General features: G+C 46.5%; 50 protein-coding genes, 3 rRNA genes and 1 riboswitch (1 of these 54 running past the window's edge). Of the genes, 49 read left to right on the forward strand and 4 right to left on the reverse strand.

Features of this window, described 5'->3' with window-relative positions; translation table 11 throughout:
* The 6 genes from dnaA (at window position 1) to gyrB (ending at window position 6,391) form a co-directional block, all read left to right on the forward strand.
* Window positions 1–1,347, forward strand: a complete 1,347-nt coding sequence (dnaA, locus tag ACT89M_RS00005) for a chromosomal replication initiator protein DnaA (RefSeq protein ID WP_090923606.1) — start codon at window positions 1–3, stop codon at window positions 1,345–1,347.
* 232 nt (window positions 1,348–1,579) lie between these two features.
* The gene (dnaN, locus tag ACT89M_RS00010) at window positions 1,580–2,722 is read left to right on the forward strand and encodes a DNA polymerase III subunit beta (protein ID WP_090923607.1); all 1,143 of its coding nucleotides are present in this window, start codon (window positions 1,580–1,582) and stop codon (window positions 2,720–2,722) included.
* 18 nt (window positions 2,723–2,740) lie between these two features.
* The gene (gene yaaA / locus ACT89M_RS00015) at window positions 2,741–2,956 is read left to right on the forward strand and encodes a S4 domain-containing protein YaaA (protein ID WP_090923608.1); all 216 of its coding nucleotides are present in this window, start codon (window positions 2,741–2,743) and stop codon (window positions 2,954–2,956) included.
* Between the two features lie 58 nt (window positions 2,957–3,014).
* Entirely contained in the window at window positions 3,015–4,127 is a 1,113-nt protein-coding gene (recF, locus tag ACT89M_RS00020) for a DNA replication/repair protein RecF (protein ID WP_154889616.1), read from the forward strand.
* Window positions 4,128–4,140: 13 nt separating this feature from the next.
* Entirely contained in the window at window positions 4,141–4,389 is a 249-nt protein-coding gene (gene remB / locus ACT89M_RS00025) for an extracellular matrix regulator RemB (protein ID WP_090923610.1), read from the forward strand.
* A gap of 91 nt (window positions 4,390–4,480) precedes the next feature.
* On the forward strand, window positions 4,481–6,391 hold the full coding sequence (gyrB, locus tag ACT89M_RS00030; RefSeq protein ID WP_154889614.1) for a DNA topoisomerase (ATP-hydrolyzing) subunit B: 1,911 nt from the start codon (window positions 4,481–4,483) through the stop codon (window positions 6,389–6,391).
* 63 nt (window positions 6,392–6,454) lie between these two features.
* On the opposite strand, the gene ACT89M_RS00035 is transcribed toward gyrB, so the two are convergent.
* Complete coding sequence (locus ACT89M_RS00035) at window positions 6,455–7,408, reverse strand: YheC/YheD family protein (protein ID WP_186809680.1); 954 nt, start codon at window positions 7,406–7,408, stop codon at window positions 6,455–6,457.
* A 425-nt stretch (window positions 7,409–7,833) separates the two neighbouring features.
* Between ACT89M_RS00035 and gyrA the strand changes: the two genes are divergently transcribed.
* The 6 genes from gyrA (at window position 7,834) to ACT89M_RS00065 (ending at window position 17,988) form a co-directional block, all read left to right on the forward strand.
* A complete protein-coding gene (gene gyrA / locus ACT89M_RS00040) occupies window positions 7,834–10,392 on the forward strand; it encodes a DNA gyrase subunit A (protein WP_154889609.1) in 2,559 nt (852 codons plus the stop codon).
* Window positions 10,393–10,619: 227 nt separating this feature from the next.
* Window positions 10,620–11,735 (forward strand): HD-GYP domain-containing protein, encoded by a 1,116-nt coding sequence (locus ACT89M_RS00045; protein WP_308723231.1) that lies wholly within the window; start codon window positions 10,620–10,622, stop codon window positions 11,733–11,735.
* A 500-nt stretch (window positions 11,736–12,235) separates the two neighbouring features.
* Window positions 12,236–13,791 (forward strand): 16S ribosomal RNA (locus tag ACT89M_RS00050).
* Between the two features lie 333 nt (window positions 13,792–14,124).
* Window positions 14,125–17,052: ribosomal RNA gene (locus tag ACT89M_RS00055) — 23S ribosomal RNA — on the forward strand.
* 148 nt (window positions 17,053–17,200) lie between these two features.
* Window positions 17,201–17,317 (forward strand): 5S ribosomal RNA (gene rrf, locus ACT89M_RS00060).
* Together the 16S, 23S and 5S rRNA genes form the textbook arrangement of a ribosomal RNA operon.
* Before the next feature lie 230 nt (window positions 17,318–17,547).
* Entirely contained in the window at window positions 17,548–17,988 is a 441-nt protein-coding gene (locus ACT89M_RS00065; protein ID WP_090924588.1) for a hypothetical protein, read from the forward strand.
* Window positions 17,989–18,281: 293 nt separating this feature from the next.
* On the opposite strand, the gene ACT89M_RS00070 is transcribed toward ACT89M_RS00065, so the two are convergent.
* The gene (locus tag ACT89M_RS00070; protein ID WP_090924589.1) at window positions 18,282–18,806 is read right to left on the reverse strand and encodes a hypothetical protein; all 525 of its coding nucleotides are present in this window, start codon (window positions 18,804–18,806) and stop codon (window positions 18,282–18,284) included.
* A gap of 412 nt (window positions 18,807–19,218) precedes the next feature.
* Between ACT89M_RS00070 and ACT89M_RS00075 the strand changes: the two genes are divergently transcribed.
* The 10 genes from ACT89M_RS00075 (at window position 19,219) to rsmI (ending at window position 27,533) form a co-directional block, all read left to right on the forward strand.
* A complete protein-coding gene (locus tag ACT89M_RS00075) occupies window positions 19,219–19,404 on the forward strand; it encodes a sigma factor G inhibitor Gin (RefSeq protein ID WP_090924590.1) in 186 nt (61 codons plus the stop codon).
* Window positions 19,405–19,593: 189 nt separating this feature from the next.
* Window positions 19,594–21,372 carry an aminotransferase class I/II-fold pyridoxal phosphate-dependent enzyme gene (locus ACT89M_RS00080; protein WP_308723513.1) on the forward strand — a complete coding sequence of 593 codons (1,779 nt, stop codon included), beginning with the start codon at window positions 19,594–19,596 and terminating at the stop codon, window positions 21,370–21,372.
* A gap of 290 nt (window positions 21,373–21,662) precedes the next feature.
* A complete protein-coding gene (gene tmk, locus ACT89M_RS00085; RefSeq protein ID WP_154892099.1) occupies window positions 21,663–22,310 on the forward strand; it encodes a dTMP kinase in 648 nt (215 codons plus the stop codon).
* 62 nt (window positions 22,311–22,372) lie between these two features.
* Window positions 22,373–22,702 carry a cyclic-di-AMP receptor gene (locus tag ACT89M_RS00090; RefSeq protein ID WP_047914178.1) on the forward strand — a complete coding sequence of 110 codons (330 nt, stop codon included), beginning with the start codon at window positions 22,373–22,375 and terminating at the stop codon, window positions 22,700–22,702.
* A gap of 354 nt (window positions 22,703–23,056) precedes the next feature.
* Window positions 23,057–23,500 carry a YaaR family protein gene (locus ACT89M_RS00095; protein ID WP_090924593.1) on the forward strand — a complete coding sequence of 148 codons (444 nt, stop codon included), beginning with the start codon at window positions 23,057–23,059 and terminating at the stop codon, window positions 23,498–23,500.
* A 9-nt stretch (window positions 23,501–23,509) separates the two neighbouring features.
* Window positions 23,510–24,481: a DNA polymerase III subunit delta' gene (gene holB / locus ACT89M_RS00100; RefSeq protein ID WP_090924594.1), complete on the forward strand. Its 972-nt coding sequence runs from the start codon at window positions 23,510–23,512 to the stop codon at window positions 24,479–24,481.
* A gap of 114 nt (window positions 24,482–24,595) precedes the next feature.
* Entirely contained in the window at window positions 24,596–25,396 is an 801-nt protein-coding gene (locus tag ACT89M_RS00105; RefSeq protein ID WP_090924595.1) for a PSP1 domain-containing protein, read from the forward strand.
* A gap of 28 nt (window positions 25,397–25,424) precedes the next feature.
* A complete protein-coding gene (locus ACT89M_RS00110) occupies window positions 25,425–25,793 on the forward strand; it encodes an initiation-control protein YabA (protein WP_090924596.1) in 369 nt (122 codons plus the stop codon).
* A 75-nt stretch (window positions 25,794–25,868) separates the two neighbouring features.
* Window positions 25,869–26,648 (forward strand): tRNA1(Val) (adenine(37)-N6)-methyltransferase, encoded by a 780-nt coding sequence (locus tag ACT89M_RS00115; protein WP_154892098.1) that lies wholly within the window; start codon window positions 25,869–25,871, stop codon window positions 26,646–26,648.
* On the forward strand, window positions 26,649–27,533 hold the full coding sequence (gene rsmI, locus ACT89M_RS00120; protein WP_154892097.1) for a 16S rRNA (cytidine(1402)-2'-O)-methyltransferase: 885 nt from the start codon (window positions 26,649–26,651) through the stop codon (window positions 27,531–27,533).
* 234 nt (window positions 27,534–27,767) lie between these two features.
* Here rsmI and ACT89M_RS00125 read toward each other — a convergent pair whose 3' ends face one another.
* A complete protein-coding gene (locus ACT89M_RS00125; protein WP_017691383.1) occupies window positions 27,768–28,022 on the reverse strand; it encodes an AbrB/MazE/SpoVT family DNA-binding domain-containing protein in 255 nt (84 codons plus the stop codon).
* A gap of 328 nt (window positions 28,023–28,350) precedes the next feature.
* On the opposite strand from ACT89M_RS00125, the gene ACT89M_RS00130 reads away from it, so the two are divergent.
* The 13 genes from ACT89M_RS00130 to ACT89M_RS00190 all read left to right on the forward strand — a co-directional run bounded on the left by ACT89M_RS00130 (window position 28,351) and on the right by ACT89M_RS00190 (window position 41,348).
* Window positions 28,351–29,628 carry an HD domain-containing protein gene (locus ACT89M_RS00130; RefSeq protein WP_154892096.1) on the forward strand — a complete coding sequence of 426 codons (1,278 nt, stop codon included), beginning with the start codon at window positions 28,351–28,353 and terminating at the stop codon, window positions 29,626–29,628.
* A gap of 377 nt (window positions 29,629–30,005) precedes the next feature.
* Window positions 30,006–30,773 carry a TatD family hydrolase gene (locus tag ACT89M_RS00135; protein ID WP_154892095.1) on the forward strand — a complete coding sequence of 256 codons (768 nt, stop codon included), beginning with the start codon at window positions 30,006–30,008 and terminating at the stop codon, window positions 30,771–30,773.
* A 241-nt stretch (window positions 30,774–31,014) separates the two neighbouring features.
* Window positions 31,015–31,268, forward strand: a riboswitch (cyclic di-AMP (ydaO/yuaA leader).
* 269 nt (window positions 31,269–31,537) lie between these two features.
* Window positions 31,538–32,722, forward strand: coding sequence for a resuscitation-promoting factor (locus ACT89M_RS00140; protein ID WP_090924601.1), 1,185 nt, complete (start codon window positions 31,538–31,540; stop codon window positions 32,720–32,722).
* 155 nt (window positions 32,723–32,877) lie between these two features.
* Window positions 32,878–33,423 (forward strand): ribonuclease M5, encoded by a 546-nt coding sequence (rnmV, locus tag ACT89M_RS00145; RefSeq protein WP_090924602.1) that lies wholly within the window; start codon window positions 32,878–32,880, stop codon window positions 33,421–33,423.
* Between the two features lie 4 nt (window positions 33,424–33,427).
* A complete protein-coding gene (gene rsmA, locus ACT89M_RS00150) occupies window positions 33,428–34,330 on the forward strand; it encodes a 16S rRNA (adenine(1518)-N(6)/adenine(1519)-N(6))-dimethyltransferase RsmA (RefSeq protein WP_373323338.1) in 903 nt (300 codons plus the stop codon).
* Between the two features lie 57 nt (window positions 34,331–34,387).
* Window positions 34,388–35,284, forward strand: a complete 897-nt coding sequence (gene yabG, locus ACT89M_RS00155) for a sporulation peptidase YabG (protein ID WP_090924604.1) — start codon at window positions 34,388–34,390, stop codon at window positions 35,282–35,284.
* Between the two features lie 198 nt (window positions 35,285–35,482).
* A complete protein-coding gene (gene veg, locus ACT89M_RS00160) occupies window positions 35,483–35,758 on the forward strand; it encodes a biofilm formation stimulator Veg (RefSeq protein ID WP_154892094.1) in 276 nt (91 codons plus the stop codon).
* Window positions 35,759–35,970: 212 nt separating this feature from the next.
* A complete protein-coding gene (locus tag ACT89M_RS00165) occupies window positions 35,971–36,147 on the forward strand; it encodes a small, acid-soluble spore protein, alpha/beta type (RefSeq protein WP_090924606.1) in 177 nt (58 codons plus the stop codon).
* A 148-nt stretch (window positions 36,148–36,295) separates the two neighbouring features.
* Window positions 36,296–37,150 (forward strand): 4-(cytidine 5'-diphospho)-2-C-methyl-D-erythritol kinase, encoded by an 855-nt coding sequence (ispE, locus tag ACT89M_RS00170; protein WP_154892105.1) that lies wholly within the window; start codon window positions 36,296–36,298, stop codon window positions 37,148–37,150.
* Between the two features lie 98 nt (window positions 37,151–37,248).
* The gene (gene purR, locus ACT89M_RS00175) at window positions 37,249–38,076 is read left to right on the forward strand and encodes a pur operon repressor (protein WP_090924607.1); all 828 of its coding nucleotides are present in this window, start codon (window positions 37,249–37,251) and stop codon (window positions 38,074–38,076) included.
* Between the two features lie 188 nt (window positions 38,077–38,264).
* On the forward strand, window positions 38,265–38,549 hold the full coding sequence (spoVG, locus tag ACT89M_RS00180) for a septation regulator SpoVG (RefSeq protein WP_017691372.1): 285 nt from the start codon (window positions 38,265–38,267) through the stop codon (window positions 38,547–38,549).
* A 354-nt stretch (window positions 38,550–38,903) separates the two neighbouring features.
* Window positions 38,904–40,295 carry a bifunctional UDP-N-acetylglucosamine diphosphorylase/glucosamine-1-phosphate N-acetyltransferase GlmU gene (gene glmU / locus ACT89M_RS00185; RefSeq protein ID WP_373323339.1) on the forward strand — a complete coding sequence of 464 codons (1,392 nt, stop codon included), beginning with the start codon at window positions 38,904–38,906 and terminating at the stop codon, window positions 40,293–40,295.
* A 99-nt stretch (window positions 40,296–40,394) separates the two neighbouring features.
* The gene (locus ACT89M_RS00190) at window positions 40,395–41,348 is read left to right on the forward strand and encodes a ribose-phosphate diphosphokinase (RefSeq protein WP_017691370.1); all 954 of its coding nucleotides are present in this window, start codon (window positions 40,395–40,397) and stop codon (window positions 41,346–41,348) included.
* A 104-nt stretch (window positions 41,349–41,452) separates the two neighbouring features.
* Here ACT89M_RS00190 and ACT89M_RS00195 read toward each other — a convergent pair whose 3' ends face one another.
* Window positions 41,453–41,653: a hypothetical protein gene (locus tag ACT89M_RS00195; RefSeq protein WP_090924609.1), complete on the reverse strand. Its 201-nt coding sequence runs from the start codon at window positions 41,651–41,653 to the stop codon at window positions 41,453–41,455.
* Window positions 41,654–41,769: 116 nt separating this feature from the next.
* Here ACT89M_RS00195 and pth point away from each other — a divergent pair, with 116 nt between their 5' ends.
* From pth to spoIIE, 14 genes are all read left to right on the forward strand, one after another.
* Complete coding sequence (gene pth, locus ACT89M_RS00200) at window positions 41,770–42,330, forward strand: aminoacyl-tRNA hydrolase (RefSeq protein WP_308723514.1); 561 nt, start codon at window positions 41,770–41,772, stop codon at window positions 42,328–42,330.
* A 108-nt stretch (window positions 42,331–42,438) separates the two neighbouring features.
* Complete coding sequence (fin, locus tag ACT89M_RS00205) at window positions 42,439–42,669, forward strand: anti-sigma-F factor Fin (protein ID WP_090924611.1); 231 nt, start codon at window positions 42,439–42,441, stop codon at window positions 42,667–42,669.
* A gap of 341 nt (window positions 42,670–43,010) precedes the next feature.
* Window positions 43,011–46,538: a transcription-repair coupling factor gene (gene mfd / locus ACT89M_RS00210; protein WP_154960448.1), complete on the forward strand. Its 3,528-nt coding sequence runs from the start codon at window positions 43,011–43,013 to the stop codon at window positions 46,536–46,538.
* Window positions 46,522–47,667, forward strand: a complete 1,146-nt coding sequence (locus tag ACT89M_RS00215) for a peptidylprolyl isomerase (RefSeq protein WP_154892091.1) — start codon at window positions 46,522–46,524, stop codon at window positions 47,665–47,667. The genes mfd and ACT89M_RS00215 overlap by 17 nt, the downstream gene beginning before the upstream one ends.
* A gap of 345 nt (window positions 47,668–48,012) precedes the next feature.
* Complete coding sequence (gene spoVT, locus ACT89M_RS00220) at window positions 48,013–48,555, forward strand: stage V sporulation protein T (RefSeq protein ID WP_090924614.1); 543 nt, start codon at window positions 48,013–48,015, stop codon at window positions 48,553–48,555.
* A gap of 335 nt (window positions 48,556–48,890) precedes the next feature.
* Window positions 48,891–50,678 carry a putative polysaccharide biosynthesis protein gene (locus ACT89M_RS00225; protein WP_154892104.1) on the forward strand — a complete coding sequence of 596 codons (1,788 nt, stop codon included), beginning with the start codon at window positions 48,891–48,893 and terminating at the stop codon, window positions 50,676–50,678.
* A 232-nt stretch (window positions 50,679–50,910) separates the two neighbouring features.
* Window positions 50,911–52,404 (forward strand): bifunctional methyltransferase/pyrophosphohydrolase YabN, encoded by a 1,494-nt coding sequence (gene yabN, locus ACT89M_RS00230; protein WP_090924616.1) that lies wholly within the window; start codon window positions 50,911–50,913, stop codon window positions 52,402–52,404.
* A gap of 304 nt (window positions 52,405–52,708) precedes the next feature.
* Entirely contained in the window at window positions 52,709–52,981 is a 273-nt protein-coding gene (locus ACT89M_RS00235) for an HU family DNA-binding protein (protein ID WP_090924617.1), read from the forward strand.
* The gene (locus ACT89M_RS00240) at window positions 52,981–53,259 is read left to right on the forward strand and encodes an RNA-binding S4 domain-containing protein (RefSeq protein ID WP_090924618.1); all 279 of its coding nucleotides are present in this window, start codon (window positions 52,981–52,983) and stop codon (window positions 53,257–53,259) included. Before ACT89M_RS00235 ends, ACT89M_RS00240 begins: the two co-directional genes overlap by 1 nt.
* A 169-nt stretch (window positions 53,260–53,428) precedes the next feature.
* A complete protein-coding gene (gene yabP, locus ACT89M_RS00245; protein WP_090924619.1) occupies window positions 53,429–53,713 on the forward strand; it encodes a sporulation protein YabP in 285 nt (94 codons plus the stop codon).
* On the forward strand, window positions 53,710–54,279 hold the full coding sequence (gene yabQ, locus ACT89M_RS00250) for a spore cortex biosynthesis protein YabQ (RefSeq protein ID WP_154892090.1): 570 nt from the start codon (window positions 53,710–53,712) through the stop codon (window positions 54,277–54,279). Before yabP ends, yabQ begins: the two co-directional genes overlap by 4 nt.
* Before the next feature lie 16 nt (window positions 54,280–54,295).
* A complete protein-coding gene (locus ACT89M_RS00255) occupies window positions 54,296–54,631 on the forward strand; it encodes a septum formation initiator family protein (protein ID WP_154892089.1) in 336 nt (111 codons plus the stop codon).
* A gap of 198 nt (window positions 54,632–54,829) precedes the next feature.
* Entirely contained in the window at window positions 54,830–55,357 is a 528-nt protein-coding gene (locus tag ACT89M_RS00260) for a S1 domain-containing RNA-binding protein (protein ID WP_090924622.1), read from the forward strand.
* Window positions 55,358–55,855: 498 nt separating this feature from the next.
* Window positions 55,856–57,671 carry the 5' portion of a stage II sporulation protein E gene (gene spoIIE, locus ACT89M_RS00265; protein WP_186809871.1) on the forward strand. The gene runs 692 nt beyond the window's last position, so 1,816 of the gene's 2,508 nt are visible here — the first part of the coding sequence; the start codon lies at window positions 55,856–55,858; the stop codon falls past the right edge of the window.

Below are 57,671 nucleotides of genomic sequence, written 5' to 3' on the forward strand. Positions count from 1 at the left end.
GTGGACAGCCATACTTCTGATTTATGGCAGCAAATTTTATCAATCATACAAAATAAACTCAGCAAACCCAGCTTCGACACCTGGTTCAAAGCAACCAAGGCCACCAAGCTGAACGATCAGACCATCGTCATCTCCGCCCCAACTACGTTTGCCGTCGAATGGCTGGAGAGCCGTTACACCAAACTGGTTGGTTCGACGGTCTATGAACTGCTTGGCAAACAGGTCGATGTGAAATTTGTCATCGAGGAGAACAAACCTGTAGAACCAGATCCGCAGTTGCCGGCACCGACGCCGACAGTCGTTCAGGAAGAAGCCGTGCTCAGCATGCTGAATCCTAAATATACGTTCGACACCTTTGTCATTGGGCCGGGTAACCGTTTTGCCCACGCCGCATCGCTGGCGGTCGCTGAAGCGCCCGCCAAAGCCTACAATCCTCTTTTCCTATATGGAGGCGTAGGACTTGGCAAAACCCACTTGATGCATGCCATCGGACATTATATTTTGGAGCATAATCCGAGTAGCAAGGTGGTTTATTTGTCATCTGAGAAATTCACGAATGAGTTCATCAACTCCATCCGTGATAATCGCGGGGAAAGCTTCCGGAACAAGTACCGGAGCGTAGATATACTGCTTATTGATGATATTCAGTTCCTGGCCGGGAAAGAATCAACACAAGAGGAATTTTTCCATACGTTTAATGCGCTGCATGAGGAACGGAAGCAGATCATCATCTCCAGCGATAGACCACCTAAGGAAATTCCAACCCTGGAGGAGCGGCTGCGCTCCCGGTTTGAGTGGGGGTTAATTACGGATATTCAGCCTCCGGATCTGGAGACGCGGATTGCGATTTTGCGTAAAAAAGCGCGTGCGGAGAATCTGGATATTCCAAATGAAGCGATGATGTACATCGCCAATCAGATTGATACGAACATTCGGGAGCTTGAAGGAGCCCTGATTCGTGTCGTTGCTTACTCTTCACTGACCAATCAGGACGTTAGTTCTCATCTGGCCGCTGAAGCACTGAAGGATATTATTCCTTCAAGCCGTCCCAAAATGATCACGATTCAAGACATCCAACAAAAGGTCGGCGAATACTACAGCCTCAAGCTTGAAGATTTCAAAGCACGGAAACGGACAAAAGCTGTTGCTTTTCCTAGACAGATCGCTATGTATCTCTCTCGTGAACTGACAGACTTTTCTCTGCCCAAAATCGGGGAGGCTTTTGGAGGACGAGATCATACCACGGTCATTCATGCCCATGAAAAAATCTCTCAAGCGATCAAGAACGATCAAGATCTCTATAAAGTTATCAACAACTTAACCGAAAAAATTAAGAATCCAACCTGAACAAGTCCCAAGCCTATGCACAACGTGTACACATGTGGATAGGCTTAATTTTATGGGTTTAACCCTACTTATCCACATATTCAGTGCCCCTATTACTATTATTACTATAAAGATCTAAAGATATCTTCTCCAAAAAGCCGTTGCAAAGCACGGCCTTCGGCCTTTCGATAAACACCTTTTTAAGACCAAAACAAAACCAAAAACATCTAACAAATCCGCTAGGAGTGAAACCATGAAAATCAGCATAATGAAAAGTTATCTTAACGAATCCATTCAACAAGTATCCAAAGCGATCTCAAGTCGTACGACGATCCCCATTCTGAGCGGTATCAAATTCGACGTGAATCACCAAGGTGTAACGTTGACAGCAAGTGACACAGATATCTCCATTCAGTCATTTATCCCACTTGAAGAGGGAGACAAAAGTGTGGTGCAAGTAGAACAACCGGGTAGCGTTGTTCTGCCAGCCAAATTTTTCGTAGAGATCATCAAAAAGTTGCCTTCGCAGGAAGTACACATGGAAGTCAAAGAAAACTTCAACACTTTTATTTCGGCAGGTGCAACGGAGATTCAACTGGTAGGTCTGGACCCGGAAGAGTTCCCGGTACTGCCAAGCATTGAAGAGAACCAAACGGTCTCCATTCCTGGAGATTTGCTGAAAAATATGATTAAACAGACCGTGTTCTCCATTTCCACCCATGAAACGACACCTATTCTGACAGGTGTACTCTGGAGTCTTGGTGATAACGAGTTGAAATTTGTGGCAACGGACCGTCACCGTCTTGCTACACGTGCGGCAATGCTGGATAATGCAGAAGGTATCCGTTTCAACAACGTCGTCATTTCCGGTAAAACACTAAACGAGCTGAGTAAAATCGTTCCCGACCAGAACACGCTTGTGGATATCGTTGTCGCAGATAATCAGGTGCTGTTTAAAATTGACCGTGTACTTTTCTACTCACGTATTTTGGACGGAACATATCCGGATACTTCTAGAATTATTCCAACGTCATACAAAACAGAACTTGTTTTGGACACAAAAAAATTAAGTGAATCGATTGACCGGGCTTATTTGCTGTCGCGTGAGGAAAAAACAAACATTGTGCGCATGCAGACGATGGACTCCGGCACGATTGAAATATCCTCCAGCTCCTCTGAGCTTGGTAAAGTAAGAGAAGAGATTGAGCCGGCTGAATTTTCGGGTGAACCGCTCAAGATCTCGTTTAACTCCAAATACATGCTGGATGTGCTGAAAGTGGTGGAGAGTGAGCAACTGATGATTGCCTTTACGGGTGTCATGAGTCCCATTATCTTGAAACCGCTCGACGACAGTCAGAGCCTATACGTCATCCTGCCTTACCGGACGACCAATTAACGAAAGGAAGATCACACGATGAAGCAAGTATCGATTCGTACGGAATATATTAAGCTTGACCAATTTTTAAAACTAGCAGACTGCATCCCTACTGGAGGTATGGCAAAAGCCCTCCTCCAAGAAGGGCTTGTTCGTGTGAATAAAGAGGCTGAGGAACGCCGTGGACGGAAGTTATACCCTGGGGATATCGTAGAGGTAGACGGAGAAGGCACGTTCGAAGTGGTTGCGGAGTAAAAGACCAAGGTGCAATCCTGCTGCCTCCTGACGGACGGGATAAAAGGGAGGTTAACGCGTGTTTGTAAACAGCATAGAGTTGCAGCAATTCCGCAATTATGAGCATCTGAAGCTGGAATCATTTGGACCCGTCAATCTGTTGATTGGACAAAATGCCCAAGGCAAGACCAATCTGGCCGAGGCTATTTTTGTGCTGGCACTCACCAAGAGCCACCGCACCTCCCGAGATAAGGAACTGATCCGTTTTGGGGAAGAACGGTCAAGGCTCACCGCCGAGGTTGACAAAAAATACGGAGCAGTTAAGCTGGAGCTGTCCTTATCACAGCAAGGGAAAAAGGCAAAGATTAATGGTCTGGAGCAACGTAAATTAAGCGATTTTGTCGGCTCTCTCAACGTGGTGATGTTTGCCCCCGAGGATCTGGAGATTGTCAAAGGCACACCGGGGGTTCGCCGCCGGTTCCTTGACATGGAGATCGGGCAGGTGGCTCCAGGTTATCTCTATCATCTGCAGCAGTATCAGAAAGTGCTGGTGCAACGGAATAATCTACTCAAGCAACTGTGGGGAAAAGGGGATTCAGCTCAAGCGATGCTGGAAATCTGGAACGAACAGCTTGCAGAGCACGGTGTTAAAATCGTCAAAAAAAGGAAACAATTCATAAAGAAACTTCAAAAGTGGGCAGAAACGATCCATCAGGGGATTACTGGAGGTGGAGAAGTTCTGCGTCTGGCCTACCTTCCCTCCTTCAGCGAAGCCGCTGAGGAAGATGAAGCTGTCTTAATGGAGCAATTTATGATAAAATTATCACAAATGAAAGAGCAGGAGATTCGCCGGGGCACAACGCTGAGTGGGCCACATCGGGATGACCTGTCCTTTTTCATTAACGAACGGGAAGTACAAACGTATGGCTCTCAGGGGCAGCAACGCACAACAGCGTTGTCTCTTAAGCTTGCGGAGATTGAACTGATTCATGAAGAGATCGGGGAATATCCGGTTCTGTTGCTGGATGACGTATTATCCGAACTTGATCCTTTTCGTCAGACCCAGCTGATCGAAACATTCCAAAGCAAGGTACAGACTTTTATTACCGCTACGGGAATCGAGAGCCTGAACGTTGACAAGCTTAAAGACGCTAGTATCTATCACGTTCATGCCGGACAGGTGGAACGCTAAGGGGTGAAGGCTTATGTACATTCATCTGGGCGGTGAAAAAATCATCCGTTCTTCTGAGTTGGTTGCTATTTTTGATATATCGATCGAGAAATCCTCAAAAATATCCAAGCAGTATGTTACACATGCCGAACAGGAAAAAACGGTCGAACATATCGGCGAAGAGGAAGCAAAGTCTATCGTGGTGACGAAAAACATTGTGTATTACTCACCGATTTCCTCCGCAACGCTAAAGAAGCGTGCGCACCATTTTCCTGATTTATAGCGGATATTCCAAAAGAGAATTTCTTTGTCTGCTAATATTCTTAAGTTAACGCATATTCAAGATATTGAATCTATAGAAGTAGGTGAAAGGCATGTCTATGAATCAACCGTCATATGATGCGAATGAAATTCAGGTCCTTGAAGGACTGGAAGCCGTACGTAAGCGTCCGGGGATGTACATCGGTTCCACCAGTGCCAAAGGTCTGCATCATCTGGTCTGGGAAGTAGTGGACAACAGTATCGATGAAGCGCTGGCGGGTTACTGTGATCATATCGAGATCAACATCCATGAAGACAACAGTGTAACCGTTGTGGATAATGGACGGGGTATTCCAGTTGGCGAACATGCCAAAATGAAACGTCCAGCTCTGGAAGTCGTTATGACTGTTCTTCATGCAGGGGGTAAATTCGGTGGAGGCGGGTACAAGGTATCCGGTGGTTTGCACGGTGTAGGTGTATCCGTTGTTAACGCACTTTCTGAAAAAGTAGTCGTTACTGTAAAACGGGATGGTCATATCCATCAACAGGAATACCGCCGCGGTGCTCCGCAATATGATCTCAAAGTGATCGGCACAACCGACGAGACGGGAACAACTGTGACGTTCCATCCCGATCCGGAGATTTTTACAGAAACTTTGGTATATGATTACGAAACATTGCTTACACGTGTCCGTGAGCTGGCGTTCCTGAACAAAGGAATCGGTCTGACTCTGACAGATGAGCGTACAGGTGTAACTAACTCCTTCATGTACGAAGGCGGGATCATTGAGTATGTATCCTTCTTAAATCAAAAGCGTGAAGTGTTGCATGAGAATCCGATCTACGTTGAAGGTTCACGGGATAACATTCAGGTGGAGGTTGCACTGCAATACAATGACAATTACACCGAGAATATTTATTCTTTTGCGAATAACATCAACACCCATGAGGGCGGAACGCACGAGTCAGGCTTTAAGAGTGCACTCACCCGGATTATTAATGACTATGCCCGTAAGGCTGGTGTAATCAAGGATAGTACCGGCAATCTGTCTGGTGACGATGTGCGTGAAGGTCTGACGGCCATTATTTCGGTCAAAATTCCGGAACCGCAATTCGAAGGACAAACAAAAACAAAGCTCGGAAACAGTGAAGTACGTGGTATTGTGGAGTCTTTGTTTGCAGAGAAGCTGCAGGAGTTCTTGGAAGAGAATCCTTCCGTATCCCGTCGTATTTTGGAAAAAGGATTGCAGGCTGCGCGTGCCCGTGAAGCGGCTCGTAAAGCTCGTGAACTGACACGCCGTAAAGGCGCGCTTGAAGTCAGCTCCCTGCCGGGTAAGCTGGCGGACTGTTCATCCAAAGATGCGTCCATCAGTGAATTGTACATCGTCGAGGGTGACTCTGCCGGCGGTTCAGCCAAACAGGGTCGTGACCGTCACTTCCAGGCTATTTTGCCGCTTCGTGGTAAGATCCTGAACGTGGAAAAGGCACGCCTTGACCGTATCCTGGGCAATGCCGAGATTCGTGCGATTATCACTGCGATGGGAACAGGGATCGGCGACGATTTTGACATCTCCAAAGCACGTTATCACAAAATCATCTTGATGACCGATGCCGATGTCGATGGTGCCCATATCCGTACACTGTTGCTGACATTCTTGTATCGGTATATGCGCAAAATCATTGAGGCCGGTTATGTATATATTGCACAGCCACCACTGTTCAAGATTGAGCGTAACAAAGTCATTCGTTATGCAGGCTCCGAGAAAGAGCGTGACGAGATTATTGCTTCCTTGGGTGAGAACGTCAAGTTCAATATCCAGCGGTACAAAGGTCTTGGCGAGATGAATGCCGGACAGCTGTGGGAAACCACGATGGACCCGGAAAGCCGGACAATGTTGCAAGTATCGATCAGTGATGCGATGCTCGCGGATGCCATGTTTGACACCTTGATGGGAGATAACGTCGAACCTCGTCGTGACTTCATCCAGGAGAATGCAAAATACGTGAAAAACCTCGATATTTAACGAGTTGCGAAGAGGCGCCTGTGAGGGCGCCTTTTTTTATATTATGAGTGATAATGCGCTTATTTACCTGGCAGTCCGTCGTTTGATTGTGGAAGCCTGCGCTTTGGAAGCCTTCGAGGTTGTTTTTTTCGCTTTGCCTTTTTTGGAGGGTAAGCGTCCGTAAGCAATGGCATAACGTTTGATTTTGCGGTAAGCCTCTTTATCGGGAAGCAGACCAAAGGCATAGATGCCAGGCAGTGTGTTGACCTCCAGAATCCAGGGACGCCCATGATCATCCAAAGCGATATCAATTCCAATCTCTTTGAGTCTGGGAAAAGAGCTTTGCAATTGGACAGCAGTATGGATACCGAGGCGGTGCAGTTCATGCTCAAGCTTTTGATATCCTTCCCTTTTGAGTTGCGGGAGTACAAGTTCTTCAAAGGTAGCCAGACGGCCGCCACCGTGGATATTGGTAATGATTTTCCCTGGCGCAGCAACCCGTCCGAGAATACCTGTTGTTTCCCAGCTATGCTGTGGGTTCTTCTGGGTTAACACACGCAGGTCAAAAGGTAATCCCTCATGTGTCATTAGTGGAATACCCTGTTGAATGATATAGTCACGTTTCTGAATACGTTCGTTCAATGCGTTCTCAAGTTCTGTGAGCGAATGAAAGACTCGCTCTTCAGTTCCATGTTGCAGATGATAGGTCGTAATATCGGACATAGTCGGAGGAATAGGCTCTGATTCTACTGATTCAGGTGAGGTGGATTCATCAGATGCTTCATCACTTATGGATTCGGCAGTTGAGTCTGCAGAACGAGGGACTGTGATTGTGGTGTGAACTGTCCTTACCCGCATCACCCCATTACCGTAAGTTCCCCTGTCGGGTTTAATAAAATTGGCTGGGAATAACTCGGTCATTCGTTCTAGTGTTTGCGAGCTATATTTTCGGGTCACCGGTATATATTCATTGACATGACGACTGCGTTGCAAAATTGCTGTTTTAGTCCATTTGCTGGAGACACGCTGGATACTCATGTGCATCAGTCCTTTCTTGTTTTGATCCGTTGTGCTGAGGGACATTATGCAGAAAATCAAAGGACAAGAGATGATTTCAGTGGTATAATAGAGGAATATGGCGTTTTGTGCTGTCAGCCGATAAAATTGCAGTTTGATTGCCACGTGGGAACGGCTCTAGCCTTGATTGGACAGTACATATGCCGCTTTTCTAGCATTGTATGTGCAATTGCAGAGGAAGGCAGGGCGAACCCCCAGACACGCTCAAGTTCCTGGAAGAAAGGCTATTGCCCAGCGGACGTTTAATTGTGTAACTTTTGTGAAAGTAATATAATAAAGAGTAGCGTTCTTGCGCGGTTTTAGCCTTGTTAGGCTTTTCACATATATTAATTTTCTGGAAATGATTGATTTGGAACGTTTGTTGAAGGACAAGAAGGAGGTCCAGCATGGCGGAAGAAATGAACTCGCAGATTAAAGATCGGGATATTGGCGTCGAGATGCGTGAATCGTTTATGGATTATGCGATGAGCATCATTGTGAGCCGTGCCCTGCCAGATGTGCGTGATGGATTGAAGCCGGTTCACCGGCGCATTCTGTATGCAATGTCGGAGCTTGGCATGACACCTGATAAACCACATAAAAAATCAGCCAGAATCGTCGGCGAAGTTATCGGTAAGTATCACCCGCACGGTGACTCTGCCGTTTACGAGACGATGGTACGGATGGCACAGGACTTCTCCCTGCGTTACATGCATGTAGATGGACACGGTAACTTCGGATCAGTCGATGGTGATATGGCTGCAGCGATGCGTTATACCGAGGCACGTTTGTCCAAGATTGCAATGGAAATGCTCAGAGATATCAACAAGGACACCATTGACTTCCAACCAAACTATGATGGCGAAGAAAATGAACCTATTGTTCTCCCTGCTCGTTTTCCTAACTTGCTTGTCAATGGAGTTGGCGGGATCGCCGTAGGTATGGCTACCAATATTCCTCCTCATAATCTGGGAGAGGTTATTGACGGCGTACAGGCCATGATTAAAAATCCAGACATTACATCCATGGAACTGATGGATTATATCCAAGGTCCCGACTTCCCTACATCTGGTTATATTCTGGGACGTTCAGGTATTCGTCAGGCTTACCAGACTGGACGCGGATCGGTAACGATGCGTGCCAGAACCAATATCGAAGAGAACAATAACAAAGCTCGTATCGTCGTTACTGAGCTTCCGTACCAGGTGAACAAAGCAAGACTCGTAGAGAAAATTGCTGAACTGGTACGTGACAAAAAGATCGATGGCATTACCGATCTGCGTGATGAATCTGACCGTAATGGTATGCGGGTTGTGATTGAGCTTCGCAGGGACGTCAATCCTGGTGTTGTGTTGAACAATTTGTACAAGCACACTTCGATGCAGTCCACATTCGGTATTAACATGCTTGCGATCGTCAATAAAGAACCAAAGATTCTGAATCTGCGTGAAGTGTTGTATCACTATTTGCAGCACCAGATTGAGGTTATTCGTCGCCGTACACAATTCGAATTGAGAAAAGCGGAAGCTCGTGCTCACATTCTGGAAGGTTTGCGTATTGCATTGGATCACATCGACGAGATCATTACGTTGATTCGTTCATCAAGCAATACAGATGCAGCTAGAGAAGGTTTGATTGAGCGTTTCTCACTCAGCCATGACCAGGCGCAAGCTATTCTGGATATGCGTTTGCAACGTCTGACAGGTTTGGAACGTGAACGGATCGAGAACGAGTACAACGAATTGATGGTCAAAATCCGCGAGTATCGCGAAATTTTGGCTAATGAACATCTTGTACTTGAGATTATCAGTACAGAGCTTCAGGAAATTCGTGAGCGTTTTGGTGACGATCGCCGTACCGAGATCACGGTTGGAGAAGAAAGTATTCTGGATGAGGATCTGATTCCACGTGAAGAAGTAATCATCACGATTACCCACACAGGTTACGTTAAACGTCTGCCTGTATCTACCTACCGTAGCCAAAAACGCGGAGGACGCGGTGTTGTAGGGATGGATACAAAGGATACCGATTTTGTCGAGCATCTTTTCGTTACCAACTCTCACAACTACCTGATGTTCTTCACGGATAAAGGGAAAGTATATCGCCTGAAAGCTTATGAGATTCCAGAGCTTGGACGTACAGCGCGTGGGACACCAATTATCAACCTGATTCAGATTGAGCAAGGGGAGTCTGTCAATGCGGTTATTCCAGTACAGGAATTCGAGAGCGATAAGTATCTATTCTTTGCAACACGTCAGGGTGTAGTGAAGAAAACGCCGCTTGAAGATTACACGAACATTCGCAAAGGCGGACTTATCGGGATCTCCTTGCGTGATGATGACAGCCTGATTGATGTGAAGCTGACGGATGGGCAACAAGAGATTATCATGGGTACAGCTCATGGAATGTCTATTCGTTTCTCAGAGGGTAATGTACGTTCTATGGGACGTAGTGCTACCGGGGTTAAGGGTATCACGCTTGACGATCAAGACGCGGTTATCGGTATGGACGTCGTAGATGCTGATCTGGATGTTTTGATTGTCACAGCCAAAGGGTACGGTAAACGGACCCCAGTTAGTGATTACCGGATGCAAACTCGTGGTGGTAAAGGAATCAAGACGATCAATGTTACCGAGAAGAACGGTGCTGTTGTCAGCCTCAAAATGGTTAAAACAGAAGAGGATCTGATGATTATCACATCCAGTGGTACATTAATTCGGATGAGCATGGATGGCATCTCAACCATGGGTCGCTATACTCAGGGTGTGAAGCTAATCCATATTCGTGAGGAAGACGCTGTAGCTACCGTAAGCCGAATTGATAAAAATGAAGAAGAACCAGATGAAGATAACGATGAAGCAACAGAATCTGGAGCGTCCTCTGATACAGAGTTAAATCTGGAAGAAGGCATGGCGTCTGAAGCAGAAACTGATGTTCAAGATGATGATTCAGGTTCGGAAGAATAACATAGGTATCTTGTTTTATTGAATCGTTAAGAAACTTGAAACAGGATACGAAGGGCTCCCTTTATGGGGGCCCTTTTTGATATGTACAGAAGAAATAATGAAAGCTTCAAAATCTAGGATGTACAGCCTGTTTTCTGAGTAATATAATGGGAAATAACATGAGAAACCGGGACTATGGTCTTGTATTGTCATCATCTTAAGAAGAACGATGAGTGAGGGGAATCGGTATGGGATTAATTACCCTGTCAGAAGTCAAACCAGGACTAAAATTGGGAAGTGATGTGCAGACGTCACGTGGCAATGTGTTGCTTCAAAAGGGTAAAATTATTTTACCTAAAGATATGGAAGTCCTCAGGGCGTTTTTGATTCATCAGGTGGACATCGAACAAGAGAGGACAGGAACTAGCAGTGGAGGTTCAAAAGGAGTAACTGGACCCAGCGGAGCATTAGGAACAGCCGTCGCAGAGAAGAATGGGGAACGGACAAGTACAATAGTTTCAGCCCCAGTTATTACACTTCAGGATGAATACGAGAAAATGGTTACGTTGACTAAAAACGCGTTTCTCTCCTCATTAGCTGCTGAATTGCCCGTTTATGAGTTACGGACACAGCTAGAGGCTTTGTTCATACATCTCAAACAATATAATGTGCTTACCTTCAGTCCACACAATATGAAAGAGCATGATTATGTATATCACCATGCTGTGCTAAGCGCGATCACATCCTATCAACTGGCTCAGTGGATCGATCTCCCCTCCAAGGACTGGATGCAGGTTGCCTTTGCTGGATTGTTCCATGATATCGGTAATAACAAGGTTGATCCGCAGATTCTCCATAAACCTTCTTCTCTGACAGCGGAGGAGCAAGAGGAGATCAGGCAACACACCAAGTATGGTTATCAGATTCTTAAACAGGCTAAGGCCATCAATGAAGGTGCAAGACTTGCAGCACTGCAGCATCACGAAAAAGTGGATGGATCGGGTTATCCCTTGCAACTTACCGGGACACAGATTCATATCTATGCCAAAATCGTAGCTATCGCAGATATTTTCCATGCAATGACCCTAGAGAAGATTTATCGTAAGGCTCAATCTCCATATCTGGTTCTGGAACAAATTCAAAGTGAGGCGTTTGGTAAACTGGAACCTTCTATTGTGAATATGTTTGTGCAACGCTCCACTCAGATTCATAATGGAATACGGGTGAAACTGAGTAATAACCAGATTGGGGAAATTATTTTCTCAGATCGAGATCATCCTACTCGGCCAATGGTATCTGTAGAAGGATCGATCATCAATCTGATGCAACAAAGACAGTTATATATTCAAGAAGTATTAGGTTAGAAGCATAGTTGGATTTGTTGTGTGAAGACCTTCTCATAACGAGAGGGTCTTTTTTTAATATGGTAGTTAAAAGTTTAACGTTTATGAGTATATTTGGTTATCAAATGAGTCCAAATATAGTTTAGTTTTAAGTAATAAAAGAAACTAGAAAAAACACTTGCATTAAAATTCTCTACATGGTATATTCTAATTCCGGCCAAGAAAACACAGTTTAGACGGTGCGGCAAGCCAATAAAAACAAGCTTCGAAAGAAACTTAAAAAAAGTGCTTGCAAAGTTGGTTCGGAAATGATATGATATAAAAGTTACTGAAGCGAATGACTGACGGTGACTGAATGTGTTTGATCTTTGAAAACTGAACAACGAGTGAGTAAACATTCTGCTTGCAGAATGACGTGAAGGTTTTTGGTACATGCCATCTGGCTGTATGAAAACTGGAACACAAATGAGATTTTTAATCTCGTCAGATTCAAAATGAGCTTATCGCTCTTTTCAATAACTTTATTGGAGAGTTTGATCCTGGCTCAGGACGAACGCTGGCGGCATGCCTAATACATGCAAGTCGAGCGGACTTGAAGAGAAGCTTGCTTCTCTGATAGTTAGCGGCGGACGGGTGAGTAACACGTAGGCAACCTGCCCTCAAGCTTGGGACAACTACCGGAAACGGTAGCTAATACCGAATACTTGTTTTCTTCGCCTGAAGAGAACTGGAAAGACGGAGCAATCTGTCACTTGGGGATGGGCCTGCGGCGCATTAGCTAGTTGGTGAGGTAACGGCTCACCAAGGCGACGATGCGTAGCCGACCTGAGAGGGTGATCGGCCACACTGGGACTGAGACACGGCCCAGACTCCTACGGGAGGCAGCAGTAGGGAATCTTCCGCAATGGGCGAAAGCCTGACGGAGCAATGCCGCGTGAGTGATGAAGGTTTTCGGATCGTAAAGCTCTGTTGCCAGGGAAGAACGCTTGGGAGAGTAACTGCTCTCAAGGTGACGGTACCTGAGAAGAAAGCCCCGGCTAACTACGTGCCAGCAGCCGCGGTAATACGTAGGGGGCAAGCGTTGTCCGGAATTATTGGGCGTAAAGCGCGCGCAGGCGGTCATGTAAGTCTGGTGTTTAATCCCGGGGCTCAACCCCGGATCGCACTGGAAACTGTGTGACTTGAGTGCAGAAGAGGAGAGTGGAATTCCACGTGTAGCGGTGAAATGCGTAGAGATGTGGAGGAACACCAGTGGCGAAGGCGACTCTCTGGGCTGTAACTGACGCTGAGGCGCGAAAGCGTGGGGAGCAAACAGGATTAGATACCCTGGTAGTCCACGCCGTAAACGATGAGTGCTAGGTGTTAGGGGTTTCGATACCCTTGGTGCCGAAGTTAACACATTAAGCACTCCGCCTGGGGAGTACGGTCGCAAGACTGAAACTCAAAGGAATTGACGGGGACCCGCACAAGCAGTGGAGTATGTGGTTTAATTCGAAGCAACGCGAAGAACCTTACCAGGTCTTGACATCCAACTAACGAGGCAGAGATGCGTTAGGTGCCCTTCGGGGAAAGTTGAGACAGGTGGTGCATGGTTGTCGTCAGCTCGTGTCGTGAGATGTTGGGTTAAGTCCCGCAACGAGCGCAACCCTTATATTTAGTTGCCAGCATTTCGGATGGGCACTCTAGATAGACTGCCGGTGACAAACCGGAGGAAGGTGGGGATGACGTCAAATCATCATGCCCCTTATGACCTGGGCTACACACGTACTACAATGGCCGGTACAACGGGCTGCGAAATCGCGAGATGGAGCCAATCCCAACAAAGCCGGTCTCAGTTCGGATTGCAGGCTGCAACTCGCCTGCATGAAGTCGGAATTGCTAGTAATCGCGGATCAGCATGCCGCGGTGAATACGTTCCCGGGTCTTGTACACACCGCCCGTCACACCACGAGAGTTTATAACACCCGAAGTCGGTGGGGTAACCGCAAGGAGCCAGCCGCCGAAGGTGGGATAGATGATTGGGGTGAAGTCGTAACAAGGTAGCCGTATCGGAAGGTGCGGCTGGATCACCTCCTTTCTATGGAGAATCGTTTCCCGCGTGGAAACATTCAAATATGCAGCTTAGCTGCAAACCACTCACTCGTTGCTCAGTTTTGAGAGCTCAAACTCTCAAACTTCTCGTTTATTCGACCGACACATCCGTGAACGGCCCGAACGAAACGATTTGTTCTTTGAAAACTAGATATCGAAACGAAACAAACGCGAATTAGAACATTCCTTTAAGCTGATCTTGTGTAAACAAGTGAAGTGTTTTATAAGGTAGATTGCTGGAGCGAGTGATCGAAATGGAACGACTTTTGGCTTTGCGCAAGCAAACCAAGGGAAGTGACAGCTCGAACACGAGCGCAATGGTTAAGCTACTAAGAGCACACGGAGGATGCCTAGGCGCTAGGAGCCGATGAAGGACGTGGCGAACAACGAAACTGCCTCGGGGAGCTGTAAGCAAGCTTTGATCCGGGGATGTCCGAATGGGGAAACCCAGCTGGGGTAATTTCCAGTTACTCTTGTCTGAATACATAGGGCAAGTAGAGGCATACCAGGGGAACTGAAACATCTAAGTACCCTGAGGAAGAGAAAACAATAGTGATTCCGTCAGTAGCGGCGAGCGAACGCGGAGAAGCCCAAACCAAAGAGCTTGCTCTTTGGGGTTGTGGGACGTCTCACATGGAGTTACAAAGGAACCGGTTAAGCGAAGAGGTCTGGAAAGGCCCGCCAAAGAAGGTAAAAGCCCTGTAATTGAAAGTCTGTTCCCTCCGAGACGGATCCCGAGTAGTGCGGGGCACGTGAAACCCCGTATGAATCCGGCAGGACCATCTGCCAAGGCTAAATACTTCCTAGCGACCGATAGTGAAGCAGTACCGTGAGGGAAAGGTGAAAAGCACCCCGGAAGGGGAGTGAAATAGAACCTGAAACCGTGTGCTTACAAAAAGTCAGAGCCCGTTTTAGGGGTGATGGCGTGCCTTTTGTAGAATGAACCGGCGAGTTACGTTCCCGTGCAAGGTTAAGGTGAAGAGCCGGAGCCGCAGCGAAAGCGAGTCTGAATAGGGCGACTATAGTACGTGGACGTAGACCCGAAACCGGGTGATCTACCCCTGTCCAGGGTGAAGGTGCGGTAACACGCACTGGAGGCCCGAACCCACGCATGTTGAAAAATGCGGGGATGAGGTGGGGGTAGCGGAGAAATTCCAATCGAACTCGGAGATAGCTGGTTCTCCCCGAAATAGCTTTAGGGCTAGCCTCGGAAAACAGAGTCGTGGAGGTAGAGCACTGATTGGGTGCGGGGCCCGCAAGGGTTACCAAGCTCAGTCAAACTCCGAATGCCATAGACTTACTTCCGGGAGTCAGACAGTGAGTGCTAAGATCCATTGTCAAAAGGGAAACAGCCCAGACCATCAGCTAAGGTCCCCAAGTGTGTGTTAAGTGGGAAAGGATGTGGAGTTGCACAGACAACCAGGATGTTGGCTTAGAAGCAGCCACCATTGAAAGAGTGCGTAATAGCTCACTGGTCGAGTGACTCTGCGCCGAAAATGTAACGGGGCTAAACACACCACCGAAGCTATGGCTTGATGCTTGCATCAGGGGTAGGGGAGCGTTGTATAAGGGTTGAAGGTGTACCGTAAGGAGCGCTGGACATTATACAAGTGAGAATGCCGGTATGAGTAACGAAAAGATCAGTGAGAATCTGATCCGCCGAAAGCCTAAGGGTTCCTGAGGAAGGCTCGTCCGCTCAGGGTAAGTCGGGACCTAAGGCGAGGCCGAAAGGCGTAGTCGAAGGACAACAGGTCGAAATTCCTGTACCACCGTAAATCGTTACGAGCGATGGGGGGACGCAGTAGGGTAGTGACGCAGGCTGATGGATGCCTGTCCAAGCAGTAAGGCTGGTTAGTAGGCAAATCCGCTAACCGTAAGGCTGAGCTGTGATGGGGAGTGAAAATTACAGTAGCGAAGGTCATGATCTCACACTGCCAAGAAAAGCCTCTAGCCAGATGAAGGTGCCCGTACCGCAAACCGACACAGGTAGGCGAGAAGAGAATTCTAAGGCGCGCGGAAGAACTCTCGTTAAGGAACTCGGCAAAATGACCCCGTAACTTCGGGAGAAGGGGTGCCCCGGTAGTGTGAATAGCACGAGGGGGCCGCAGTGAAAAGGCCCAAGCGACTGTTTAGCAAAAACACAGGTCTGTGCGAAGCCGTAAGGCGAAGTATACGGGCTGACGCCTGCCCGGTGCTGGAAGGTTAAGGGGAGTGGTTAGGGAGTAATCCCGAAGCTGTGAACCGAAGCCCCAGTAAACGGCGGCCGTAACTATAACGGTCCTAAGGTAGCGAAATTCCTTGTCAGGTAAATTCTGACCCGCACGAATGGCGTAACGACTTGGGCGCTGTCTCAACGAGAGATCCGGTGAAATTTTAATACCTGTGAAGATGCAGGTTACCCGCGACAAGACGGAAAGACCCCATGGAGCTTTACTGCAGCTTGATATTGAATTTGGGTACGATCTGTACAGGATAGGTGGGAGCCTTTGAAGCGTGAGCGCCAGCTTGCGTGGAGGCACCGTTGGGATACCACCCTGATCGTATCTAGGTTCTAACCTGGTACCGTAAACCGGTGCGGGGACAGTGTCAGGTGGGCAGTTTGACTGGGGCGGTCGCCTCCTAAAGAGTAACGGAGGCGCCCAAAGGTTCCCTCAGAATGGTTGGAAATCATTCGAAGAGTGCAAAGGCATAAGGGAGCTTGACTGCGAGACCTACAAGTCGAGCAGGGACGAAAGTCGGGCTTAGTGATCCGGTGGTACCGCATGGAAGGGCCATCGCTCAACGGATAAAAGCTACCCTGGGGATAACAGGCTTATCTCCCCCAAGAGTCCACATCGACGGGGAGGTTTGGCACCTCGATGTCGGCTCATCGCATCCTGGGGCTGAAGTAGGTCCCAAGGGTTGGGCTGTTCGCCCATTAAAGCGGTACGCGAGCTGGGTTCAGAACGTCGTGAGACAGTTCGGTCCCTATCTGTCGTGGGCGTAGGAAATTTGAGAGGAGCTGTCCTTAGTACGAGAGGACCGGGATGGACGTACCGCTGGTGTACCAGTTGTTCCGCCAGGAGCACCGCTGGGTAGCTATGTACGGACGGGATAAGCGCTGAAAGCATCTAAGCGTGAAGCCCCCCTCAAGATGAGATTTCCCAGTATGTAAGACCCCTTGAAGACGACGAGGTAGATAGGCTGGGGGTGGAAGTGCAGTAATGCATGGAGCTGACCAGTACTAATCGGTCGAGGGCTTATCCAATAGCAAGTTTTGATCGCGTGCGTTTCGTTTCGAATCTAGTTTTCAGAGAACAACACTCTGAATGAAGTGAAAATCGGTACATCACGGAATGTGTGTATGATTTTCAGTTCTGATTGATATGGAAGAAGCTATGCTTCGACCAATCGCGTTTGGTGGCGATGGCGGAGGGGTTCCACACGTACCCATCCCGAACACGACCGTTAAGCCCTCTAGCGCCGATGGTACTTGGACCGCAGGGTCCTGGGAGAGTAGGACGCCGCCAAGCAAAGAACCACTGCCGATGATGTTCGGTGGTGGTTTTTATTTTGTTCATTTATATGAAAGTATAAGAGATAGCTCCTATCAAAGCGTAAAGCTCTGACAGCTTCGTTATGGGAAGGTAACATTTTTGTTACGGATGGCAGGGATAAAACCAGTATAATAGGACTATGTTAAATATGCTAAAAGTACCTGACCGAAGAGCTGGATTGTGCAGCTGTGAAAAGGAGGGTGTGTGTGTTAAGTTGGCGGAGAGTTGGACTCCACTCGCTTCTGTTGCTTTGTCTGGTAATTGTTCTTGCAGGATGCGGTGAAGCTTCAGGATCTGTATGGATCTCATATGAAGGTGCAGTTAACGAAAAGAGTTTCCCTGTACCCAAAGTAGCAAATAAATCTGACCAGTCCGAAAACAATTCGGATATGGATTATGTTCGATATACGTTGTCTGGAATCAGTGAAAGCACAAGTTTGCCTGAGGTATATCTTAACGAGATTAAAAGTTGGGGTTGGACAGAAAGGCAAGCAAAGCGTTCATCGAATGCTTCAAGTAACGTTCATGTTTTCTCAAAGGATGGCCATATTGTACAGTTGGCTGTGCATGATGGTTCGTTTACGTTAATGGTTCCCAGAAATGAAACGACCCAGACGACAGTAAAGTCACTGGAAGAAGAGAACTAACGTATTGTTTGAAAGCGTACGAGTTAACATTGTGATGTTCTTATAAAGTGAAGTTCTCATCAATACGATGAGGGCTTTTTTTGTGTTACTACAAGTTGAAAGATTCCAGTACATGCGAATTTTGTTAGATATAAGTTATATTGAAGGCTCGAGTGAGTTAGCGGAGCTGAGTAATCATTCAAAATGGATAAGGATGAACACACTTATATTTGTGGATAGAAGAGAGGAGAGAATAAAAAGGTTATCCACTGTGGATAACCTTTTCAGAGAAGGACAACGAATAGAACTATTTTTTACTGTAAGTAATAAGAGACATCTTGATCATTTAATTTAATAAGACCGTCTTTACGTCCACGAGATAGAATGAGTATTACGTATAAGCGAGGTCCGAGTAACCACAGATGCCAGAATATAAGGGAAAGCGTGAATGAGACTGGAGACCATAGCATGCACACGGTAATGATACACAATCCAATCCAGCTCATATTCAGGTGAACTCGGACAAACATGCGGTAACTAAAGTGCTGATCTGGTATATATCCAAACCAAGGCATACGCAAGTTCCAGTGCCAACGCTTGGCATACGAGGTGCGAACGAGTAACAATATAGTTCTGGCAATGACATAATGGATCCAGACGGTAATCGGCCCTGCCAGTAAAAAGAAGAAGAGGCCGTTCCAGGAGAAGGCAAGCAGATTAAAGATGAGCATGATAACAGGTAGACACAGGTAGCTGTATATAACGCTACGAGCGATAGCTTTTTTTTTCAGAAGGCGATACTGATAAAAGGTTGCCTTATTCTCCGGTTCGGCGATCATACGATTTTAAATCCTCCTTCAAATTTACGAGTACGTGATAGATTGGTGTATACATATGTATGGAAAGATAAAGGTGTTGATGAAATAATTATTGTCGCAGAAAGATTTTGTTATCGTTATCATATCTTATATATCGGCTGAAATTCCAAGTTTTTTTAAGGTTATTATATCGTAGTTTGAATCAGTTTGAATCTGCATGAAGAAATCCCTTGTTGTTTCATGGAAGCGGGAGAGGTTGCAGGGTCAAGAATAAACGTGACTTGGGACAGTACTATGTATATTTTCTGTACAGACACCTATTAAGGGATAGGCGAATATATATATTTTATAGAAAGAAAGCACTATGAAAATGTTTAAAATAATAGAAACTGTGCAATACTGATAGTAAACGTAAAACAAGGTGGGATGGTTCATGGAAGAACATGCCGAACACACATGTATCATTTGCGAGCAACGGAAGAGAGAAGGCATTTTTATTGTATCTGAATTCATATGTGATGCTTGTGAAGCAGAGATGGTTCACACCGATGCCCAGGATGCGAAGTATAACTTTTTTATTCATCAGATGAAACAGATTTGGGTGCAAAAGAACGCTTAAAGGACGTTATATGCTTCACTGTGAAGTTAGAAATTTATATGATCAATATGAATGATTATATAGGGGCCCGAGAGGCCTTTTTTTGTTGGAGAGGGGACTACCTTGTCTGACTTGTGCAGAAAGCGTATGCTGAAATAAAGAATGGAGATGCATGTTTTACGAAAATAACAGTTACAGGATGGATATCTTATGAATGAACATAATACATCAGGTGTAGGAAAAAAAAGGGCTCCATTATATGAAGCATTGCTCGCATATCGTGATTCGAAGCAGCGTTCATTTCATGTGCCAGGACATAAAAATGGACAAGTCTATCATCAATGGATGAATCAATCCGAGGGGACAGAAGATGCTCTGCAAAAAGGGATAGTAGATCATACAGAAACCGGGGATATTTTAGGAAGAGAACAAAGGAGACAGGAGGAAAATGTAAAAGAGGGAGAACAGACTGTTTTTTCGGCAGATTATTCCTTGAAGGATACAGATCAATCCAGACATGTTGTACCCGTACGTGCTTATCTGGACATGATGGAGATGGATGTTACGGAGATTACGGGTACGGATGATCTTCACCATCCTGAGGGAGTGATCAAGGAAGCACAGGACTTGGCGGCGGATTGTTTTGGTGCAGAGGAAAGTTTCTTTCTAGTTGGAGGAAGTACAGCAGGCAACCTGTCTTTATTACTAACGATCTGTGATGAGCCAGGCAGTATTGTGCTGGTGCAGCGTAACGTACATAAATCGGTTATTCATGGACTGATGTTAGCTGGCGCAAGGGCAGTATTTCTGGAGCCGTGGGTTGACCCTGAATCTGGACTTGCTGTCATGCCGTCCATTGAGACGGTTCAGGCTGCTGTCCAGATGTATCCTGAGGCAAAGGGTGTATTTGTCACGTTGCCAAATTATTATGGCATGGGTGCGGATCTGACGCCCATTGTCGAGGTTTGCCACGAGGCAAGCATGCCACTACTCGTGGATGAAGCGCATGGCGCCCATTATGGGCAGCATCCGGAGCTGCCTGTGTCTGCACTGTCCTGCGGAGCGGACGGTGTAGTGCAGTCGACGCATAAGATGCTGGCCGCATTCACCATGGGAGCCATGTTGCACATTCAGGGGCCGAGATTGAATCGGCCCCTGCTTCAGCAACGTCTGGCCATGGTGCAAAGCTCAAGCCCATCCTACCCGGTGATGGCTTCGCTTGATCTATCGCGCCGGCTATTGCATGTGCACGGCGCCGATGCCTTCACGGCAGGGCTTGCTGCCGTGAAGGCATTGAAGCGCGGTCTCGCGGAGCTACCGCGCTTCCAGTTGTTGCAGCCTGCGGATTCGCTGCAACAGGAGCCGGCCTACGGCAATGAAAATCCGACGGCGCTGCCTGGCCGCCAAGGATACACCGCTCAGGACCCATTCAAGGTCCTCATATATGACGACACAGGGATACTGAGCGGTTATGGGCTGCAGCAACAGCTGGAAGCTTGCGGCTGCGTGCCAGAGATGAGCGACGAACGGTACGTCGTCCTGCTCTTCAGTCTTGGCTCCACATTGCAGGATGCGGAGCATGTGTTACAGGCTTTACGGCATATTAACGTTGCCTACAAGCTAGAGCATTCACTGGAGTCAACTGCGCCTGTTAGGACGGCTTCTCAAACTCAGACTGATCCTCCAATCTATGTTTCCACGTGGAACATTATAGAAGATCATGAACGCTTATCAGAGCCTGTTGCTTTCTCCCTGCAACCGATAATAGAGAGGGATACGATCGTAGTTCCAATCGAAGACTGCGCAGGATATCGGTCGGCGGAGATGGTTATTCCATATCCTCCAGGTATTCCACTGGTGTATCCCGGCGAGCGAATAAGTTCAAAGATTGCTGAGCGAATTCGAATTCTACGCGATGGAGGAGCCAAATTTCAGGGGATCTCAGATCATATGTATCAGAAAATAAAAGTCATGAAACCTGAGTCATAGAAAAAGTAATCTTGTAGCTCCCAGCGAGCAGTGCCCTGCTTCATGACAAGGGGGGGCTTGAAACTAAGTCGTATGGTTGAAAAAGGACTAACGTTTCATGTTGGAGGAAAAGCCACCTTATAGTATGATAGAAAGAAAAACTAGCTTGGTTTATTTTTGTGTTATTAAATGCAGTTGTTTAACAAGACACCTCTGGGCGAAGGAAATCATATCTTGAAGCAAGAGGGTCTAGGCACATGCATAATAGCCATGAATGGATGCAGCAATGAATACAGAAAGCAGGGAAGCATATGCAGGGCAGAGGTAAATTCATTACGCTGGAAGGAGGAGAGGGATCGGGGAAAACAACGATGATCGGCAGGATCGGTTCGTATTTTGAAAAACGGGGTATACCCTACGTAGTCACAAGAGAGCCTGGCGGAATTGAGATTGCAGAAAAAATACGTAGTATCATCCTCGATCCTCTTCATACGGCGATGGATGCACGAACCGAAGCACTGCTCTATGCTGCGGCACGCAGTCAGCATCTGGCGGAGAAGGTAGAGCCTGCACTGGAAGCTGGCAAAACCGTGATTTGTGATCGGTTTGTAGATAGTAGCCTGGCCTATCAAGGGTATGCTCGAGGCCTCGGAATTGAGAATGTATGGGCAATCAATCGTTTTGCCATTGGAGATCTGATGCCGGACATGACACTTTATCTGGACATTGAGCCAGAACAGGGGCTTGGCCGAATTGAAGCTCATGATGGTCGTGAAGTCAATCGTCTTGATCTGGAGAACCTGGAATTCCATCGCAAAGTACGTGAAGCTTACTTCTTGCTTCAGAAACAGTTTCCGGAGCGTATCCAAGTTATTGATGCTTCACAGGCCCCGGATGAGGTAGAGAAAGCGATGATTTTGTCGCTAGAAGCCGGGATTTTGAAGGATTTTGACGAGTAATTGTCTAATATATAGACAGGGCATGTTGTTAGAAGTGCTTATTATAAAGGAGGTTATGCAGGATGAAACTGATTGTTGCGATTATACAGGATAAAGACAGCAACCGATTATCCAGCGCATTGGTCAAAGCGAATTTTCGGGCAACCAAGCTTGCCAGTACCGGTGGATTTTTGAAGGCAGGCAACACGACGTTTATGATCGGTGTCGATGATAGTCAAGTCGAATCCGTTATGAATGTCATTCGCAGCAGCTGTAAGGTTCGTGAACAGCTTGTAACTCCGGTTACACCGATGAGCGGAACGACCGACTCTTACCTGCCGCTGCCTGTTGAGGTCCAAGTTGGTGGAGCAACTGTATTTGTTCTTCCAGTAGATCGTTTCGAGCATTTCTAATCCGGTTTCGCAGATGAACTCCATGAGTGTTTTTCATTTATCGATAGCATGACTGCATCTTGCATGATGATAACGAAGGATGTAAAAGGACGTATCCGGTATGCATACGTGCCACTTATGGAGCGCCCTTCTTGATGACAAGAACCGGCACACTCTCTCCCAAAGGAGACTTTATTCCGAAATAATATGCTTCTTCTGGGAGAGGCGACTTAGAATACAATCGTAGATAAGACTATCTTTCTACCATTATATATACAGTATATCTCAACCTATAAGGTCCATCTTACGCACAGGCGCAATGCGCTCTGTGCTGATGTGCGATTGGCCTAACGATGATAGAAAGCAGGCGTGTCCATGAAAATCAATCCTGGATTCAGACCGCTACAGACTGGAATCAATACGAATGATTCAGGCTCAAAGCCGGTTCAATCCAAAAACTTCTCTGATATGATGAATCACCAGGGAGAACGTGCTTCCCAAGCAGAGCTCAACCGCCGATTAAGCGAAATCCAGCTTCAGGGTGATCGTTTGGCTCGATCCATGACGATTCGTGAACTGAAAGCATATAAACAGCTTGTCAAAAGATTTCTGGAAGAGACGGTCCGCCGTGGTGTATCTATGAAAGAGACAAGGGGTTGGGATCGCCGGGGCAGGGGTAAACGATATAAGCTTATTGATGAGATTGACTCTGCTCTGTTATCTATGGCAGATGAATTACTGGATACAGAAGAGGGGAAAATCTCTCTTTTGCAACAAGTAGGAGAAATTCGGGGAATGCTTATTAATTTAAGCTTCTGAGGAGGAAGTATGTCCTTTCAACAGATTATGGGTCAGCAGGCAGCCAAGCAATTGTTACAGAGCAGTTTGAGACGTCAGGCCATCAGTCATGCATATTTGTTTAGCGGTCCATCTGGAAGTGGGCAGTTACAGACAGCAATGGCGTTTGCCAAGGCAATCTTCTGCACAGAGCTTGAGGATGACGCTTGCGGGCAATGTCTTGAATGCCGCAAAGTAGAACATGGAAACCATCCAGACCTGACGATGCTTGCGCCGGATGGAAATAACATTAAAATAGATCAGATTCGGGATTTGCAACGCATTTTCTCTTACCGTTCAGAGGCGGGACATCCCAAAGTATATATTATAGAGCAAGCTGAGAAAATGACGGTTCAAGCGGCAAACAGCTTGTTGAAGTTTCTGGAGGAACCTCAAGTTCCGGCGGTTGGAATTCTGATTACAGATAATGGACAAGCCATGTTGCCTACCATTCGCTCACGTTCTCAGATGGTGCCGTTCAGTGCACTGAATCCGGAGGAAATGCTTCAATCGTTGATCGAGGAAGGTTATCCTGCGAATCTTGCACGGTCTGCCGTCCATTTAGCGTCAGGATTGGAAGCATGTAGAGAAATTCTCCAGCAGAATTGGTTTGCAGAAATTAGAAACGTAATGTTACAATTAGGGAAGGAGTCCCTGGGCAGAGGAAGTACATCTTTGATCTCGGCACAGCAGAAGCTTTTCAAAACAGGACTCTCGGAACACCTGGACATGCTGCTTAGTTTGTTCCATTTGTGGTTTAGGGACATGCTGTATGTTCAGTATGGTAGGCATGAACATATCGTTTTTATAGATCAGTTAGACATGCTGTCTCAGTTGGCACATACCCGCAGCACAGAGCAGTGGGTCTCCTATATGGATTTGGCCGCGGCATGCAGAAAAAAATTGCGTTTTAATGTCAATGGCCAGCTTTGTCTGGAGCAATTTTTGATCGGTTTGGCATAAGAGTGGAGGATCGCGTGAGTTCCAATCCTATGCAAACGGTTATAACTTCGGCGGGTTCCATAAGAAGTCAGGGCTTCAGACGAAGTGGGGTTGGCTTACAAGGGGGTTAATTTTTTGTACAGTGTAGTGGGTGTCCGTTTCAAAAAGGCGGGCAAAATTTATTACTTCGATCCCCTGGACCTTCCCATTGAGAAAGAAAACTGCGTGATCGTGGAAACGGCGCGAGGGGTTGAGTATGGTAAGGTTGTCGTGGGCAAGAAGGAAGTGGGCGAGGCTGATGTGGTTTTGCCGCTCAAAAAGGTTATCCGCGTTGCAGGCGATACAGATGCCCGTGTGGTGGATGAGAACAAGCGTGCAGCCAAAGAAGCATTCGGCACTTGTTTAAATAAAATCAGAGACCATGGCCTCAAAATGAAGCTGGTCGATGTAGAATTCACGTTTGATCGCAATAAAATTATTTTTTATTTTACAGCAGAGGGCAGAGTCGATTTCCGCGAGTTGGTCAAGGACCTGGCAAGCATCTTCCGGACACGAATTGAACTGAGACAGATTGGTGTTCGCGACGAAGCAAAAATGCTTGGTGGAATAGGGCCTTGCGGCCGTGTGTTGTGTTGCTCCTCTTGGCTGGGAGATTTTGAGCCTGTGTCTATCAAGATGGCTAAAGATCAGAGCCTGTCACTGAATCCGACGAAAATTTCAGGGTTGTGCGGAAGACTTATGTGCTGTCTGAAATTTGAGCATGATAATTACGAGAGCGTGAGAGAAGAGTTGCCAGCTGTAGGCAAACTGGTCGTCACCTCAATGGGTGAAGGCAAAGTTGTCGGAATTAATGCCGGTAACCGCACGGTGCATGTTCAACTGTTCGACATCAGTAAAGTCAAAGAACTTCCGCTGGATGACGTCGTTATCAAGTAAACCATAAAGGTTGCTTCGGGGTGGAAACTTGGAAAAGAAAAATCTGTTTACGCACATTCATGAAATGGAAACCCAAATGGGTCAGTTGCACGGTGATTTAGCAGAATTAAAAATGATTGTGAAAGAGTTGCTGGAAGATAATCAGCGGCTTACCATCGAAAATGAGCAGTTACGCAAACTGCTTAAGCGTGAAGCGCCAGCAGATCTGCCGATCTCATCTGCTCTTGCTCCTGTCGCAAGACCTGCGGGTCCAGCTCCAGGTGAAGATGTAGTGGGCGAGGGTTATGACAACCTGGCTCGGCTGTATCATGAAGGATTCCATATCTGCAATGTCTATTATGGACACTTGCGGACGGAAGGCGATTGTCTGTTCTGCCTGTCTTTTTTGAATAAATGAAGTGACCGTAGGGATTCCCTACGGTTTTTTTTCAAGGTTATAAACGTTTAACGTACCGGAGGATGAGAGTACCCTATGACAGACCAAGAAGTAATTTTAAAGGAATCGGAGCGGGTCGATGATCTGCTTTCTCATAATTTGCGAATTATTCAAAGTGATGAAGTGTTCAGTTTTTCTATGGATGCTGTATTGCTGGCCCGATTTGCTTCTGTGCCCAAAAGAGGACGTGTTCTGGATTTGTGCACAGGAAATGGGGTCGTGCCTATATTACTGACAACACGTACACAGGCAAGCCTGGAAGGCATTGAGATCCAGCCCAGATTGGCCGATATGGCACGCCGGAGTGTGCAGCTGAATGAATTGGGTGAGTCCATCCATATTCGTGAGGGAGATTTGCGCGAATTGGTTAAAGAAACAGGACATGCAGTATATGATGCCATTACGGTGAATCCCCCGTACATGCCGCTGAATGGAAGTGACCTCAAGATGAACACCCATCAGGCTATGGCACGTCACGAAATCGGATGTACCCTTGAGGAAGTCATCCAGGCATGCAGTCGTCTTGTGCGTAATGGTGGCAAAGTATCCATGGTTCATAGACCGCAACGCCTAGGTGAGATCATATCATTAATGCGCGAATACAAGCTGGAACCCAAACGTATTCGTATGGTGCACCCGCGTGCTCATCTGGAAGCGAACATGGTGTTAATTGAAGCGATGAAAGATGGCAAGCCGGAGGTACGCATGTTGCCGCCACTTATTGTTTACAATGAACAGGGAAGCTACTGTGATGAGATTATGGAGATCTACTATGGTCAGCAGGATGTTGAACGCTCGAAGGAAGGAGGAAACTAGATGTCTTTACAAGTGCAGAAAAGCTTTAATGAGCAGGCCGAACATGCAGGTAAGTTATATCTGGTTGGGACACCGATTGGAAACCTGGAGGATATGACCTTCCGGGCCATCAAGACGTTACAGGCCTGCGATATTATTGCCGCTGAAGATACTCGTCAGACGCGAAAGTTGCTCACTCATTTTGAGATTACACCTTCAATGTTGTTCAGCTATCATGAGCACAATAAGGGGGCAAGTGGCCCTGAACTGATACGCTATATAATAGAAGGAAAAAATTTGGCACTGGTAAGCGATGCCGGTTTACCGGCTATTTCTGACCCAGGTTCTGATCTGGTAAAGCTTGCAATTGAAGCCGGAATTACGGTCATACCGATTCCTGGTCCGAATGCAGCATTATCTGCACTGATCGTATCCGGATTACCTACGGAAAGGTTTACCTTTGGTGGTTTTTTGCCACGAGAGAAAAAGGACATACGTAAGGTGCTGGAAGCTTTCAATGAGTCCAATGGTACGTTGCTTTTCTATGAGTCCCCTCACCGGATTCGTAAAACGTTAATGCATCTGGAGGAAATTTTGGGCGAACGTTCCATTGTACTGGCTCGTGAGTTGACCAAACGGCATGAGGAATTTGTTAGAGGTAGTCTGAAGGAATGCATAGAGTGGCTCGAAGAGCACCCGCCTCTAGGTGAATATTGTTTGTTGGTTGAAGGAATCAGGGAAGAGGAACGTAAGGCTGAACGGGAAGCTTGGTGGCAGGTTTTGTCGCTGGAAGAACACGTGGAACACTATGAAAATGAAGGAAACAGTCGTAAAGATGCGATGAAAAAAACAGCAGTAGATCGAGGTTTGGCAAAACGGGACGTATATAATGCGTTAATTGGGTAGTCTAAAATTTTGAAAATACCAAATTTAGTTGTAATTACCTTAAAGAGAGATTAAAACCAAGCTTAATATAACCTTAAAATGTAAAAAGAGCAGCACACCAAAATGTGAAAGATATGTGTCTGCTCTTAAAGTTAGAAAAAAACCTTCCAAGGTGATATTACACCAGGAAGGCGATAAGGAAATATAAAAAGGTTAGAATTAACGATTTGAATAATTCCAGTATACTTGTTTTTCTTATTTTGCTACAGGTGCAGGGATTTCAGAAATACATTCGTTACAAACGATTTTACCTTTGAAGTAAGTTACGTTCTCAGCGTTACCACAGAAGATACAAGCTGGCTCGTATTTTTTGAGCATGATGCGCTCACCATCAACGTAGATTTCCAAAGCATCTTTTTCGCCAATACCGAGTGTACGACGCAATTCGATTGGAATAACTACCCGTCCCAGTTCATCCACTTTTCTTACAATACCTGTTGATTTCATCATTATAATCAGTGCTCCTCTCAGCTAACTATCATTGTCATTATTCGACATTATTTTATGTTTTATGATACCCATCATACCAACGATTCCCAAAACAGTCAACCTTAAAATTAGCTTAAAATAAAGGGTGTTTTTCTTAAGTTTGCTGGTGGTAAGGGATTGAAAGCAATTTTTCGTATTTAAACACTCATGTCAGCTTTGTCGATTTGGAAAACGACAAAAGTGCTTTATTCGACAAAATTCGTCATTACATGTCGAATTGTTGGTGAAAATTGAAGCTGGACGCGCTATTCTTTATGGCAAGAGAACAATTTATAAGGAGTGAATCGAAATGGAACATCGTTTGACGGAAGAAAAAGTATTTAAAGATCCGGTACATAATTATATTCATGTGCAAGAACCGATTATATGGCAATTGATCAATACACCTGAATTTCAGAGGCTACGCCGCATTCGTCAATTAGGGACATCTTATCTTACTTTTCACGGGGCAGAGCACAGTCGGTTCTCCCATTCGTTAGGTGTATACGAAATTACCCGAAAAATCATCTCTCAGTTTGAACGTAGCCACTATTCGGACTGGCCCAAGGAAGAAAAGCTGGTGACGTTGTGCGCCGCCTTACTTCATGATCTCGGACATGGACCATTCTCTCATTCAATTGAAGAGGCTTTTGACATGAATCATGAGGATTGGACATGCCGCATTATCAAGGGTGATACCGAAGTAGGGGCGATTCTAAGACGGTATGCTCCTGATTTTGATGAAAAAGTGGCTTCCGTTATCCAGAAGACGTATGATAAACCGATTGTCGTGAACCTGGTAACCAGTCCGCTTGATGCAGACCGAATGGATTACTTGCTCAGGGATGCCTACTTTACAGGAGTTAATTATGGCACGATCGACTTGGATCGTATTCTGCGCATGCTGCGTCCATTTCATGGACGAATTGTAGTTAAAGAGTCTGGTATGCATGCTGTGGAAGACTATCTGATGTCACGATACCAGATGTATTGGCAGATTTACTTCCATCCTGTGACGCGTAGCTCCGAGATTATATTGCGACAAATCTTTAAGCGGGCAAAAGAACTTGTGAAGCAAGGCTTTCCATACCGTTTCATGGTAGAGCCACTGCCCAAACTGTTTGAAGGAGAAATTTCAGTTCATGAATATCTGCAGCTTGATGAATCGTTAATTCAAACAGCCTTTATGCAGTGGCGTAAGGAGGACGATTCTGTTCTAAGCGAGTTGTGCGAACGTTTTATGGATCGCAGGTTATATAAGTATGTGGAACTTGAACAGATCGACTTGGACATCATTGAAGAGATTCGGGAAGCATTTGTACAAGCAGGATTGAATCCCGAGTACGATCTTGAAATTGATTTTCCGACGGATAATCCGTATGATGTGTTTCGTCCAGATCAATCCACAGATAAGCAAATTCTTCTGCTCGATCGGCAGGACAAGTTGCATGAGCTGTCAGAAGTTTCTGATATTGTTCGTTCCATCAGTGGACTTCATCTGGGCAAACATCATCTGTACTATCCGCAAAACAAGGTGGATGCCATCCTTCATGAATTACCGTCCCATATACGCCCCTATTTTCTATAAGCTTGAGTCGATGCAGCAGGGTGAAACATTTTGATATCAAAAGACTTTCTAAGAGAGCTATTTTACATGATACAGTAATCTGCTTTAATGGGGAGGATGTGTAGATCGACATAATTTTGTAATTCGAGTGAGTAATTATACAGTTTCTAACGCCTTTTCTTGCAAGATGTTGATTTGACTTTTTATTTTCCTTCTATATATAGTAGCTTGAGTGCTAAAACTGAAAATACTGAAATTGATGCTTGTCCCAATCATTTAATGATGCAAAAAAATAAATTTGAAATTCAAACGCAAGAATTCCTGTACAAGAATAAGAGGAGTTCCCATGAAAAAATCATCGGCATTTGACTTTCGACATGAAGGGAGAACGAGAAAGCATGTTATTCGACACACATACTCATCTGGATGCACCACAATTCGACGAAGACCGAGAGGACATGATTAAACGGGCCGTTCAGGCCGGAGTTACTCGCATGATTAATATCGGCTTTAATCGGGAGACGATTCCAACAACGATCAAACTGGCCGAAACGTATGATTTTATCCACGCAGCTGTAGGCTGGCACCCGGTGGATGCCATTACGATGCAAGAGGGAGATCTCGAATGGATTGCATCATTGTGCAAACATGAGAAAGTGGTAGCAATTGGCGAAATCGGTCTAGACTATCATTGGGACACTTCCCCTAAGGAGGTACAGCACCGCGTATTACGACAACAAATTGCATTGGCACGTGAATTGAGTATGCCTATCGTCATCCATAATCGGGATGCTCATGAGGACATTGTGCGTATTTTACGTGAGGAGAAGGCTGGTGAGGTTGGAGGTGTGATGCATTCTTTCTCTGGTAGCTGGGAAACGGCGAAAATGTGTCTGGATTTAGGGTTCCATCTGTCCTTCGGAGGACCGGTCACTTTCAAAAATGCCAAGCAACCGAAAGAGGTGCTCGCCAAGGTTCCGATGGATCGATTTTTCTTAGAAACGGACTCCCCGTATCTTACACCGCATCCTTATCGTGGAAAACGAAATGAGACAGCGCATGTACGTCTGGTTGCTGAAGTAGCTGCGGAAATTAAAGGCATTTCGGTAGAGGAAATTGCTGCAATTACCACCAAAAATGCCATGGAACGATTTGGGATTCGATAAGAAAACGAGTAAATCGGGTGAAAAAGGGAGATACAGAGAGGTAATTTGCTCTTTGTTTCGAATAATTGCAGAATATTACAATATTTTAACCAAATATTTAGAAAAACGTACTTGATCCGTGCTTTACAACATGCATCAAAACAGGATATCATCTTTTCAGTGAATTGTTGCGCGGAAAATTGGACAGATGTTCGGGGGATGAACAAAGGGACACTTTCCGATGAGACAACATTACTTTCATGAATCAATCTCGCTGAGTCTCCGTTAACGGAGAGCGGGGGAACCAATAGGGCTTAAACATCGGTGATTCTAGCCGGTGCGCATCGTTCGCTGACCCAAAAGCAGCGGAATGTTCTGCGAAGCCGTATTTGATTTCTTCTTTGGGTCTCGGGGTGAATTCAAGGGCGTCCGCCATGAGCGGGTGACCTAAGATAGGGCGGCTCTCTTTCGCCCGAACCCGACAGCTAACCTCGCAAGCGGAAAAAGAGAGGCAACCTCGTGCATGAATTTCCGATATTCAAAATCATTCGGAAGCCACGAAAGGGTCTCTTACACTCTTTCTTTGGCTTTTTTTGTTTTGAATAAAAGAAATATTGTCATCATACGGTATGTATTCAGGAGGATGACATCATGTTGCGAAGAGGGGTTCATGGTGCAGAACCGGTCATTATCTCTGATCTGTGTTCTGTAGAAAAATTGTTATAGTCGCGTCAAAGACATCATGCATTACTTTAGACGGCGAGGCTATGAAGGAGGACGGAGAAGTGGGCATATTCCAACCAGAAGAGACCCATGAGTCACGATCATCCAGTAAGTCTTTCGCGTTGCGGTGGAAGCATGAGAACTTGCGTCAAATGGCATTGATCGCGATATTCTCAATTGCGCTTGCAATCATGATCTTGTTAGTCGTTTACGGTCAGGCCGGGAAGCAGGTTTCACTGGTTATTGACGGCAAAGCTCAAGTGGTAGAGACTCGTACAGGAATGCTTCAGGAAATGCTGGAGGAGCAGTCAATCACAGTCAGCCCTCACGACAAGGTATCCATGCCCATGAATGGGGCGATTACAGACGGAGACCGAATCGTTATTGAGCGGGCCGTTCCAGTTAAAATCACGGCAGACGGAGACACCAAGACTCTTTATACAACCGATTCATCGGTACAGGGTGTAATTCAGCAATCAGGTATTCAAGTTGAAGATCATGATAAAGTGTATCCAGCGCTCGGAACCGCAATTAAAGCGGATATGAAGATTCGTGTAGTGCGTGTAACAAAGCATACAGTGGATGTGAAACAACCGATTGCTTACAAGGTTGTGAAAACGGCAGACCCAAGTTTGTTCCAAGGAGATAACCGTGTTGTAGTGAAAGGCAAGGAAGGCACAATTGTGCAACATATCGAAAAGGTATTTCAAGATGGAGAACTCGTCTCCAAAAAAGTGGTAGGTAAAACGGTTGCCACCAATCGTGTAGATAAAGTGATTGCGGTAGGTACGAAAGCTAAACCGGTTGTGAAGGAACCTGAGGTTCAATTGGTATCTGCCAAAACTTCGACGACCAAAAAAGCTGTAACAACGAACTCGAAGAAAACATCTGCCTCGGGCAGCAAGGTGATTACGGTCTCCGGGAATTCTTTTAAATACTCTAAAGTTTTGAAAAATGTATCGATGACAGCCTACTCTTCTGAAGAGCCGGGTATTGGTACAAAAACAGCTTCCGGTACTCGTGTAACGGAGGGGCGCACCATTGCAGTTGATCCCAAGGTCATTCCAATCGGCTGGTGGGTATACATTGAGGGCCTCGGCTTCCGTCGTGCGGAAGATACAGGCGGCGCTATTAAAGGCAACAAAATTGACGTTTATTATGACAGTGTGAAGCACGCCCTGAATTTCGGACGTAAAAAAGGCAAAACGGTCTATGTGATTGGTCCAGTTAAGCCGGAAGCGAACTAAAATCGTTTTACTTTGAAATGGGAATGCTATAAAATAGTTGCATGAATGATTCATGCGGAATATGCGGCGGAGGGGTCTGAATTCAGTCTCCTCCGCCGTTTGGCAGAGAAGAGGATATTCCTCTTCTTTTTGCGTTAGAAAGGAAGAAAAGGAACATGATAAAAGAAGTGATTGTTGTGGAGGGTCGTGACGACACGGTAGCGATTCGTCGGGCGGTCGAAGCGGATACGATTGAAACCGGAGGCTCTGCCATTAATCAGCGTATTCTGAAGCGAATTGCACTTGCTCAAGAGAGACGTGGCGTCATTATCCTGACGGATCCGGATCATGCGGGAGAGCGTATCCGTAAAATTATTGCCAATAAGGTTCCTGGTTGCAAACATGCGTTCATTCCAGAGGCGGATGCAACGCGCAAAGGAGATATCGGAGTAGAGAATGCTTCACCGGAAGCTATTCGTCATGCACTTGCTCGCGTACACACATCCTATGAGGGCGCACCTAGTCTAATCGATTGGGAGGACCTCATTGAAGCAGGATTGATCATACACCCGCAAGCAGCCGCACGACGTATGGAGATGGGTAATCTGCTTGGTATCGGGTATTGTAACGGCAAGCAGTTCCATAAACGGCTGAGTGTATTTCAGATTACAAGAGAAGAGTTCTCCACTGCATTAGCGCAAATCGAACGTGAAGGAATGTGAGCATATGAAGGATATGGAGCAAACCATTGAAATAGCAACACCCAAACGTACCAAAGAAATTATTCAAAAGCATGGATTCTCTTTCAAAAAAAGTCTGGGTCAGAACTTCTTGATCGATCAAAATATTTTGAACAAAATCGTAGGCGCGGCTGATTTGGACGAGTCCAAGGGAGCGCTGGAGATTGGTCCGGGTATCGGAGCACTTACAGAGCGTCTTGCGCGTATAGCGGGTCCTGTTACAGCGGTTGAGATTGACCAGCGCCTGTTACCGATTCTTGGAGAAGTGATGGAACCATACCCTAACGTGCGCGTTCACCATGGAGATGTACTCAAGCTGGATTTGGCAGAACTATTTGCCACGGACTTTGCCTCCGTTGATAAGGTAAGTGTAGTAGCGAACTTGCCCTATTATGTAACGACTCCGATCATGATGAAGCTTTTGGAGGAAAAGTTGCCAGTGGATAGCATTGTGGTCATGATACAGAAGGAAGTAGCCGAACGCATGGCGGCTGCACCAGGTTCCAAAGATTATGGTAGCCTAAGCATCGCCGTGCAGTATTACAGTATGCCCGAACTGGTCTGTGTGGTGCCGCCTACTGTATTTATCCCACAGCCTAATGTAGAGTCGGCGGTAATTAAACTGAAGGTGCGTGAGCACCCACCAGTACAGGTTCCGAACGAAGCACACTATTTCGAGGTGGTACAGGCTTCTTTTGCCCAGCGGAGAAAAACAATCTCCAATAATCTCAAAGCTCGTTTCTTCACCAAGGAGAACAGAGAACAGGCAGACATCCTGTTAGAGCAGGCAGGTATTCAACCTTCACGGCGTGGTGAGACATTGAGTCTACAGGAGTATGCAACCCTTAGCACCGTAATGTGGGAAGCTGGGGTTCGCGGCGAGCTTTAATTTCAATGAACCAATCCGGGTCTCTGCCCATACGATGGGGTAGAGGTGATAATGGTGATGAATATCGGAGACTTGGTCGTTCGGAAGTCATACGGCGGCGATGTGACTTTCCGGGTAGAAGGACTCCAGTCGGACGCTGCGGTCATTAAAGGGACTGAGTTCCGGTTGCTGGCAGACTCCCCGGTGAACGATTTGATACAGGTTCCTTATGAACCACAGAGCGCTAAGACACGCCAGGCACATATTAAAGCTCATCAGACGCTCTCACGCTTGCAGCAGAATCGCATGGAGCAGGCTGAGCGTAATCGGGAAGGCCTGATGCAAGAATGGACTGCACAGCAAGAACCCGCCTATTTTGAAATGCCAGGTAAGGTACTGCATTTGGATGGCGACCCGAATTATCTGAAGAAAAGTATGAATCTGTATGAACAGCTTCGTGTTCCTGCAGAAGGGCAGTATGTACATGAGTCAGCGATGGCTGATACGTTATATCGTCTGCTACCCAAAGTTCGTCCGGATATCGTTGTGATCACGGGTCATGATGGTGTGTTAAAGACACGCCAGCCCTATGACCTCTACAGTCTGGGGAGCTATAAGAATTCGCAAAACTTTGTCTCGGCTATTCAAGTTGCAAGGCAATACGAGCGTCATCTGGATGCGCTGACGATTATTGCAGGAGCATGCCAGTCTCACTTTGAAGCACTGCTGCGTGCGGGTGCGAACTTTGCTAGTTCGCCAGGGCGAATTCTCATTCATGCACTTGATCCGGTCTACGTGGCTGCTAAGGCTTCCTTCACGTCTGTTCGTGATACCTTGAACATGAATGATATACTGCATAACACGATTAGCGGCATTCAAGGTGTAGGCGGTGTGGAAACGAAGGGAAGTTACCGGGTAGGATTGCCGGGACTTAATGATCTGTCTACGCTAAAAGTGAATCCATCCGCAGTATGATTTATTCATGTGGCAGTACAATAATGAAGTCATGTGAAGTTCACATTGCGATTCGAAAAAGGCCCTGAAAAGGGCTTTTTTATTTTGCGAAAAAATTCATTGACAACGACTTTTTAGTGCTGATATAATATTTAGCTTTGATTTGACAATGACTGTAAAATACAGTATAATGGACAAGAAAAGAGGTGGACGTCCACAATGGCTAAAAATACGCTGTTGGATATCAAACGCAATCTCGATGCACATATTGGTCAGAAAATCACGCTGCGGGCTAATGGTGGCCGCCGTAAGACGATTGAGCGTACGGGTGTATTGGAAGAAACGTACCCTTCTGTTTTTATTGTAAAGCTTGATGAGGAACAAGAAACCTTCAAGCGAGTATCATACAGCTATGCGGATATACTTACGGAGTCTGTGGAAGTCATGGTCTTTGAGCCGGGCAGTGAGACTAGCTCTTACAACATGGAAACGTAAGCATTGGTTTACGGGCGATTCACCTATAGGTGGGTCGCTTTTTTGTATGCAGGAATGACTACGGAATGCAGGCGGCATACTATGTGGACAGGTCCTGGGAAAGCTCTCTGTTAAGACGGGGATGTTATACCAGGACTTGGGGCTTGGGGATGAACAATCCCGAATTGAAGGGACTCATTGTGTCTTGAATAAGATATGGAGGAGGATGGTTCATGAGTCGGAGAAGAAGAAGTGTCATGTCGGAGGAACTGAAGTACGAGCTGGCGAAGGACCTGGGCTTCTATGATACCGTTCAGCAGGAAGGCTGGGGCGGAATTAAAGCCAAGGATGCCGGTAACATGGTGAAACGAGCGATTCAAATGGCTGAGCAAGCAGCGCGCAAATCATAATCAGGTTCATCCAGATTGGAGAGCGGGGCAATTCTCAGGAATCACCCCGCTTTTTCCCCATAGATGTGGAATACAAATGACTTGACAGCCCCATTTTGATATAATATGTTAAGTTGTCTTAGGGAAAAGGTGAGGACGGGTGAACGTCTTGAAAATTTACGAAAAAGCGCCTGCTAAAATTAATTTGATGTTGGATGTTCTACATAAAAGAAGTGATGGATTTCATGAAGTTGAAATGATCATGACGATGGTTGATCTGGCGGATCGACTGGAGATGTCGGAACTTCCTCGAGATACGATTGTCATCTCAAGCCAAGCGGGTTATATTCCGCTGGATGAGAAGAATCTGGCCTTTCAGGCGGCAAGACTAATTAAAGAACGTTACAACGTGCGTACAGGGGTCCACATTCATCTGGATAAAAAAATTCCGGTAGCTGCTGGCCTTGCCGGCGGTAGCAGTGATGCAGCCGCAACGTTGCGTGGATTAAACCGTCTATGGCGGCTGAATATACCGGATCAGGAGTTGCAAGAGCTTGGTGCAGAACTGGGCTCGGATGTTCCGTTCTGTATTACAGGCGGCACTGCACTGGCAACAGGGCGGGGGGAGAAGTTAACCCCGATTCCTAATCCGCCTCAGTGCTGGGTTATTTTAGCCAAACCCCCAATCAATGTGTCCACAGCAGATGTATATGGACGATTCCGCAGTGACAAGATTGTTCGGCATCCAAGTGCATCCCGAATGGAGCAGGCGATTCGAAGCCAATCCTTTACAGAGGTGTGTAGTCAGCTGGGTAATGTGCTGGAGGATGTGACGCTCAAGCTGTATCCGGAAGTGCAGCATCTCAAAGATGCGATGATTCGTCTTGGAGCAGACGGAGTGTTGATGTCTGGCAGTGGACCAACGGTATTTGGACTTGTGTCCAAAGAAGCCAAAGTTGCACGTATTTATAACGGACTTCGGGGGTTCTGCAAAGAGGTATACGCTGTACGGTTGTTAACGTAAATTTACTATTTTATAATGTACAAACACGTATAAAGGTGGTATATTTTTAAATAATTATTCGGATTTGGATGTTTCCGTGATCGTGAGGATGGATCTCTGTGAAGAAGTTAAAACGAAGCGCAAGGCTGGTTGAAATGACGCAATACTTATTATCCAGACCACATACGGTGATTCCGCTCACCACATTTGCCGAACGTTATGGTGCTGCCAAGTCGTCTATTAGCGAGGACCTGGCTATTATCAAGGAAGTGTTCGAAGAAGGTGGGTCGGGAGAACTGCATACGCTGGCAGGAGCTGCTGGTGGGGTGAAGTGGATTCCGAAAGTATCGGAAGAACATGCTCTTGCTTTTGCTGAGCGGCTGTCTACACAGCTTGCGCAGCCGGATCGGATTTTACCGGGAGGGTATCTGTATATGTCAGATCTTCTTGGACAGCCGGCCCTGATGAATGAAGCGGGCAAAATCTTTGCAACGGCTTTTGGCGATATGAATATTGATGTAGTCATGACGGTGGAAACCAAAGGCATCCCGCTAGCTTATGCGACTGGAGCCCAGCTTAACCTTCCTGTTGTACTCGTTCGCAGGGACCATCAGGCTACGGAAGGATCAGCCGTAAGTATTAATTATGTATCGGGATCGCACAAAAGTCTGCATACCATGTCCCTATCTCGCCGGGCGATGAAAGAGCATTCCCGTGTACTGATCGTGGATGATTTCATGAAAGCCGGAGGTACCGTTCAAGGCATGATTGATCTGCTTGCAGAGTTCAATGCAACGGTGGCGGGAGTTGGCGTGTTGGTGGAATCGGGTTCGGTAGATTCAGAGGAGCGTCTGCTGACGGATTATGTATCTCTCGCGAAGCTGACAGCGGTTGATGCCAAGAGCAGACACATTTCTGTCTCGCCGGGTAACTATTTCGACCTGTAGAATAATGACGAATTACATGTCGGGAAAGGTTCTTTTCCATCGACCTGGCACTAACGTTGTCGAATTGTGTATTAAATAAAAAAATTCCTGAAATTAGGATATTTTTATGGTCGTGAAAAGAAGGAGTTCGTATAGGCTGTGTGGAATTATACACCAAGTTCTGATGGAAAAAGGTGGTGAACACACACATGCAAATTACGGATGTCAGACTCCGCCGCGTTAACTCGGAAGGGAGAATGAAAGCTATCGCATCCATTACCATCGATAACGAATTCGTCGTTCATGACATTCGTGTCATCGATGGTAACAACGGAATGTTTGTTGCAATGCCGAGCAAGCGGACTCCTGACGGAGAGTTCCGTGATATCGCCCACCCGATCTCTTCTGGTACGCGTGAGAAGATTCAGGCAGCAGTATTAACTGAGTACGATCGTGCAGCTACTGAGGAAGAAGTCATTGAAGAAGGTGCCTGAGAACATTATTGGGGTTCGAAGGAAAAGAGAGCCATGTCTTATGGCTCTCTTTTCTTTTTGATCGGAATAAGATATATTCAGTATTGAGTTTATTCAAAAGAGAACCGGAGCGCATCCTGCGTTCGGTAGCAGAGCGGCATCTTAGGAATCGTTGGGATTCAGTTAAGCTCGCAGGTACACGGCGTTACTTATGAGGTCATGATCCACTCGTGACTATGTTGTTACGCGTGATTACAGAGACAGCAGGCGATGAACAAGACCGGCTTGAAGCCGGCTGAATGATTCTCATTGGAGATGAATGTGTAAGGAATTCAATGGGGTTTTCAGAACAGGAGGTCGTTAATTTTGAAACGCATGGCAATTGTTCTAGCCGCAGGGCAGGGCAAACGAATGAAATCCAAATTGTACAAAGTACTGCATCCCGTATGCGGTAAACCGATGGTCGGACATGTGCTGGATGCAGCGCTTCGTGCAGGCGTTGAACGCAGCGTAGTTGTTGTCGGACATGGGGCCGAAGCGGTGCAGTCATTTTTAGGTTCCAGAGCGGAGTACGCTCTTCAAGCGGAACAGCTCGGTACTGGTCATGCCGTGAAACAGGTCAAATCCCTGCTCGGCAATGAACATGGGTCAACGATTGTAGTCTGTGGCGACACACCTCTCGTTACCAGCGAAACGTTGGAAGGTCTGATGAAGTTGCATGAGGAAAGTGGCGCAGCCGCTACAGTACTCACAGCTGAGCTCGATAATCCTAAGGGATACGGACGCGTAATCCGCGGGCAAGATGGTTCCGTACAACGAATCGTTGAACAAAAGGATTGCACACCGCAAGAAGATGCCGTAAAGGAAATTAATACAGGCACGTATTGCTTTGACAATGCAAAGCTGTTTGCCGCACTGGAGAAGGTTACGAACCAGAACGCGCAGGGCGAGTATTATCTGACAGACGTTGTCGGCATTTTCAAGAGCGAGGGCGAAGTCGTCGAAGCTTATATGTCTGACGATATCGCTGAATCCATCGGGGTTAATGACAGACTTGCTCTTTCACAAGCAGAAGCATATATGCGGGAACGTCTGGCTGTGCGCCATATGTTGAACGGGGTAACGATTATTGATCCTTCATCGACATATATCGGAGCAGATGTTACGATTGGATCAGACACAGTACTGTATCCGGGAACCGTTCTTAAAGGCACTACTTCGATTGGTGAAGCATGTCATATCGGTCCTCATGCAGATATTGAAGACAGTATCATCCAAGATGGTGCTGCGATTAAACATTCGGTGCTATCCCAGGCAGAAGTTGGTCCTGATGCAACCGTAGGTCCTTTTGCCAATCTGCGCCCTGGCACCAAGTTAGGTCGTAACGTAAAAATTGGTGACTTTGTTGAAGTAAAAAATGCTACAATTGATGAAGGATCTAAAGTGTCACATCTCAGTTATATCGGGGATGCGCAGGTAGGTAAGAACGTAAATGTTGGTTGCGGGGCAATAACGGTCAATTATGATGGATATAATAAAGCTATAACAACCATTGAAGATGATGCTTTTGTAGGTAGCAACGTTAATTTGATCGCACCGATTACGGTTGGTAAAGGCGCTTATGTCGTTGCAGGCTCCACCGTAACACATTCCGTTCCTGAGAATGATCTGGCGATTGCTCGTCCACGTCAGGAAAACAAAGCAGGTTATGCGGAGAAAATCCGCGGACGTGCAAAAGCCAAGAAACAAAACGCCAAACCCGAATAAGGGGTTTTGATAACCAATTGCCTCCCGTTACCCGGGAGGTGCCGACATGTCGCAGACGCTTATAGATTCCAATGAACCAGCACGGAGGGTTTTTATTTTATGACTTATTTTGACTCGAAATTAAAAATATTTACTTGCAATTCTAACCCCAAGCTTGCTCATCAAATTGCTGATTATATCGGGATTCCTATGGGTGAATCTCATACAACCAGCTTTAGTGATGGCGAGATTCAAGTGAAACTCTCCGAGAGTGTTCGTGGTTGCCACGTATATATCGTGCAGTCAACTTGCTTGCCGGTTAATGACAATCTGATGGAAATGCTGGTCATGATTGATGCATTAAAACGTGCATCGGCCAAAACAATCAACGTAGTTATTCCGTATTACGGCTATGCGCGCCAAGATCGCAAAGCACGTTCACGTGACCCGATTACGGCCAAGCTGGTTGCCAACCTGATTGAAAAAGCAGGCGCAACACGTGTAATCGCAATGGATTTGCATGCGATGCAGATTCAGGGATTCTTCGACATTCCAGTCGATCATCTGCTGGGTGTGCCGATTCTGGCGCAATATTTCCGCTCGAAACAGATCGAAAACCCGGTTGTAGTGTCACCTGACCACGGTGGTGTGGTTCGTGCGCGCAAACTGGCTGATTTCCTGAATGCACCGCTTGCGATTATCGACAAACGTCGTCCTGAGCCGAACGTCAGCGAAGTTATGAATATTATCGGTAATATCGAAGGCAAAACAGCGATTCTGATAGATGACATCATTGATACTGCCGGAACAATTGTACTGGGAGCGAATGCTCTGATGGAAGGCGGCGTGAAGGAAGTATATGCATGCTGTACTCACCCGGTATTGTCTGGCCCTGCGATGGAACGTTTGGAAAATGCACCGCTGAAGGAAGTCATCGTGACGGATACAATTCCAATTACACATGCAAATCCAACAAGCAAACTTAAAGTGCTTTCTGTAGCACCATTGCTTGGGGAAGCCATCATCCGGGTTCATGAGGAATTGTCAATCAGCAAGCTGTTTGAAATTGAATAGGATGTCTGCATAAAGTAGTAGAGGGGTTACGTCTTCCGGTTGAACGGAAAATGTAACCCCTGTCGGCGTGCCGTTTTTAATGTGATAGAAAACCGCCTGGCGCATTAATATCCCGGGCGGGAAATAAAACGGAAGCGGCGTCTGTGAAAGAGTGTATCGGCAATTTCGACAAATTGACTATCGAAACGGGTAATCACACCAATCTCGATATGGGTATCACGGTCGTACACCTGCACAGGCACGTGATGTTCCAGATGATAAATAAAGTCACTATGTTGAGTCAGTTGTCCGTTATCTTCGCGCAAAACCCGCTCACCTTCCTGGGTGGATAAATGTTCAATACGTACTTTCCTGATATTATATGAAATATAACATTCGAAGTCTATGCCTCACCTAATGGATGCTCGAAGGAGGGAACAAGATGAAGTGGATTGTCGGACTTGGGAATCCAGGTTCAAACTATGCCAAAACCCGGCATAATATCGGTTTTATGGCACTGGATCGATTGGCAGATCGCCATAACATTTCGATTACACAGAACAAGTGTAAAGCACTGATCGGAGAAGGCAACATTGGAGGCGTCAAAACAGTACTGATCAAACCGATGACCTATATGAACCTCTCGGGTGAATCGGTACGAGCTTATATGGATTTTTATAAAGTGAACCTGGAAGATCTAATCGTTGTATACGACGATATGGATACAGAAATAGGCAAGTTACGATTGCGTTATCAGGGTAGCGCCGGTGGACATAATGGAATCAAGTCCATTATTCAGCACACAGGTACACAGCAGTTCAACCGGGTTCGTATGGGGATATCAAGGCCTGATCCGGGACATGCCATTGTAGACTACGTACTGTCAACGTTCATGAAGAAAGAAAAAGAAGCGCTGGAGCAGACGATTGAGCAAACATGTGATGCGCTGGAATATAGTTTGACGAATACGTTCGAGCAAACGATGGCGAAATTCAACGGCTGATGCATTCCAGTAATATGGAATTTACACTGAAAAAAAGATTAATTGACGACTTTGATTCGGACAACCTGGGCATACTGGATGTATAAACCATGTTCAGGAGGCATAACTATGTCAGTGAATTATGTATGTCGGCATTGCCGTACCTTTATTGGCCAGATTGATTCGGCTAAAATTACGGAAGCACAGCTCGGTTTTCATTTCTTGACCCCCGACGAGCGGAGGGATATAATAGCGTATAATTCCGGTGGTGATGTTACCGTTCGGATTACATGCGATTATTGTAAGGAAGCGTTGGAACACAACCCCGAGCTGAGCCTGCTTGCAAATCCGCTCCAGTAGCTATTGCCTGTAGGGATTTAATTAATGCTATGGAATGGATAAATGTTGAAAAATGACAGAGAGGATGACCGCAGTTACAGCGGTTTGCCCTTTTTATAGCCTTGGCAGCCTGCTGAGGCTTCTTTTCAGTTGGGACAGAATCAAGGGTATATTCAACTTTGTAATAGGATTCAGAGTGGTCCTGTAGGAACAGATGTGGAAATGTTTGGAGTAATCCTTTATGATGAAACAGGACAAAAAGGAATAAGTATCCAGTTTTTAAAAAATTCCAATGACCGAAGATGCTGCACATCGATGTGCAATAATCTATAATCAAGAAAGTTATAAGAGAGGTGCCCCTTTTGTTACAAGCACTCATACAGGCTTTTTCCAAAGATCCGGACTTTGCGTCCATTACAGCCGGGGTTAAATCCGGCATGAAGGAGCAATTGGTTTCGGGCCTATCCGGTTCGGCTCGTCAGATCATGCTGGCTACGCTGCACCAAGAGATGGATCGACCACTGCTCGTCGTGACACATAATATGTTTGCCGCACAAAAAATAGCGGAAGATTTACAGGAAGCGCTTTCATCAGATCAGGTGTTGATCTATCCTGCGAATGAACTTGTTGCTGCTGAGGCAGCGGTATCTAGTCCGGAGACACTTGCTCAGCGCATTGAAGTATTGGTTCGTTGCGCCCAGGGTTTCAGGGGCATTGTTGTCATTCCTTTTTCAGGGGTAAGACGTTATGTTCCGCTCCCGGAAGTCATGGCAAATGCACATATCCAGATTAAGCAAGGCAGCACGCTTCAACTGGATTCGTTCTTGCTTGAGATGGTAACGCTTGGCTATGAACGTGTTGAGCGAGTTGAATCTCGCGGAGAGATGAGTGTACGTGGAGGCATTATCGACTTCTATCCAGTGACTTCATCGATTGCATATCGGGTGGAGTTATTTGACGACGAAATCGATTCCATTCGTACATTTGACCCTGCGGATCAGCGTTCCATTGAACGGATAGAGGAAATTACTGTTTTGCCATGTAAAGAGTTAATCGCTGATCAGGAGCGTATGGAGAAGGCAGCGGATACGGCAGCAATTTTGCTTGAACAGCAGCTGGAGAAAATGACAGATCGCCAGGCCAAGTTGCGCCTTCGGGAAGAGATGCATCGGGAGATTGAGTTGCTGCGTCAGCATGTCTACTTTTCGGAAATGTACAAATACATCTCCCCGCTTTATCCTGAAAATAAAACGATTTATGACTATATGCCAGAAGATACCATTCTAGTGATGGATGAGCCGGCGAGATTGTCGGAAACCTCGAAACAACTGGACAGAGACGAATCGGAGTGGAACTTGCATCTGATGCAAAATGGTAAAACCTTGCCGGATCTGCCGTTATCGGCAGATGGGGATGATTTGCTCTATGAGCGTCCATTCCAGACCATCTTTATGTCGATCTTTTTGCGTCAGGTTCCGCATACCCAGCCACAGAATATTCTGAACTTTATCAGCCGTGGCATGCAGGATTTCCACGGACAGATGAACGTGCTGAAGGCGGAGATGGAACGCTGGCAGAAAGCCGGTGTTCAGGTGTTGATGCTTGCGAATGGTGAGGAACGGATGGACCGGATGCGCCGGGTATTGCAGGATTACGACATTCCTGAGCCGGAGATGCTGAATGGCAATTTGCAAACGGGATTTGAGATGCCGTCCATTCATTTGGCGGTGATCACAGAAGGTGAGATGTTCTCACAGAAGCAGCGTAAAGCCCGTAAACCGATTCGAAACATCGATAATGCCGAGCGTATCAAATCCTATAGCGAGCTGAAAGTGGGCGATTATGTCGTTCACCAGAACCACGGAATTGGTAAATACCTCGGGATTGGTACGCTTGAGGTTGCTGGTATTCACAAAGACTACATGCACATTCTGTATGCAGGCGGCGACAAATTGTCTGTTCCGATTGAACAGATTGATCTTATTCAGAAATATGTGGGTTCCGAAGAGAAGGAGCCTAAAATATACAAGCTGGGCGGTAACGAGTGGACACGGGTTAAAAATAAGGTTCGTTCATCCGTTCAGGATATCGCCGATGATCTGATCAAGCTGTACGCAGAACGTCAAACATCTAAAGGCTATGGGTTCGACAAGGATTCCGCAGAGCAACAAGAATTCGAAGACATGTTCCCTTACGATGAGACACGTGATCAGATGCGCGCGATTGAAGAAATCAAAAAAGATATGGAACAAAACCGTCCCATGGATCGTTTATTGTGTGGAGACGTTGGTTACGGGAAAACTGAAGTTGCGATTCGGGCTGCATTTAAAGCGGCAATCGAGGGCAAACAGGTAGCGGTATTGGTTCCGACCACAATTTTAGCTCAGCAACACTATGAAACGTTCCGTGAGCGGTTCTCCGGTTATCCGTTTAACATTCATGTTCTTAGCCGATTCCGTTCCCGCAAGGAACAGAATGAGACCGCCAAAGGTATCAAAGCCGGTACAATAGACATTGTTATTGGTACGCATCGCTTGCTGTCACAGGATCTGGTGTTTAAAGATCTGGGATTGCTTATTGTCGATGAGGAGCAACGTTTTGGTGTAACACATAAAGAGAAGCTCAAGAAGCTCAAAACCAACGTGGATGTGTTGACCCTCACGGCAACCCCGATTCCGCGTACTTTACACATGTCCATGTTGGGTGTACGTGACTTGTCCGTTATTGAGACACCGCCAGAGAACCGTTTCCCCGTTCAGACCTACGTGGTAGAGCATAGTCAGGCTCTTGTTCGTGAAGCGATTGAGCGTGAGTTGGCGCGTGGTGGTCAGGTATATTATCTCTACAACCGGGTACAAGGCATTCAGGAGATGGCAGCCGAAATCTCGGATCTGGTGCCAGAAGCCAAAGTGGGTGTTGGGCATGGGCAGATGACAGAAACCGAGCTGGAGAAGACGATTCTCGACTTCCTGGACGGAGAGTATGATGTGCTGGTGAGCACGAGTATCATTGAAACAGGTGTGGACATTCCGAATGTAAATACACTCATTGTGCATGATGCAGACAAAATGGGACTTTCCCAGCTGTATCAGTTGCGTGGACGGGTAGGACGGTCTAACCGGATTGCCTATGCGTATTTCACATACCAACGGGACAAAGTGTTAACCGAAGTTGCCGAGAAGCGTCTGCAATCGATCAAGGAATTCACAGAGCTTGGTTCAGGCTTCAAAATTGCAATGCGAGACTTGTCCATCCGTGGGGCCGGTAACCTGCTTGGAGCAGAACAGCATGGCTTTATCGCCTCCGTCGGGTTCGATCTGTACTCACAGATGCTGGCGGAAGAGATTAACAAACGTAAAGTTACCATGCTGGGTGAAGAGCCCGTTCCTTCTGATCAGTGGAATACAACGCTAGATCTCAGTATCGATGCCTACTTGCCATCGGATTATATTTATGACAGTATTCAGAAGATTGAGATCTATAAAAAGGTCGCAGTGATTGCTTCCTTCGACGATGCAATGGAACTGGAAGACGAACTGGTTGACCGCTTCGGTGATTTACCGGAAGCTGTAATTAATTTGATGGCAGTAGCCCGCCTCAAAGTGTATGGCAAAATCTATGGTATTGAGTCCATCACACAGCGTGGCGATGATCTTACAGTCAAGTTCTATGAAGGACGTGAACATGCCTTCGAGTTGTCAAAAATCGCACACATTGGAAATCAGTTCGAAAGACGTGTACAATTTGAACAAGGACCCCATATGCTGATTCATGTCAAAGGCAAGGGTCTTGGGGATAAGCAACTGATGGAGCTGGTAGAAAAGTTTCTGGAATCCATGAAGACTGCTTTTAAATCAAAGGGGGAACTAAAAGATGTTAGCAAAGTATAAAAAAGTGGGAAAAGTGCTGTCCGTAGGTATGGTAGCAGTACTGTCCCTGTCCTTGCTTGCTGCATGTGGCAAGAAGGAAGAAGCAAAAGCACCGGAATCAACAGATAAAAGTGCTGTTGTAGCTACGTATGATGGTGGCACAATTACAGCGAATGAATTCGACATGGAACAACGTGTCATGAAATTCCTCTATCCGGAATATGCACAAATGATGGAGATGGATGATTTTAAAGAATATCTCGTGAAGCAAGAGATTGCTTATGAATATTTGAGTGGCAAAGCAAGTGAAGATGCCAAAACGGCTGGAGCCAAAACAGCATCTGAACAATTCGACAAAATGAAGGCTTCCGTGAAGGAAGAGCAATGGACTGAAATGTTAAAGACTCAAAAACTGACAGACCAAAACATTAAAGATTACATGACCCGTATTATGACGGTAATCAAAGATAAAGAAACAGGCGTAACCGAAGATGCCATGAAGGCAGAGTTTGAGAAAAACAAAGATCAGTATACAACAGCTTCTGTACGTCATGTGCTGATTACTTTTAAAGATCCTAAAACGCAAAAAGATCGTAAAAAAGAAGACACGTTGAAGCTTGCAAAAGAAGTAAAAGCGAAACTGGATGGCGGCGCTGATTTTGCTGAGATTGCGAAAAAATATTCCGAAGATCCGGGATCTGCTGAAAAAGGCGGACTTTATGAAAATACACCTGTTGCGAATTGGGTAGATTCTTTCAAGGAAGCTGCAAAAACATTGCCGCTGAACAAAATCAGTGATCCGGTTGAAACAGAGTACGGTTATCACATCATGAAAGTGGAAGCACGTACGGAAGCAGATTACTCCAAGTTGACGGCAGAGCAAAAAGAGACACTGAAAAGCCAACTGGCGGCTGCTCAAATCGATACGTTTATGCAAAAAGAGCTGGATAAAATCATCAAAGAAGTGAAACTTCCAAAAACGGAGAAAAAAGAGGAAGGCACTACTGAAGGTTCGACAGGTACTGGTACAGAAGGCACGAAAACAGATGGATCAAAAACCGATTCTAAAGGTACAGATGCAAAAACAGATCAAGGTACAACAGGAACAGACAAAGATGCAAAAACCGAAGAAGGTACAAGCAGTAAATAGTCTGATTCACAGTGATTTTAACATGCGTTTCAGAGAAGCCTAAGAAGCTTGCTGAACCGGGTTATATTCACCGTAATATGGACAACCTATAACGAAGTACAGGGAGAACTACGGTTCTTTCTGTTGCTTCGTTTTTTGGTTTACATGGAGCGTAAACGACTGGAGATACAATTTTTATTACTTTATAAAAAAGTTAAACCACGATATTCCGCAAAGCATGTATAAGGATATGGGAACAGATGAATACTATGGTCAAGAAATCACACTAAACGTTCTGGGACTTTCCTCTACCCATTAAGGAACAGTAGTTGAAAAATCTTCTCGAGAAAGTGGGGCAACATGTAAATGAAAGCTACTGGTATTGTCCGCCGTATAGATGACCTGGGTCGTGTGGTCATTCCTAAAGAAATCCGTCGTACGTTGCGTATTCGTGAGGGAGATCCGCTTGAAATTTTTGTGGATCGGGATGGAGAAGTTATTCTTAAAAAATATTCGCCTATTGGCGAACTTGGTGATTTTGCCAAAGAATATGCGGAATCGTTGTATGAGAGTACAGGTCACGTTACGATGATTTCTGACCGGGATACCATTATCACGGTGGCAGGCGGCTCCAAGAAAGAGTATTTGGATAAACAGGTTGGCAGCCTTGTGGAGAGTTGCATGGAAAACCGTAAGACAATTATGGAAGCAACCAATGGTACTTATGAGCTTAGCAAAGATCATGACGAGACGTTATCCTCTTTTGTTATCGCGCCAATTATCTCTGGTGGTGATCCCATCGGAACCGTTATCCTGTTCAACAAGGATGAATCCGTGAAGATGTCTCAGATGGAGACCAAAATGGCTGAGACGGCTGCTGGCTTCCTTGGCAAACAAATGGAACAATAGATAGCAGATGGACTCCTGTGAGCCTGAACCGGGCATACGGGAGTTTTTGCTTTTTACATATAAGTTGAACTATAGGTATTTACACAGGTACTCCGATGACAGAATAACCTGGAGAGTAGCGGTTATCCCCAGGATTTTTTTTGGATTCCCTTTTCCAAAGGGGGAAAATCCGGTGATAAAGGCGAGGCATATGCTTCCGATGCAGCTTTCTTTCAGGGAGGCTAGAGGTTTTGATCTGATCACAGGTTGTGGCTCAAAGGATGTTCGTATTGTGTGCCTTCTGGCAGGTATAATAGCAAAGGAAGCTTTATGCTTCGTTGAATGCCAGAATACACATGGAAGGAACCGGGAAATTGACAAAACAGCCATCTTCAGGAACAAGGCTGCTACAGGGTGCTTTTATCCTTGGGCTTGCCGCCATTATCTCCAAAATCATTGGTGCTTTTCAAAAAATTCCTCTTCAAAATCTGGGGGGAGACGGTGTCTTTGGTATCTACAATACGGTCTATCCGTTATATATGCTCATTATTACGCTGGCTGCGGCTGGGTTGCCCTTGGCTGTATCCAAATTTGTAGCTGAACAGAATGCCCTCGGCAGACCAGACGAGAGCCGAAGAATTATACGAATATCTTCGATGTTGCTTGGCGGATTAGGCATGATTACCGCGATGGTGATGTATGGAAGTGCGCCGTGGATTGCAGGTCTGATTGGGAATCAGCATGTGATTCCTTCCATCCGTGCAGCATCCCTGGCCTTGTTATGTGTACCGCTGATGACGGGTTTACGTGGATACTTCCAGGGGATGCAGCAGATGGTGCCTACAGCGGTATCTCAGGTGGTCGAACAGACGGTGCGGGTCACGGTCATGATTGTGGTGTTATTATGGCTGATCCGCCAGGATGCTTCGCTTGAAACGGTTGCTTCCGGGGCAATGTTAGGCTCGGTAGCCGGAGGATGTGCAGGGCTCATTGTCATGTTGGGATTCGTATATAGACATCGGCGGAAAGAGCAGGAAGTACATTCGATGGATAGAGAGCCGATGTACATAGAAGATCGCAAGAAAAAGGGCGAGGCAGTATGTGAAGAGTCTTTGGATTCAGGGGCAGATCGGCATACCGAAGTAGTGGAACATGACGTTGCAGTAGTTGGAGGAAGCGGTCAAGTTCGGAAGATCAGACGCTCAAATGCCGAATGGATGCGTACTTTGCTTGTCTATGCCATTCCGGTTTGTCTTGGATCGCTGGCAGTGCCCCTGATGAATCTGGTGGACACCTTTACCGTTCCACGTCTGCTACGTGGTGAAGGGCTGGATGATATGCAAACGATGGTATCCTTCGGCATATACAACCGCGGATTGCCGCTGGTGCAGCTGGTGACGATGCTTGCCACGTCACTCTCGGTGCTGTTTATTCCGGCGATGGCCGAAGCGCGCCTGAAGGGCGGGCCAGAAGCCGTCAGGAAGCAAGCGGGCATGGCGCTGCGCTGGTTCTGGCTGATCGGTCTGGCAGCCTCTGCAGGACTTGCGGTGCTGGCAGACCCGATTAACCGCATGCTGTACGGGGATGCCGCAGGCACCGAAGCATTGCGGTATATGGCGCTGACGGCTGCAGGTAGCACCGTCAGCATCATCGCGGCGGCGCTGCTGCAAGGCCTCGGCGCCGTGCGTGCTCCTGCGTTCAGCATGCTGGCCGCCGCAGGCGTCAAGGTGCTGCTGAACGTCATGCTTGTGCCAGCGCTGGGCATCAGCGGCGCGGCACTTGCAGGTGCAGCCGCCTATATGCTGGCGGCTAGCCTGAATGTGCTGCTTCTGGCGCGGCTCACCGCCATGCGCCCTGCTCCTGGCGCCGTCTTGGCGAAGCCGGCGCTGGTGATCGCCGCCATGAGCCTGGCGGCGCTAGGCATGGCCTGGGCCACCGAAGCAGTGCTCGGCGGCTTGGGCATCGCAGCCACGCATCGGCTGGCTGCGATGGGCGTGAGCCTGCTGGGCATTGCCGCAGGCGCAGCCGTGTTTGTGCTGGCCGCGGCCCGGACAGGGTTACTGACCGCCGCAGAGCTGGCGGCCTTGCCGAAGCTGGGGCCGCGTCTGGCGCAGCTGTTGCGCAGACTGCGTGTACTGCGCTAGCCAAATCATAGTTGCTATAGTGTAAGTTGATGGAGAGCCAGTACGACTGAACAGCATGAAACAGCTAAGCAGATGCAATTATAGGATATCGACAGATTCTGGTATAATACGTTTAATTATTGAGTGCCATCCTGTTCAGATAAAAAAGAGAGATGCTCATGCGCACATTGAAATGTTACATGAGTTAGAGGTAGCCCGGAAAACAGGATGGTTCGGATGGAGGTTAAGTGTAATGAGTGCAGCTTTGACAGTGGTAGGTCTTGGATCTGGAGATGCGGACCAACTGACTTTAGGTATTATTAAAAAAATGAAACATGCGGCTACATTGTATGTACGCACACTGGATCATCCTGTCTTGAATGATTTACAGCAGGAAGGGCTAGAGATGACGTCGTTTGACACCATCTATGAGTCCAAATCCTCCTTCCCGGAGGTTTACGATGAGATTGCGAACCAATTAATCGATGCGGCTCGTAGCGGCGATGCAGGCACCGAGATTGTCTATGCTGTACCAGGCCATCCAATGGTGGCCGAAGCCAGTGTACGACTTTTGAAAGAACGTTGTCCGCAGCAGGGCATTTCCTTACGTATTATGGGCGGAGAGAGCTTCCTGGATGAAGCCTTTATCCGACTGGGATTCGACCCTATTGAAGGCTTTCAACTGCTTGATGCAAGTAGCCTCAGCCCCGAATTGATACAACCCCAGCTGCATACGTTGATTGGACAAGTCTACGACGGTTTTACGGCATCCGATGTGAAGCTATGTCTAATGGAAGTATACCCGGATGATTATCCGGTGTTTGTGGGTCATGCACTTGGTGTACAAGATCAGGAAGTCATCCATAAGGTACCACTGCATGAGTTGGATCGTACCCCCGGATATGGAAACCTGTCGCTGATCTATGTGCCGAAAAATACAGATGATGCACTACGCCGCCGTTCTTTCGCGCGATTGCACGAGATCGTAAACATTCTTCGCAGTCCGGGTGGCTGTCCATGGGATCAGGAGCAGACACATCAGTCGATTCGTAAAAACCTGATTGAAGAGACATACGAAGTGATTGAAACTATCGATGAGGATGACCCGGATCACATGAAAGAAGAACTGGGTGATCTGTTGTTGCAAATTATGTTGCATTCTCAGATGGAGGAAGAGGTTGGCACATTCAACGTATATGACGTTATAGAAGGACTTAATGACAAGTTGATTTTCCGTCACCCGCACGTATTTGGCGATAATCAAGCCGAAGACGCGAATGAAGCCCTGCAAAACTGGGAACAGATGAAAGCAGAGGAGAAAAAACGTAAAGGCCAGGACGTAGAAAAAACTTCCGTACTGGACGGTATCCCCCGTGATCTGCCTGCACTTATGAAAGGATATAAGCTCCAGAAGAAGGCCGCCAAAGTTGGCTTTGACTGGGATGATGTGGAGGGCGTTTTTGCCAAGATCGAAGAAGAACTGGCTGAACTCAGAGAAGCGGTACAACAAGGGCATGATGCAGAAGCACGCAAGCTTGAACTCGGTGATGTGTTATTTGCCACGGCGAATGTGGCACGTTTTATTGACACAGATCCGGAGGAGGCTCTTGCCGCCACGAACCGCAAGTTTGTGGCAAGGTTTCAGTACATTGAGGATCGGTTGCGTGAACAGGGCAAAACACCTGCGGAAAGTACGGTAGAAGAGATGGAACGGTTCTGGCAACAGGCAAAGAAGGCCGGGCTCTGATTTTACTGATTTGTAAAAATACCCAGACACCGTATTCCATCAGGCTCGGCAGTGTGTTATGATGATACGAACGTGTGTTCAGCATTATATTGAGTCTGGTGTTTGAAGAGACATCATATCGGGTACTGGACTAAGATGATTCTCTGTCATGCAACGGCATAAGTTAAAAAAAGTCGTTGGTCAAGGCAGGAATTTAGCATGAAAGCCAGAATACATGTGTAGTAACCGTGCGAGAATCAACTTGGTTATTTTAAAACAGCCAAGGCTCGCAGATACTTTTTTTTCAATTTGGGAGGCTTTTAACATGAACAAAACAGACCTGATCAACAACATTTCAAACAAAAGCGGTTTGACAAAGAAAGATGTCGAGTCCGTATTGAACGGCTTTTTAGGAGAAATTACAGATGCACTTGCCAGCGGAGACAAAGTACAATTGATCGGCTTTGGCACTTTTGAGACCCGCAAACGTTCTGGTCGTACGGGACGTAACCCACAAACAGGGAATGAGATTGTGATTCCTGAGTCCACTGTTCCTGCATTCAAAGCAGGTAACAAACTTAAAGAAGCTGTAAAATAATGCGTCTTGATAAATTCCTGAAGGTATCTCGGTTGATCAAACGCCGTACTGTAGCCAAGGATGTTTCTGAACAGGGACGTGTTCTTGTAAATGGACGGGAAGCCAAGCCCAGCGCTGCTGTCAAGGTAGGCGATGAGCTGACGGTTCAGTTCGGTCAGAAGCTAGTCACCGTGAAGGTGGAGCGTCTTGCTGAGAGTACCAAGAAGGATGAGGCAAGCAGCCTCTATACCTTGGTTAAGGAAGAGCCGATTGCCAAGGATAACGGGATGGATTGGTAACAGAAATTTCTGATACATCTTTAGATCATTTAAATGAAGCGTTCTCCCAGTAAAGGGAGGACGCTTTTATGTTTTTTCCCAGAGACAAATGGAAAGATCAAAGAGACAGGAGTTCTAATCTGGGTATCTCATCCATAAGCTAGGTACTAAAGAAGGAGGGGTACATGCCATGGCTGAGCACGGAAAAGCTAAACAACACTATCTAAACATGCAAAATAGGAAACTGCTGGATCTAACAGGGGTTTCGAATGTGGAGAGCTTTGACAGTGAGGAGTTCTTGCTTCAGACCGAACTTGGGCATCTGACGATCCGGGGGCACAATTTACATATCAAAAACCTGAGCCTGGAGGAAGGTCTTTTATCCATTGAGGGTACGGTCAGTTCACTTCAGTATCTCGATCCCGGTTCCCAGTCCAAAAACAGCAAAGGCCTGTTTGGCAAGATGTTCCGATGATTCTGGATGCGCAGTGGATCACACTGACCTGGATGGTGTTATCGGGAGTTGTGATGGGTGTAGCTTATGACAGTTACCGGGTACTGTCAGGACAGCTGCGATTTCCGAGGTGGAGCATCCACACGTTAGACCTGTTGTATTGGGTCGCTTCCGCACTGTTCGTTTTCCGGATGTTGTATGCCGGAAACCACGGACAGTTGCGGTTTTATGTCTTTTTGGGGCTGATTATCGGAGTTTGCTTCTATTTTTGGCTTTTAAGTGTTACAACCCAGCGTTTTGTGGTAATGTTAATTAAACTCGCGAGAACACTCATCCAGTGGTGTGGACATATCCTTAACATCCTGATTGTTGTGCCAGCGAAGGGAATATACAGATTGGTTCGTGTATTATTTGGTTTCATCATCGCGATCCTGTTATTCCTGGGCAAGCTGGTGTTGCAATGTTTAATCCCTTTCGGCAAGTTGTTCCGCTGGATGTTTAGGCCGCTACTGAGATATTGGGTAACGCCTCGATGGATGATCCAAGCGGGTACAAGAATTGCAACGATATGGAAACGCTGGTTTTAAGGAGGTCGTCCGGGGAATGAGTAGAATACCTGTGGGTAGTAAGAAGAGCCCAGCTAACCAGGGAAAGTCTGCTGGTGCACGAAGGCGTCTGATGCTTTGGTTGACATTTGTTGCTGTGTTTGCGATCTGGGCAGGATATACGTTTCTTGTACAGAATGCGCAAATTTCGGACAAGAGTGATTACTTGGCCACACAGCAAACTTCGCAGCAGGATACGCAGAAACAGCTCGAGCAGCTGAAGTATGAGGTCAGTCGGTTGAAGGACCCTGAATACATAGGACAGCTGGCACGAAAAAAAGGTTACTATCTTCCTGAAGAAACACCAATTCAGGTCGAAGGGTCAGGGAACTGATGGAATCCAGTCTTTTGCTGAGCAAGGTTTGTTTTCCATGAGTCTTATGCGCGTAAACCGGAAAAAATAGGCGTTACAATGGGGTAGTGCTCAGTTGACCTTGGTTTATGGCATAAGGTATAATTACATTTAGCACAGCATGATTTTGGCATTCAAAAAATCGGGTTGTATATTTTTAAGGGAGGATCATTTTATTCTATGGCAATTGAAGTGGGCACCAAGTTAGAGGGCAAGGTGACAGGAATCACGCATTTTGGAGCATTTGTGGATCTGTCAGGAGGTGTCACGGGTCTCGTTCACATCTCGGAAATCGCCGACAATTACGTCAAAGATGTCAACGACCACCTGAAGCTGAATGACCAAGTCACAGTAAAGGTTATCAACGTTGACAAAGACGGCAAGATCGGACTTTCCATCAAACAGGCTGTTGACAAACCGGTAGAGCAACAAACTCAATCCAGACCCCCAAGAGCTCCTAGACCGGAACGCAGTGGAGGAGATCGCGAACGATTCAGCGGCGGAGGCCCAAGTGGTGGCCAAGGTCGTGGTGGTGGCGGCGGTGGATTTAACCGTGACCGCGGAGGCCGTTCTTTCAAGCCCGCAGCAGGCAAACCTTCATTTGAGGATAAAATGTCACGCTTCCTGAAAGATAGCGAGGAACGGATCTCTTCGCTCAAGAAGAATACAGAAGGCAAACGTGGTGGCCGCGGCGCTAAGCGTGTGTAATCTGTTTCAACCTGATTTGAATATATAAGTAAAACCGTTAGCCTACTGGCTAACGGTTTTTTTGTGCTTATTTTATATAATCTGATGACCATTTCATATTTCGATGAAACATCGGTTAGGAGTTTATTTTCAGGTAAAACGCGACATGATTTCTTCATGATTTACATTGTGCAGGGGAGAATAAGAACATTTGTCGTCTCCCATTTTTTACCGACAGGTTTCCATGGCATTCTCCAGTTATTCTGCTCAGATCATGACGACACCCTCTAACTTCTCGTTCAAAATCAGACATGCCACCGTTCAACAGTTTGCTCAAAAATGCTAGAAAGCACAATAAGGCCGAGGGTTTCACACCATCGCGCCGCAGCGGTTTCTTTTGTCGTAAACTTTTTGAAGCTCGTCCAGCTATTCTGACAAACTATGTCTTCTATTCTATCTATAATCAGAACCATCGAGAGTGAAACACGAAATCAAATAATCGAATGGGGTGCCTTGAGCATGATGGAGAAGTGGAATGTCATTCAATTTCCGGGGATGAAAGCAGGCAAGGGGGGTGCTGCAGCTCGTGAGGAGCTGTCGGTACGTCTGAAACAGTGGCTGGGTTCCCGCAAGGCTGTCCAGGCTGTAGCATCTCGCAAATGGGTGTTGCTACTTACTTTTATGGGGTTCTTATTGGGAAAGGCGATGATCTTGAATGAATTAACTCCTTTTGCGATTGCATACTTTGCCGTGATTGCTTTTATGCGCAGGGATTATATGATACCCGTTGGTGCGGCATTACTCGCAGGGAGTCTGTTTGCACCATTCCCGGTTTCGCTAATTGTAGCCTCTGAGATTGCCATCTTCTATCTGCTGTTCAGAGGGCTCGAGTCTTACGACCGTGCTGAATTATCTTATGCACCAGTAATGGTGTTTACGACAACTTTTATGGTGAAGCTATTTGCCGTTGTGATTGGGCCTTCGTTCAGTTGGTATGCGATGTTGATGCTCACCATGGATTCCGTGCTAAGTTTCGTATTAACCCTTGTATTCATTCAGGCTATCCCCATTTTTACGTATCGCAAAAAAAAATTCAGCCTAAAGAACGAGGAGATTTTGTGTCTGATCATCCTGCTGGCTTCCGTGATGACTGGGGCAGTTGGGTGGACCATTCAGTCTCTTTCGGTGGAGCATATGCTTTCCCGTTATCTCATTCTTGTCTTTGCGCTGGTGGGCGGAGCCCCCTTGGGTGCATCGGTTGGAGTGATTACGGGGTTAATTCTGAGTCTCGCCGATATGTCTGCCGTGTATCAGATGAGTCTGCTTGCTTTTGCCGGGATGTTGGCAGGTATGCTTCGTGAGGGGAAACGTATGGGGGTTGCCCTAGGGATGTTGCTAGGTTCATCTATTCTATCGATTTACTTGGGCGGCCCAAGTGACGTGATGAATTCCTTGTGGGAGACGTGTGCAGCTATCGTCCTGTTTATGTTAACACCCAAAAGCATGTTCACAGCAATCTCCAAATACGTACCAGGCACACAGGATCATACCAAATCCCAGCATGAATATGCGAAACGCATTCGGGATATTACGGCGGAGCGAGTAACACGTTTCTCACAGGTATTCCGTCAGTTGTCACGCAGCTTCGATCAGATGTCCGGCACGGGAGAGCCGGTACATAAAGAAGGCGGGATGGATCATTTCATGAACGCGGTTGCTGAGGGTACTTGTGCAGGGTGCTTCAAGCGTGCGCAATGCTGGGATACGAAGTTTATTCAAACGTATAGCTATATGACCGATGTGATGAGTTCCATTGAGACAAACCCGGAGATGTCAGGTGACCAAATTCCGGTGGAATGGAACCGGGTGTGTGCCAAACCGGAGGAGGTACTCGAAGTGATGCGTGCCCAATATGGCCTGCATCAGCATAATATGCAATGGAAACGCCAGATTATGGACAGTCGTCAGCTGGTTGCTGAGCAATTGTCGGGTGTATCACAGGTGATGGAGGACTTGGCCAAAGAAATTCAACGCGAAAGTGAGGAGATGGTACAGCAGGAAGAACAAATTCGGGATGCACTGGAGTCATTGGGACTATCTATTCATTCTATAGAAATTATTAATCTGGAAGCTGGCAATGTGGAGATTGAGATTGTACATGCTTATACAAGAGGATTCGATGAATGCCGTAAAATGATTGCTCCGCTGATCTCTAACGTGCTGGACGAGCATATTGCTGTGTTGCATGAGACCATGACTGATCCCCGTCAGGGACTGGCAACCGTAACCTTCGGTTCAGCGAAGACATTCGAGATCACGACAGGTGTAGCTGCCG

The organism is Paenibacillus sp. NN59, assembly GCF_057597225.1.

Excerpts from the sequence above, each read along its gene's own strand:
- dnaN (WP_090923607.1), top strand. The coding sequence starts at position 1,580 with ATGAAAATCAGCATAATGAAAAGTTATCTTAACGAATCCATTCAACAA.
- yaaA (WP_090923608.1), top strand. The coding sequence starts at position 2,741 with ATGAAGCAAGTATCGATTCGTACGGAATATATTAAGCTTGACCAATTT.
- remB (WP_090923610.1), top strand. The coding sequence starts at position 4,141 with ATGTACATTCATCTGGGCGGTGAAAAAATCATCCGTTCTTCTGAGTTG.
- gyrB (WP_154889614.1), top strand. The coding sequence starts at position 4,481 with ATGTCTATGAATCAACCGTCATATGATGCGAATGAAATTCAGGTCCTT.
- ACT89M_RS00035 (WP_186809680.1), bottom strand. The coding sequence starts at position 7,408 with ATGAGTATCCAGCGTGTCTCCAGCAAATGGACTAAAACAGCAATTTTG.
- gyrA (WP_154889609.1), top strand. The coding sequence starts at position 7,834 with ATGGCGGAAGAAATGAACTCGCAGATTAAAGATCGGGATATTGGCGTC.
- ACT89M_RS00045 (WP_308723231.1), top strand. The coding sequence starts at position 10,620 with ATGGGATTAATTACCCTGTCAGAAGTCAAACCAGGACTAAAATTGGGA.
- ACT89M_RS00070 (WP_090924589.1), bottom strand. The coding sequence starts at position 18,806 with ATGATCGCCGAACCGGAGAATAAGGCAACCTTTTATCAGTATCGCCTT.
- ACT89M_RS00075 (WP_090924590.1), top strand. The coding sequence starts at position 19,219 with ATGGAAGAACATGCCGAACACACATGTATCATTTGCGAGCAACGGAAG.
- ACT89M_RS00080 (WP_308723513.1), top strand. The coding sequence starts at position 19,594 with ATGAATGAACATAATACATCAGGTGTAGGAAAAAAAAGGGCTCCATTA.
- tmk (WP_154892099.1), top strand. The coding sequence starts at position 21,663 with ATGCAGGGCAGAGGTAAATTCATTACGCTGGAAGGAGGAGAGGGATCG.
- ACT89M_RS00090 (WP_047914178.1), top strand. The coding sequence starts at position 22,373 with ATGAAACTGATTGTTGCGATTATACAGGATAAAGACAGCAACCGATTA.
- ACT89M_RS00095 (WP_090924593.1), top strand. The coding sequence starts at position 23,057 with ATGAAAATCAATCCTGGATTCAGACCGCTACAGACTGGAATCAATACG.
- holB (WP_090924594.1), top strand. The coding sequence starts at position 23,510 with ATGTCCTTTCAACAGATTATGGGTCAGCAGGCAGCCAAGCAATTGTTA.
- ACT89M_RS00115 (WP_154892098.1), top strand. The coding sequence starts at position 25,869 with ATGACAGACCAAGAAGTAATTTTAAAGGAATCGGAGCGGGTCGATGAT.
- rsmI (WP_154892097.1), top strand. The coding sequence starts at position 26,649 with ATGTCTTTACAAGTGCAGAAAAGCTTTAATGAGCAGGCCGAACATGCA.
- ACT89M_RS00125 (WP_017691383.1), bottom strand. The coding sequence starts at position 28,022 with ATGATGAAATCAACAGGTATTGTAAGAAAAGTGGATGAACTGGGACGG.
- ACT89M_RS00130 (WP_154892096.1), top strand. The coding sequence starts at position 28,351 with ATGGAACATCGTTTGACGGAAGAAAAAGTATTTAAAGATCCGGTACAT.
- ACT89M_RS00135 (WP_154892095.1), top strand. The coding sequence starts at position 30,006 with ATGTTATTCGACACACATACTCATCTGGATGCACCACAATTCGACGAA.
- rnmV (WP_090924602.1), top strand. The coding sequence starts at position 32,878 with ATGATAAAAGAAGTGATTGTTGTGGAGGGTCGTGACGACACGGTAGCG.
- rsmA (WP_373323338.1), top strand. The coding sequence starts at position 33,428 with ATGAAGGATATGGAGCAAACCATTGAAATAGCAACACCCAAACGTACC.
- yabG (WP_090924604.1), top strand. The coding sequence starts at position 34,388 with ATGAATATCGGAGACTTGGTCGTTCGGAAGTCATACGGCGGCGATGTG.
- veg (WP_154892094.1), top strand. The coding sequence starts at position 35,483 with ATGGCTAAAAATACGCTGTTGGATATCAAACGCAATCTCGATGCACAT.
- ACT89M_RS00165 (WP_090924606.1), top strand. The coding sequence starts at position 35,971 with ATGAGTCGGAGAAGAAGAAGTGTCATGTCGGAGGAACTGAAGTACGAG.
- spoVG (WP_017691372.1), top strand. The coding sequence starts at position 38,265 with ATGCAAATTACGGATGTCAGACTCCGCCGCGTTAACTCGGAAGGGAGA.
- glmU (WP_373323339.1), top strand. The coding sequence starts at position 38,904 with ATGGCAATTGTTCTAGCCGCAGGGCAGGGCAAACGAATGAAATCCAAA.
- ACT89M_RS00190 (WP_017691370.1), top strand. The coding sequence starts at position 40,395 with ATGACTTATTTTGACTCGAAATTAAAAATATTTACTTGCAATTCTAAC.
- pth (WP_308723514.1), top strand. The coding sequence starts at position 41,770 with ATGAAGTGGATTGTCGGACTTGGGAATCCAGGTTCAAACTATGCCAAA.
- fin (WP_090924611.1), top strand. The coding sequence starts at position 42,439 with ATGTCAGTGAATTATGTATGTCGGCATTGCCGTACCTTTATTGGCCAG.
- ACT89M_RS00215 (WP_154892091.1), top strand. The coding sequence starts at position 46,522 with ATGTTAGCAAAGTATAAAAAAGTGGGAAAAGTGCTGTCCGTAGGTATG.
- spoVT (WP_090924614.1), top strand. The coding sequence starts at position 48,013 with ATGAAAGCTACTGGTATTGTCCGCCGTATAGATGACCTGGGTCGTGTG.
- ACT89M_RS00225 (WP_154892104.1), top strand. The coding sequence starts at position 48,891 with ATGGAAGGAACCGGGAAATTGACAAAACAGCCATCTTCAGGAACAAGG.
- yabN (WP_090924616.1), top strand. The coding sequence starts at position 50,911 with ATGAGTGCAGCTTTGACAGTGGTAGGTCTTGGATCTGGAGATGCGGAC.
- ACT89M_RS00235 (WP_090924617.1), top strand. The coding sequence starts at position 52,709 with ATGAACAAAACAGACCTGATCAACAACATTTCAAACAAAAGCGGTTTG.
- ACT89M_RS00240 (WP_090924618.1), top strand. The coding sequence starts at position 52,981 with ATGCGTCTTGATAAATTCCTGAAGGTATCTCGGTTGATCAAACGCCGT.
- yabP (WP_090924619.1), top strand. The coding sequence starts at position 53,429 with ATGGCTGAGCACGGAAAAGCTAAACAACACTATCTAAACATGCAAAAT.
- yabQ (WP_154892090.1), top strand. The coding sequence starts at position 53,710 with ATGATTCTGGATGCGCAGTGGATCACACTGACCTGGATGGTGTTATCG.
- ACT89M_RS00255 (WP_154892089.1), top strand. The coding sequence starts at position 54,296 with ATGAGTAGAATACCTGTGGGTAGTAAGAAGAGCCCAGCTAACCAGGGA.
- ACT89M_RS00260 (WP_090924622.1), top strand. The coding sequence starts at position 54,830 with ATGGCAATTGAAGTGGGCACCAAGTTAGAGGGCAAGGTGACAGGAATC.